Genomic DNA, 56,872 nt, shown 5'->3' on the forward strand with positions numbered 1-56,872 from the left:
AGGGGGGGAGGGAGCGCACTTCCCGCGCAGCAGCGTCAGCGATCTCATTCGCCTGTTGCTATGAGACGCGACAGATCAGCTTACTGGTAGCCCTTCGGGAACGGATCTGGCTCGACCAGGTCGGCGGTCTCGTAGATCAGCTCGTACTGACCGTCCGCCTTGGCGCGGCCGACGCGGGTCTTGGACCAGAGATGGTGGTTCTCGTGGATCCGCACGTAGCCTTCCGGCGCGCCCTTGAACTCGATGCCAGGCGAGGCGGCGGCGACCTTGTCGATGTCGAAGCTGCCGGCCTTTTCCACCGTCAGCTTCCACAGCCACGGACCGAGATAAGCGGCTTGCGTCACGTCGCCAATGACGGTCTTCTCGCCCCACATCTTCTTGAAATCGGCGACGAAGGCCTTGTTGTTCGGATTGTCGAGCGACTGGAAATATTTCATGCAGGCATACGCGCCCGCGATGTTCTCACCGCCGATGCCGTCGATCTCGTCCTCGGTCACGGAGATGGTGAGCAGCGTCTGCTTCGACATGTCGATGCCGGCGGCCTTGAGCTGCTTGTAGAACGCGACGTTCGAGCCGCCGACGATGATCGCGTAGATCACATCCGGCTTGGTCAGCTTGATTTTGTTGATAACCGAGTTGAACTGAGTGTGGCCGAGCGGGAAGTATTCCTCACCGACGACCTTGGCGCCCTGCAGATGGCCCTCGATGTGCTTGCGCGCGATCTTGTTCGAGGTGCGTGGCCAGATGTAGTCGGAGCCGAGCAGGTAGAAGGTCTTCGCGCCCTTGGTCTTGTTGACCCAGTCGAGGCCGGCGATGATCTGCTGCGTGGCCTCCTGGCCGGTATAGATGACGTTCTTCGACTGTTCGAGGCCTTCGTAGAAGGTCGGGTAATACAGCATGCCGTTGTACTGCTCGAACACCGGCAGCACCGCTTTGCGCGAGGCCGAGGTCCAGCAGCCCATGACGGCGGCGCATTTGTCGTTGACCAGCAGCTTCTTGGCCTTCTCGGCGAAGGTCGGCCAGTCGGAAGCGCCGTCCTCCTGGATATACTTGATTTTGCGGCCGAGCACGCCGCCGGCGGCATTGATCTGCTCGATGGCGAGCTTCTCGGCCTGCACCGAGCCGGTCTCCGAGATCGCCATCGTGCCGGTGACCGAATGCAGAATGCCGACGGTGACTTCGCTATCCGTGACTGCAAGGCCGGTGGTGTTGACTGCAGAGGTTGCAGGGCCGGCGCCGAAGGACGGCCGCGGCATCATGGCGAGCGCCGGGATCGCGGCCATTCCCATCAGCAATTGGCGCCGAAGTGGCGACTTCAGGCCCTTTTTGGTTTCGTCTGACATGAGCACCCCATTCATTGGTTCGAGGACACGCGTTGGGTCGGACGAAGGATGGCGCGCTTTGTGCAACGCACGGATACGCAAGATTGCGTATACTGCACCGCAAAAGCGCGACGTAGGCTCTGCGTAGGTCTTGCGAGCGGCAGGACAAAGCGTGCGGGCGATCCGCTTCGCGTGAGGAGTTCGAGAGTGGCAGGGCGGCAGCGGATCGACCGCGTCAGGCGCCAATACAACCAATGGGTCGCCAACCAGACGTTGGAGGACTATGCGCTCCGTTTTACGGCCAAGAGCGCGCGGCGCTGGTCCGCCGCCCGCGTCGCCAACACGGCGTTGGGCGCGATCTCGTTCCTCGCACTTGAGGCGATCGGCGGCACCATCACCTTGAACTATGGCGTCACCAACGCGACCGCCGCGATCCTGGTCGCCAGTGTGATCATCTTCTGCTGCGGCCTGCCGATTGCCTACCATGCGGCCAAATGCGGCATCGACATCGACCTGCTGACCCGCGGCGCCGGCTTCGGCTATATCGGCTCGACCATCACCTCGCTGATCTACGCGTCGTTCACCTTCATCTTCTTCGCCATCGAGGCGGTCATCCTGGCTTCGGCGCTGGAGATGTGCTTCGGCATTCCCCGGCCGATCGGCTATCTCATCAGCGCCGTCGTCATCATCCCGCTCGTCACCTACGGCATCACCCTGATCAGTCGCTTCCAGCTGTGGACACAGCCGCTATGGGTCGTGCTGCACATCCTCCCCTTTGCCGCGATCGCCTATGCCAGCCCGCACTCCTTCGTCGAATGGCAGCAGTTTCCCGGCGAGCACGGCGATCCCATGGGCCATCTCGATCTGGCGCTGTTCGGGACCGCCGCGGCGGTCGTGTTCTCGCTGGTCGCCCAAATCGGCGAGCAGGTCGACTTCCTGCGCTTCCTGCCGCGTGACCGCCGCACGTCCAAACGGTCGTGGTGGATCGCGTTGTTGTCGGCTGGCCCCGGCTGGATCGTGCTCGGGGCACTGAAGCTGCTGGCAGGCTCGTTCCTCGCCTTCTTCGCGCTGAGCCACGGAGTCTCCGCCGACCACGCCGCCGAACCGGCGCACATGTATCTGGAGGCGTTCCGCTACGTGTTGGCCCGGCCGGATTTGGCGCTTGCGTTGACCGGCACCTTCGTGATCGTCTCCCAGATCAAGATCAACGTCACCAACGCCTATGCCGGCTCGATCGCCTGGTCGAACTTCTTCTCGCGCCTGACGCACAGCCACCCCGGCCGCGTGGTTTGGCTCGTGTTCAACGTCGTCGTCGCGCTGCTGCTGATGGAGATCGGCGTCTACAAGGCGCTGGAGCAGACGCTGGCGCTGTACTCCAACATCGCGATCTCCTGGGTGGGCGCGCTGGTGGCCGACCTCGTGATCAACAAGCCGCTGGGCCTGCGCCCGCCGCAGATGGAGTTCAAGCGCGCCCATCTCTACGACATCAACCCGGTCGGGGTCGGCGCGATGACGATCGCGACGATCGTCTCGATCAGCGCCTTCTATGGCCTGTTCGGGCCGACCGGAAAGGCGCTGTCGACCTTCGTCGCGCTCGCCGTCGCGCTCGTCACCGCGCCTGCGATCGCCTATCTGACCGACGGCAAATACTATCTGGCACGCAAGCCAAAGCGGAGCTGGCAGAACATCGAGCAGATCCAATGCTGCATCTGTGAGCATCACTTCGAACCGGAGGATACCGCCTCCTGCCCGGCCTATGCCGGTCCGATCTGCTCGCTGTGCTGCTCGCTCGATGCGCGCTGCCACGATCTGTGCAAGCCGCACGCGCGGGCCCAGGCTCAGGTCGCAGCGGCGCTCAGCGGCATGCTGCCGGAGTCGTTGCTGGCCAAGTTCAACTCGCAGCTCGGTCATTATGTCGGTGTATTTCTGACGTCGGCCGGGCTCGTCGCGCTGACGCTCGGCATGATCTATCTGGAGACGTCGGCGGCGCTGCCGGGCTTCAAGGGCATCATCTCCGATGTGCTGTGGAAGGTGTTCTTCGCCCTCTCCATCATCATCGGTGTCGTGACGTGGCTGTTCGTGCTGGCCCAGCAGAGCCGCCGTGCGGCCGAAGACGAGACGCGGCGGCAGACCCAGCTGTTGATTCAGGAGATCGAGGCGCACAAGCGCACCGATGCAGAGTTGCAGCGCGCCAAGGAAGTTGCGGAATCAGCCAATCTCGCCAAGAGCCGCTATGTGGTCGGCCTCAGCCATGAGCTGCGCTCGCCGCTGAACGCGATCTCCGGCTATGCGCAACTGCTCGAGCAGGACACGAGCCTCGCACCGAAGCCGCGGGACCAGGTTCGCGTCGTCCGCCGCAGCGCCGATCATCTGTCCGGCCTGATCGACGGAATTCTCGATATCTCCAAGATCGAAGCCGGGCGGCTGTATCTGTCGCGCGACGAGGTCCGTCTCAGCGAATTCCTGGATCAGCTCGTGGGCATGTTCCGATTGCAGGCCGCGGCGAAGGGCGTCGACTTCGTATTCAAGCGGCCGGCGGTCCTGCCGCTGGTCGTCTATGCCGACGAGAAGCGGCTGCGCCAGATCCTGATCAACCTGCTGTCGAATGCCATCAAATTCACCGGGGAAGGCAGCGTCCAGTTCGTCGTGCACTATCGGAGCCCGGTGGCCGAGTTCGAGGTGGTCGACACGGGTCCCGGCATCCAGCCTGACGATCTGGAGCGAATCTTCGCGCCGTTCGAGCGTGGCGCGCTCGGGGCCGCGCAGCCGCAGACCGGCACGGGACTGGGCCTGACGATCAGCCGTCTGCTCGCCGGTGTCATGGGCGGCGACATCAAGGTCGAGAGCAGCGTCGGCGCCGGCAGCACCTTCAAGGTCAAGATCCTGCTGTCCGAGGTGACAAACCCGACGCGGCATGCGCCGGTGAAGGCACCGGTGGCCGGCTATCTCGGGCCGCGCAGGACGATCCTCATCACTGACGATGATCCTGTGCATCGCGACCTCCTGCGCGAAGTACTGACGCCGCTCGGCTTCATCCTGCTGAGCGCGCCCGACGGTCCCGCCTGCCTCGCGCTCGCACAACACTGCCAGCCGGATCTGTTCATTCTGGACATCTCGATGCCCGGCATGGACGGCTGGACAGTGGCCGAGACCTTGCGCAACAGCGGTCATCACCAGGCCCGGATCCTGATGACATCTGCGAGCGCGCTCGAAGCTCATGGGCGGCCGTTGGCGCAACCCTTTCACGACAGCTACCTGATGAAGCCGATCGACATCCCAAGGCTGCTGGAGGCAATACGTCAGTTGCTGAAGCTCGAATGGAGCTACCAGACCGACACGCCCGTGGCCCCGCCACGCTGGCGGCCGGACACAGGATCCCGGCCGCCGCTCAAATATGTCGAAGAGCTGATGAGCCTCGGCCAGATCGGTTACATCAGGGCCATTCAGCTCAAGCTCGACGAGATCCGCAACGCGCATCCCGAGCATGCCGACTTCGTCGCCCAGATGCGCACACTCATCGACCGCTTCGATCTCGATCAGTACATGGCAACTCTGAAGACCTTGCACGCCTATGAGCATTGACAGCAAGAAGCGCGACGTCGCTCTGGTCGTCGACGACTCGCCGGAGACGCTTCGGCTGCTGACGGACGCGCTGGATGGGGCCGGCATGACCGTCATGGTTGCGCTCGATGGCGCCGCGGCCATGCGCATTATCGACCAGATCACGCCGGACATCATCCTGCTCGATGCGGTCATGCCCGGCATGGACGGCTTCGAGACCTGCCGCAAGCTCAAGCGCGAGACAGGCCTCTCCAACGTCCCCGTGATCTTCATGACCGGGCTCGCCGACACCGAGCACATCGTGCAGGGACTGGAGGCCGGCGGAGTCGACTACGTCACGAAGCCGATCGCCGTCTCGGAGATGCTGGCGCGCATCCGCGTGCATCTCGCCAACGCCCGGATGACGCAGAGCGCGCGCGCCGCGCTCGACGTCTCCGGCCGCTTCCTCCTCGCCGTCAACCGCGACGGCCGGCTGATGTGGGCAACGCCGCAAGCTCAGAAGCTGTTGTCGGACAGTTTTGGCACGGCGGAGGAGCTCGTGCTGCCGGAAGCGCTGCGGCTCTGGCTGGATCAGGCGCAGAACGGCAAAGGCAGCGCCAAGGCCGCCGCTTCGATTCCCGATCATCCCGAATTGCGCCTCTACTACATGGGTGGAGCCGGGCCGAACGAGTTCCTGCTGCGGCTCGCCAAGGAGTCCTCCGGCGAGCTGCCCAAGCAGTTCTCCAGCGCGTTCGGTCTCACCACGCGCGAGGGCGAGGTGCTGTCATGGCTGTCCAAGGGCAAGACCAACCGCGACATCGCGCAAATCCTGGGACTGAGCCCGCGCACCGTCGACAAGCACCTCGAGCAGATCTACGCCAAGCTCGGCGTCGAGAACCGTACCGCCGCCGCGGCTGTCGCGACCGGTGTGGCGCGGCGGGAGAATTGAGGCGAGCCGAATCGCGCGTCCCTACAAGACTGTCGTCCCGGGCAAGCTCGGCGACGCGGAGCGTCGACGGGCGCCGACCCGGGACCCATACCGCGTGATGTGTCTTGAGGCAGGCTACGCGTTGACCCTTTCGCCGACCAGTACCCGCCGGTGGTCATGGGTCCCCGCGTTCGCGGGGACGACACCGTATTTGAGGCTCCAGCGAGACTCAGAAAGTCATCGCCTCACCCGTACACGAACGCCGGATCATCCAGATCGATTGCCGGGATCTGGTCCTTCTCGCTCCAATAGTCCTGGCTGTGCTGCCACTCCGGCTTGTCGCCGCGCTTGGGCAGCAGATGCATGTTGCGCATCATGTAGCCGGGGTTGAAGTTCTCCGGGTCGATCCATGGCAGCAGCGGCATGTTGTGATCCTCCGGGCGCAGCGCCGGCACGACCTTGCTCACACCTTTTTCTTTCATGTGCGCGAGCAGGCGGCACACGAAATCCGCGACGAGGTCCGTGCGCAACGTCCAACTGGCGCGGAAATAACCGAACACCCAGGCCAGGTTCGGCACGCCGGTGAACATCATGCCGCGATAGGTCACGGTGTCAGCGAAGTCGAGCGGCTTGCCGTCGATCGTAAACGCGATGTCGCCGAGCACGCAGAGATCGAAGCCGGTCGCGGTGATGATGATGTCGGCCTTGAGCTCGTCGCCGGACTTCAGCTTGATGCCGTCTTCCGTGAACCGCTCGATCTCGTCGGTCACGACCGAGGCCTTGCCGCTCTTGATGCCCTCGAACAGGTCGGCATCCGGCACGAAGGCGATGCGCTGCCGCCACGGACGGTAGCTCGGCGTGAAGTGCTTGGCGGTGTAGTCGGGTCCGAGGATGGCGCTGATCTGGCCGATCAGCTCCTTCTTCACCTGGTCGGGCTCGGTCAGGCAGCGCTTGGTGAACCAATCCTGTTCGAACAGGATCTTGCGCCTGACGATCTCATGGATCCATTCCTCCTTCACTTGCAGTCTCCGCAGCTCCTCGGCCAGCTCGATCGCATTACGGCCAACGCGGAAGTAGGTCGGCGACCGCTGCAGCATCGTCACATGCGCGCATTGGCCGGCGATCGAGGGCAGGATGGTCGCGGCCGTCGCACCGGAGCCGATCACCACGACCTGCTTGCCCGTGAGATCGAGATCCTCGGGCCACAGCTGCGGATGGACGATGCGGCCCTTGAACTTCGCCATGTCCGGCCACTCCGGCGTGTAGCCCTTTGAGTGTCGGTAGTAGCCCTGGCACATCCAGAGAAAATTCGTTGTAAAGGTGACGGGCTCGTGATCCCTGCCCTTCACCGCTTGAACCGTCCAGAGACTGGTCGCGCTCGACCAACTCGCGGACAGGATGAGGTGGCCATAGCGAATGTGGCGGCCGAGGTCGTTCTCCTCGATCACGTCGCCCATGTAGTTGAGGATCTCTTCCGCGGTCGCGATCGGCGGCCCGACCCATGGCTTGAAGCTGTAGCCGAACGTATGCAGGTCGCTGTCGGAGCGGATGCCGGGATAGCGGTGCGTCCGCCAGGTGCCGCCAAAGCTGTCCTGGCTCTCCAGGATCACGAAGCGCTTGTCGGGCATCTGCTTGGTCAACTGATAGGCGCTGCCGACACCGGAGATGCCGGCGCCGACGATCAGCACGTCGAAATGTTCGGTCGCGTGAGAGGACGCGGCCTCCCGGATGGGCGCGATGACGTTCATGGGAGTCCCTGGGCTTTGGTCTTGATGTAGTTTCCTCGCGCGACAGGCTGAACCCGATCACGACGATGGTCAACCCGCGACCGCGAGCCGCAACCCAGCCCTGAACGATCTCAATTTCCGCTGAGCGGCATGCCCCATTGCCGCGCGGTCTGTGCGACCCAGTCGCGATACAGCGTGAGCGGCGTGACGCCGGTCATGCCGCCGCAGCCGTCGCCGAGATTCGGTCCGGTCGACCATGAGATGACGCCGATCAGCACCTGACCTTGCGGCTGCGTCTCGAAAGCAGGCCCGCCGGAGTCGCCGGTGCAGCCGCCCAATCCGGGCCGCACGCCTTGCGTCGCCGGATCGACGAGCCGGATCTGCAGCGTGCCCGGTTTGCCCGTCGCAACCAACGCCGCCCCGCGCACCATGCCGCCGCTCTTTCCGTCGCCTGGGACAGCGACACCGATCCCTGCGACCGTGAACGCGTTCCCGGCGGCAAGCGGCGGCTGCGGCACGCCAAGCGCCGCTGGCACGCGCTCTTTCACGGGCACCTCCAATTCCAGCAGCGCGACATCGGCGGTGGCCCGATGCGCCACGATGGCCTGCACGCTGAAGCTCGGATGCACCGCCACCCGTCGGACCGTCTTGAGAACCGGCTTGCGGTCACGATCGTATTCCACGATGCGGTAATCGAGCCCCGGCTGCACGCAATGTCCGGCGGTCAGCACGAGCTTCGGGGCAATCAGTGCGCCGCTGCAAAAATTGCCGCGCGAGCCGACGATCGTGACCACGGAGCGGCCGATGCCGTCATTCAGCGCCGGCGCGTTGCCGACGATGGCAAGGATTGGCGATGGCGCCAGCAGGACGGCGGCTGCAATGATTGCGTGAGACGGCTTCATCGCGGCAGCAATAGCGGCTGCGGCCGATATCGCCAAGTGCGGCGTCCCGTGCTAGCGATCATCCGGGGATCGAGGGAGGACGGGACTGACATGGTCGAGGCGGTGATCTTTGATTTCGGTGGCGTGATGACGACATCGCCGTTCGAAGCCTTCGCGCGGTTCGAGAAGGAGCGCGGCTATCCTGCCGACATCATCCGCAACACTAATGCTGCCAACCATCTCGAGAACGCCTGGGCGAAATTCGAGCGCGCCGAGATCGACCTCGACACTTTCGACCGGCTGTTTGCGGAGGAGTCGCTGGCGCTCGGCGGCGCAGCGGTCAGCGGGCGCGAGGTGCTGCCGCTGCTCGCCGGCGATCTCCGGCCCGGCATGGTCGAGGCGCTCCGCCGCATCAAGGCGGAGTGCAAGACCGGCTGCATCACCAACAATCTGCCGGCGAACGCAATCGGCAGCCAGGGCGGCCGCTCGTTGTACGTCGCGGAGGTGATGGTGCTGTTCGATCACGTGATCGAATCGGCCAAGATCGGGCTGCGCAAGCCCGATCCGCGGATCTACCGGATGATGACCGAGACGCTCGGCGTCAGCCCCGCGGACTGCGTCTACCTCGACGATCTCGGCGTCAACCTGAAGCCGGCGCGCGAGATGGGCATGACGACGATCAAGGTTGTCAGCGCATCGCAGGCGATTACGGAGCTGGAAGCCGCGACGGGACTGCGCCTGCGCTGATCGTCATTGCGCGGCGCTCTTGCGCTGAAGCGAGCCGGAGGCTTCGCGGGATTCTGGATTGCTTCCGCCTTCGCCCTTTGGGATTCGGCGGACACGTCGCTGCGCTCGCAATGACGAGGATATTAATAGTTCGTTTGGTTCGCCCGCTCGGGAAATGCGGCCGCCAGCGCCGCGCCGTCAGCCTGCAGCACGCCGCGCTCCGTGATCAGCCCCGTCACCAGCCGTGCCGGGGTGACGTCGAAGCCGTAGTTCGCAACCGGCGAGCCCGGCGGAACGATGCGCACGGTCTCGATGCGACCGTCGGCGGTGCGGCCGGTCATCTCTGTCACTTCCTGGGCGCTGCGCTGCTCGATCGGGATCTGCCGTCCCTCGGCAACGGCGAAGTCGATCGTCGGCGACGGCAGCGCGACATAAAACGGCACGCCATTGTCGTGCGCGGCCAGTGCCTTGAGATAGGTGCCGATCTTGTTGCAGACGTCGCCATTGGCGGCGACGCGGTCGGTGCCGACGATGGCGAGATCGACCATCCCATGCTGCATGAGATGGCCGCCGGTGTTGTCCGGGATGACGGTATGCGCCACGCCGTGATGCCCGAGCTCCCAGGCGGTCAGCGAGGCGCCCTGATTGCGCGGCCGGGTCTCGTCGACCCAGACATGGATCGGAATGCCGCGATCGTGCGCGAGATAGATCGGCGCGGTCGCCGTGCCCCAATCGACGGTCGCAAGCCAGCCGGCATTGCAGTGGGTCAGGACGTTCACGACTTCGCCCGGCTTCTTGCGCGCCGCGGCCGCCTCGATCAGCGCGAAGCCGTGCGCGGCGATGCCCTGGTTGATCGTGACGTCCTCGCCGGCAATGTCGACGGCGCGGGAATAGGCCGCATCGCGACGCTCCGACGGCGCCAGCCGGCGCAGCATCGTGCTCATCGTGTCGAGCGCCCATTTCAGGTTGATCGCGGTCGGCCGCGTCGCGATCAGCATCTCGTAGGCGCGGTCGATGCCAGGATCGGAGCGGTCGTCGCGCATCGCCAGCGCCATGCCGAACGCGGCGGTAGCGCCGATCAGCGGCGCACCGCGGACCAGCATGCCGCGGATCGCGTCCGCCGCCTCCTCGCATGTCGTGATCTTCGCCACCACGAACTCGTGCGGCAATCGGCGTTGATCGATCGCGCAGACCGACCAGCCGTCGGAGTCGAGCCAGATGCTGCGATAATGCCTGCCGTCCACCTTCATGTTCGATCCCCCTCAACCACGCAAGATACGGCCTGCGACCGCATCGAGCTTCTTCAGAAGCTCGGGATCGCGCGCCTCCGGCGCAGTGATCAAGGCGGTGTCGAGCGCTCGGTCGGAGCCGATCGGGCACGGTTCATGCTCGCGCGGAAACTCCCGGGCGAGCCGCGCCACCAGCGATTTCGCCTTGTCGGCGTTGGTGGTGAGCACGCGAATGATATCCTGCACGGTGACGGCGTCGTGATCCGGATGCCAGCAGTCGAAGTCGGTCACCATCGCGACCGTCGCGTAGCAGATCTCGGCCTCGCGGGCGAGCTTCGCCTCCGGCATGTTGGTCATGCCGATGACCGAATAGCCTGACGCCTTGTAGGTCATGCTTTCGGCATAGGTCGAGAATTGCGGCCCCTCCATGCAGACATAGGTGCCGCCGCGCGCGATCGCGATGCCCTCGGCCTCGGCCGCTGCCGCGAGATGAATCCGCAACCGCGGTGAAACCGGATGCGCCATCGAGACGTGGGCGACACACCCCCTGCCGAAGAACGAGCTCTCTCGCTTGTAGGTGCGATCGACGAACTGATCGACCAGCACGAAGGTGCCCGGCGGGAGCTCTTCCTTGAACGAGCCGCAGGCCGACAGCGACACCAGGTCGGTGACGCCAGCACGCTTCAGCACGTCGATATTGGCGCGGTAATTGATGTCGGACGGGGACAGTCGGTGTCCCTTGTCATGGCGCGGAAGGAACACGATCGGCAACCCCACAATGGTCCCCCGGCGCAACGGCGCCGACGGCTCACCCCAGGGACTCGCGATCACCTCTTCGCGCGCATCTTCCAATCCCGGCAGATCATAGATGCCCGAGCCGCCGATAATGCCAAGCACAGCCTTCGTCATGACGTCCCCATCTCCAGCGGAGACGAGAATGCCAGCTTTGCGGCGAATTGAAAACAGCGACGCGGTGATCCGCGGGGCGTGGCAACTGGGTCAGGCGGCCTTCGCTGCCGCCAACTGACCGCTCACCAGCCGCTCCAATGTTGCGACCGACTGGAAGTTCTCCGGCGTGATCAGCTCCTGCGGAATGGTGAAATCGAACTCCGCTTCGATCGCCAGCATCAGGTTGACCATGTCCATCGAGGTCAGCCCGACATCGACGAGCTTGGCATCCGCCGCCACGTCGGCGGCCGTAGAATTCTGCGCGAGGATATCACGCACGAGCGCCACGATCCTGCGACTGACATCGACATCGAAACTCGGCATGGGGTCCTCTTCACTCGCGACTTGTTCCGGCGCGTCGGATCTGATCGACGCACGCGCAGGGGAGATAACGCAATTCGGCGTCGAAAGAGTTACGCCGCATCCCCATTCCAGTCTGAACTCGTCTTAACGCTAACGGCTTGGTCCAAAATTCTCGGATCGAACCAACCGGAAATTAACCCCCACCCGTCGATTGCGCGGCGTTTACCCTGAATTTCGTCGACGCATTTGAATCAAATCCATACCCTGCGTTGCAGCCCAAAGAAGGCGCAGCGCATCGGCCTGCTACTGCGGATGGGCGTGCCGCTCTCTCAAAGAGACAAGATCCGGAGTATCGATCGACCATGACTCTCCAGGGAACCGCGCTTCGCAACCCGATCCCCGACGACGGCGACAGCCTCCTGCTCGATCGCAGCTCCTTATTCGTCCAGCGGACCGCCGCTGTTGCGACGCAGGCCGCGGCGGAAGCCGAAGAGGTCGACCGTGACGGCCGCTTCCCGAAGGCCGCGATCGATGCGGCACGCGAGCACAAGCTGCTCGGGATGCAGATACCCGTCGAGTTCGGTGGCTTCGGCGCCTCGATCCACGACATTGCCGACGTCTGCTATGCGCTCGGCCGCGCCTGCGCCTCCAGCGCCATGATCTTCGCCATGCACCAGACCAAGGTCGCCTGCCTGGTTCGTCACGGCCGCGGCAATCCCTATATGGAATCGCTGATGCGCCGGATCGCCGCCGAGCAGCTGCTGATGGCCTCCTCCACCACCGAAGGCCAGAACGGCGGCAATATCCGCGCGAGCGCCGCGGCAGTCGGCCACGAGGGCGAGCGAATCACGCTCAACCGCGATGCCACGGTCATTTCCTATGGCGCTGAAGCCGATGGCCTCGTCACGATCGCCCGCCGGGCCGATGGCGCTGCCGCGTCCGATCAGGTGCTGCTGGCGCTGACGAGGGACGACTACACGATCGCGCGCACGCTCGGCTGGGAAACGCTGGGCATGCGCGGCACCTGCTCGACCGGATTCGCGCTCGAGGTGAGCTGTCCCTCCGACCGCATGTTCACCGAATCCTATGATCGCATCCACGGCCAGACGATGACGCCGTTCGCACATCTGTGCTGGTCGTCGGCCTGGGCCGGCATCGCTGCGGCTGCCGTGGAGCGCGCCCAGCGCTTCCTGCGCAAGGCCGCACGCGGCGCCGGCGGACAGATGCCGCCGGCAGCTGCGCATTACACCGCGGCGAAGATGGCGCTGGCCCGGCTGCGCGCAATGATCGTCACCAACATGGATGCCTTCGTCGCCCACGAATATGACGAGCGGGCGCTGAGCTCGCTCGACTTCCAATCCTCGATCACGCTGTTGAAGGTGCAGGCCTCGGAACTTGCCGTCGAGACCGTGATGCACGCCATGCGCGCCTGCGGCCTCTCGGGTTATCGCAACGACGGCGAGTTCTCGATCGGCCGCCACCTCCGAGACGTTCTGTCGGCGCCGATCATGATCAACAACGACCGTATTCTCACAAACATTGCCACGGCCAACTTGATGAGCACGGTACCGACCTCGCTCCATGAATGATCACGCCGATCGCAGCCATTGCCTCCACTCAGGATTTGCAGAATGACGATTCCCGTTCTCCCGCAGTCGCCCGAGATTGCGCCCCAGCCGGCCGATGCACTGGATCATTTGACCGGCGCCCTGTTCCATCGCATGGGGGCAGATGGCGTCTACGCGCGGACCGCGCTGTATGAAGGCGTGGTGGAGCGGCTCACGACGCTCATCACGCGACATCGCGAGCCCGGCACGGAGGTCATGCGCTTCCCACCGGTCATGAGTCGCGCCCAGCTCGAGAAGTCGGGCTATCTCAAGAGCTTTCCCAACCTGCTGGGCTGCGTCTGCGGCTTGCACGGCACCGAGCGGGACATCCACGAGGCCGTGGCACGTTTCGACAAGGGCGGCGACTGGACCACCTCGCTGTCGCCGGCCGACCTCGTGCTGTCCCCCGCGGCCTGCTATCCGGTCTATCCGATCGCGGCGAGCCGCGGCGCCCTGCCGGTCGGCGGCCTGCGCTTCGACGTCGCGGCCGATTGCTTCCGCCGCGAGCCGTCGCGTTATCTCGACCGCCTGCAGTCGTTCCGGATGCGTGAATATGTCTGCATCGGCACGCCCGACGACGTCTCGGCATTCCGTGACCGCTGGATGGTGAAGGCGCAGGCGATTGCCCGCGATCTCGGCCTGTCGTTCCGGGTCGATCACGCCAGCGACCCGTTCTTCGGCCGCGTCGGCCAGATGAAGGCGGTCAGCCAGAAGCAGCAGGCGTTGAAATTCGAGCTGCTAGTGCCTCTGCGCTCGGAAGAGCAGCCGACCGCCTGCATGAGCTTCAACTATCACCGCGAGCATTTCGGCACCACCTGGGGCATCATCGACGCCGATGGTGCACCGGCGCACACCGGTTGCGTGGCCTTCGGCATGGATCGCCTCGCGGTCGCGCTATTCCACACCCACGGCATCGATCCGACGCGCTGGCCGTCGCGCGTACGGGAAGCGCTGCAGTTCGAGCGCCAGGCAAGCACCGTCGGCTGACGCCACGAAGCCGCCGTCGAGGGATCGGCAGAACATCTCATGGGCGCGCCCAAGCCGCCGATCCGATGCCGCGAGATCGGAGACTCCGATCTGGACGCGATCACCGATCTCTTGACACGCGGCTTCCCCCGGCGGCCCCGCGGCTATTGGTCGAGCGGCCTGCAGTGGCAAGCCGCGCGCCCGACGCCCGACGGCTATCCACGCTACGGCTATCTGCTCGAGCAAGACGGCAATGCGGTCGGCGTCCTGCTCGTCATCTACAGCGATCGCGGCACGCCTGCGGAGCCGCAGATCTGGTGCAATCTGTCGAGCTGGTATGTCGAACCTGCCTTTCGCAACTACGCGACGATGCTGACGAGAATCGCGCAGCGTCGGCCGGAGGTCACTTACGTCAATATCAGCGCCGCAAGGCAGACCTGGCCGATCATTGAGGCGCAAGGATTTCGCGCCTATTGCAGCGGCCTGTTCTTTTCGATGCCCGCGCTGTCGCTGGCTGGCCTCAGCTCGCCGGTTGAGAAGGTCAGGGCAGACGCCCGCACCGTGGATGGCGTTCCGTCGGATGAGGCCGAATTGCTGATGCGCCACGCGCGCTATGGCTGCCTCAGCGTGGTGGTGCGATCGACGGCGGGCCCCGTTCCGCTGGTGCTGCAGAAGGTCCGCATCCGGCAGGGACGCTTCGCATTGCCTGCGATGCAGCTGATCTACTGCCGCAGCATCTCCGACTACGTTTCCTGCGCCGGTACCGTCGGCCGCCTGCTGCTGCGTCGCGCCGCCGTTTCTGTCATCATCGACGCTAACGGGCCGATTGACGGTCTCGTCGGCATCTACACCGAGCGGCGCGGCCGGAAGTACATCAAGGGACCGCAGCCGCCTCGCCTTGGCGATCTCAGCGACACCGAGCTGCCGCTGTACGGCCCCTAGCTCAGGCGGCTGCCCTGACCTCATGCGCATAGTCCCAATACAGCCGGCGCGCACGGCTGAACACCGGACCGATCGGCAGGGCCCGGTCATCGATGCGAATGACCGGTGCGACCTTGGCGAAATTGCCCGACGAGAAGATCTCGTCGGCGGCCAGGAAGTCTGCATAGCGCAGCGTGGTCTCGACCACGCTGACGCCGTCGGCTCGCAGCAGCTCGGCCACGCGCTGGCGGGTGATCCCGTTGAGAAACGTGCCGTTCGGCACCGGCGTGAACACCACGCCGTCCTTGACCATGAACACGTTGGCATTGCCGAACTCGGCGACGTTGCCGAGCAGATCGAGCATCAGGCAATTGTTGAAGCCGCGCGAGGCCGCCTCGATCAGCGCGCGCGAATTGTTCGGATAGAGGCAGGACGCCTTGGCATCGACCGGCGCGCACTCGGCGGTCGGCCGCCGGAACGGCGACAGCGTGATGGCGTTGCCCGTCGGCTGCGGCATCGGCGCTTCATAGATGCAAAGGCACCAATTGGTGGTCTCGGGATCGAACAGGACACCGCCGCCGGCGCCATGCCGCGCCCAGTACATCGGGCGGATGTAGAGCTCGGCTCTCGCTCCGAACCGCGCGATCCCCTCCCGCGCCAACCCCATCCAGGTCTCGACGTCCACCACCGGCTTGAGCCGGAAATTGATCGCGGACTGATTCACGCGCGCGCAGTGGCGATCGAGATCTGGCGTCACGCCTTCGAATGCGCGCGCCCCGTCGAACACGGTCGACGCGAGCCATGTCGCGTGGGTCCGGACGCCCATGATCGGCGCATTGCCCTCGCGCCATTCGCCGTCGAAGAAGGTCCAGGTCTGCGAGTAGCTGACAGGCTTTACGATGTGGGTCATGGCGGCGCTCCCGTTCGGCATCGATCGTGTCTGCACTTCTGGCGTGAACATTTTAAGGATTTCCCCGTCGCGACCTGCTGCTCACGATCGATTCACTGCTGATGGGCACAATGCCCGATGCCTTGGTTAACTGGAGCTGTCATGCCGCTCGACCCTCGCGCCCAGCGCCTGCTTTCGATGGTGGCGGCCGCTGTGCCGGAAAGCCAGGAGCGTCCGGGCCCCGCGCAGCGGCGGCAGTCGCTCGCCAAGCTGATGCAATTCGCGCGCAACGACTGCGGCGCCGTCATCACGCGGGACGGCAATTTCTCCGGGCCCTCCGGGCTGCTTCGTTATCGCCTGTATACGCCTGCAGCAGGCCCGGATGATACTGGGGCGCCCTTCCCCGGCTTCGTCTACTTTCACGGCGGCGGTCTCGTGGCAGGCAGCATCGACACGCACGACAAGGTCGCCGCCGCGCTTGCCGCCGCCTCCGGCTGTCGGCTGCTCTCAATCGACTACCGCCTCGCGCCTGAGCACAAGTTCCCCGCAGCGATCGAGGATGCGATCGCGGCGGTTCACTTCGCCATCGATCGCGCGGCCGCGCTCGGCATCGACGGCGGTCGGATTGTGATCGGCGGCGATTCCGCGGGCGCCACGCTCGCCGCCGCCGTTTGTCAGCAGGCCGTCGGCAGCACCGATCTCAGGATCGCGCTGCAGTGCCTGATCTGTCCAGTGCTCGATTTCTCCAATTTCTGGCCGTCGCGCGAGCTGTTCGGGACCGGCCACCTGATCGACAGGGCGACCTGGCAGGCCGACCTCGCCGACTATCTGGTTGGCGAGGTCGATGTCGCCAATCCACTGATATCGCCGTTGTGCCGTGAGACGCTGGCTGGGCTTCCCCCCGCTGTGATCCACACCGCGGAATTCGACGCGATGCGTGACGAGGGCAATGCCTACGCGGCACGGCTCGCGGAAGCTGGTGTCACGGTCGCGCATGTCTGTCACAACGGCATGGTCCACAATTTTCACGCGCTTGGCGCGATCCTGCCGCAGGCCAAAGCAGCACTGGATCTGGTCGGACAGCAAATTCGGTCCCTCCTCCCGGTCCCAACCGCACGCTAATTCGAAGCTTATCGGCCACACATCGTTAGGGTTATTTCGTCGTTCTTGTCGCGAATTATTGCCCGCTTTACGCCTGCGCTCCTACAACGACACCCCTCGCGGAATACGTGCAACCTGCATTGTGGACGGATGCGGGAGTGGAGATCGCCGATGCGCAATGAGACGATTGCAATCCACGCCGGCTATGAACCGGAGGCGACCACCAAGGCCGTCGCGGTTCCGATCTATCAGACCGCCGCCTACGCCTTCGACAGCGCCGATCACGGCGCCGCGCTGTTCAATCTCGAAGCCGAGGGCTACCGCTACAGCCGTATCTCCAATCCGACCACGGCAGTGCTCGAGAAGCGCGTCACCGAGCTCGAGGGCGGCGTCGGCGCGCTCGCCGTCGGCACCGGGCAGGCTGCGCTTCACTTCGCATTCGTCAATCTGGCCGATGGCGGCGGCAACATCGTCTCGGTGCCGCAGCTCTATGGCACCACGCACACGCTGCTCGGGCACATCCTGCCGCGCCAGGGCATCACCGGGCGCTTTGCCGAAAGCGATGCGCCCGATGCCATCGAGCGTCTCATCGACGAAAACACCAAGGCCGTGTTCGCCGAGACGATCGGCAATCCTGCCGGCAATGTCTGCGACATCGAGGCGCTGGCGAAGGTTGCGCATCGCAGCGGCGTGCCGCTGATCGTCGACAACACCGTCGCAACACCGATCCTGCTGCGGCCGTTCGATTACGGCGCCGACATCGCGGTGCATTCGCTGACCAAGTTTCTCGGCGGTCATGGCACGACGCTGGGCGGCATGCTGGTCGACAGCGGCAACTTCCCCTGGAAGGATCATGCCGACCGTTTTCCCGCCTTCACCCAGCCCGACGCGTCCTATCACGGGATGGTCTACACCGATCATTTCGGCCGCAGCGCCTACATCCAGCGCGCGCGCAGCGTCTATCAGCGGACCATGGGTGCGGTGCTGTCGCCGTTCAATGCCTTCCTGCTGCTGCAGGGCATCGAGACGGTCGCGTTGCGCATGGAGCGCCACGTCGAGAATGCGCGCAAGGTCGCCGAATTCCTGCGCAACGATCCGCGCGTAGAATGGGTCAACTACGCCGGCTTCGCCGACAGCCGCTACTACCCTCTGGTCCAGAAATATCTCGACGGCCGGGCGTCGTCGCTGTTCACGTTCGGGATCAAGGGCGGCATGGAGGCGGGCAAGGCGTTTTACGACTCCCTGAAGCTCGTCACGCGGCTGGTCAATATCGGCGATGCGAAATCGCTGGCCTGCCATCCCGCATCGACCACACATCGGCAGATGCCGCCGGACGACCAGCGCAAGGCGGGCGTCCTTCCCGAGACGATCCGGCTGTCGATCGGCATCGAGCATGTCAGCGACATCATCGAGGATCTCGACCAGGCTCTCGACCAGGCCTGCCCTCGTCCGCGTCAGTTGGATGCGGCGGAGTAGAGCGATCAGCCGATGACCCTGCTGTTCGACCGACATCGCAGGATCGCGAGCCCTGCCCTCGCGCCCGCCGAGTTCGACGACCGCGGAGGGCGCCCGATCGAGCTTTCGATCGGCCTCGTCAACAACATGCCGGACAGCGCCCTGAAGGCGACCGATCTCCAGATCGCCCGCCTGCTGCAGCAGTGCGCGCCGCGGCACGTCCGCATCCGCCTGCACTGCTTCTCGCTGCCCTCCATCTCGCGCTCGCAAGCGGCCAGGAGCCACGTCGCCCAGTCCTACGCGGACATCGGGTCGCTCGATCGGCTCGGCATCGACGGCCTGATCGTGACCGGCGCCGAGCCTGTCGCCGCGACATTGCCCGACGAGCCCTATTGGTCGGACCTCACCTCCGTGATCGACTGGGCCAGAACCAACACGCGCTCGACCATCTGGTCGTGTCTCGCGGCCCACGCGGCCGTGCTGCACCTGGACGACATCGAGCGGCAGCGGCTTGCGAGCAAATGCTCCGGCATCTTCGACTGCGTGAAGGTCCAGGACGACTGGCTCACGCACGGCATCCATTTGCCGCTTCAGGTGCCGCACTCCCGCCTCAACGCCGTCAACGAGCCGCTGCTGGCGGAGCGCGGCTACGACATCCTGACGCGGTCGGAGGAGGTCGGCGTCGACATTTTCGCGCGCTCGACGCCGAGCCGGTTCGTGTTCTTTCAGGGCCATCCCGAATATGACGCGCTCTCCCTGCAGCGCGAATACATGCGTGACATCGCGCGCTTTCTCGCCGGGCAGCGCGACGACTACCCGCGGCTGCCGAAATCCTATTTCAGCGCCGAGACCGAGGCGGTGCTCAACGCGTTCGAGCGGCGGGCCAAGGAAAGGCGCGACCCGACGCTGGCGGCCGAACTCCCGGGATTGACGCTGCGGCCCGATCTCGCCGCAGAAAGCGCCGCGCAAACGCTGTTCAGGAACTGGATCGGCCATCTCGGGCAAACCGGATAGCGCCACGGCCCGCGTCCCATCGGAGCGATCGCACATCGGCGCGCCATCTGTTAGATTGGCGCGACACACCTCCTCTGCATGGTTCCGATGGCCCGACGCACCGGCAGCGCCGATCTTCCGCTCCATTCCGGACGCGTCCCGGCCTGGCTCGGCACGCGCATGGCCTCGCTCGGCGCCATCATCACCCAGGCGATCGTGCATCATTACGGCCGCGACGAATTCCTGGCGCGGATATCGCATCCGTTCTGGTTCCAGTCGTTCGGCGCCGTCATGGGCATGGACTGGCATTCCTCCGGCATCACCACCAGCGTGATCGGCGCGCTGAAGCGCGGGCTGAAGCCGCTGTCCGGCGAGCTCGGCATCTTCGTCTGCGGTGGCCGCGGCGAGCATTCGCGCAAGACGCCCGACGAGTTGCGCCTGCTCAGCGACCGGCTCGGCCTCGACGGCGAGGAGCTGGTCCGGACCAGCAAGCTCGTCGCCAAGGTCGACAGCGCCGCGGTGCAGGACGGCTTCGACCTCTATCTGCACGGCTTCTTCGTCACATCGGACGGCAAATGGACCGTGGTGCAGCAGGGCATGAATGGCGACGCGCGCCAGGCCCGGCGCTACCATTGGCATTCGCAGCAGCTTGCGAGCTTCGTCGACGCGCCGCACAGCGCCATCGATGGTCCCGTCCAGGGCGAGATCGTCAACCTCACCGACAAGCGCGCCGCGCCGTCGCGCCACGCCCAGCTTGAGCTGCTCACCGATCTCGGCCCCGACCGCGTCGTCACGGAGTTCGAACGGCTGAGCACGCCGGAGCCCGCCCAGGGCCTGCTGCCGCATCTTGTCATGCCCGCGCATCACGACGTCAGGCCGAAGGACGTGTTCGCCCGCCGGCTGCACGGCACGCTCGCGGCGGCCGCCGAGCGCGGCCCGGTCGACTTCCCCGACCTGCTGCTGACGCCGGGCGTCGGCGCCCGCACCGTGCGCTCGCTCGCCATGGTCGCCGAGGTCGTGCATGGCGCGCCGTATCGATTCAGCGACCCGGCACGGTTCTCGCTGGCGCATGGCGGCAAGGACCGGCATCCCTATCCGGTGCCGATCAAGGTCTATGACGAGACCATCCGCGTGCTCAAATCGGCCGTCGGCAACGCCAAGCTCGGCCGCGACGAGGCACTGTCGGCGCTGAAGCGGCTCGACGAGCAGGCCCGCCGGCTGGAGCGCAGCGCGACCGGCCCCTCGCTCGATGCCTACATCGCGACCGAGCGCGCCGCCTCGCCAGAGCTCGACGGCCGTTCGGTGTTCGGCTGGGAGCGGGACCTCATCCAGCGCACCGGCGAGGCATAAGGCGATGCCGGCACGCAGCGCGGGCGTGCTCGCCTTTCGCAGGACCTCCAACGGATTGGAGGTGCTCCTGGTGCATCCCGGCGGCCCGTTCTGGCGCAACAAGGATCTCGGCGCCTGGTCGATCCCGAAGGGCGAGTTCGGCGCCGGCGAGGCGGCCGAGGCGCTGGCGCGGCGCGAATTTGCCGAGGAGCTCGGCACGACGCTGACGGCGTCGCTGCTGCCGCTCGGCGAGATCAAGCAGCGCGGCGGCAAGGTGGTCGAGGCGTTCGCCGCCGAGAGCGATCTCGATGCCGGCAGCATCACCAGCAACGCGTTCGAGCTCGAATGGCCGCCGCGCAGCGGCCGTATCCAGCGCTTTCCCGAGGTGGACCGCGCCGCCTGGTTCGACCTCGCCGAGGCGAGGGTCCGGATCAATCCGGCGCAGGCCGCGCTGCTCGACCGTCTCGTGGAGATCGGCGGAGGGTGAGCTGTCACCATCCGCCGCCGACATCACGCCGCGCGGACGTTGCCGAGGAATCGCCCGGTCTGGGTCTTGAGCTGATCCGACTGGCTGCCGAGCTGCGAGGCCGCACTCAACACCTGTGCCGCCGCGGCGCCGACCTGGCCGGACGCCTCGCGCACGCCGACAATGTGCTGCATGACCCCCTGCGTGCCCTGCGCCGCCTGCTGCACGCTGCGGGCGATTTCCTTGGTCGCAGCGCCCTGCTCCTCGACCGCGGCTGCGATCGCGTCGGTGATCTCGTTCATCTGCCCGATGGTCGCGCCGATCTCGCGGATTGCGTTGACCGTCGAGCCGGTGGCGTCGCGGATGGCTTCGATCTGGCTGGTAATCTCCTCGGTCGCCTTGGCGGTCTGCGCCGACAGCGCCTTGACCTCGTTGGCGACGACCGCGAAGCCCTTGCCGGCCTCGCCGGCACGCGCCGATTCGATGGTGGCGTTCAGCGCCAGCAGGTTTGTCTGGCCGGCGATGGTCTGGATCAGCGCCATCACCTCGCCGATCTTCTGCGACGCGTGGACCAGCCTGTCGACCATCGCCTCCGTCCGCGTCGCCTGCCCGACCGCGTTCTGGGCGATCGACGACGACTGCGTGACCTGCTTGGCGATCTCCTGGATCGATGACGACAACTGCTCGGCGGAGGCCGACACCGTCTGCACGTTCTTGGCGGTCTGCTCGGCGGCCGCGGCCACCTTCGCGCTCTGGTCCGTCGTGCCGGCGACGATGCTCGACATCGATTGCGCGGAGGTCTGCAGCTCGCCGGCCGCGGTCGCGGTGGTCTGGATCACGCCGCCGATCGAGCGCTCGAACTCGTCGGCGATCCGCACCAGCACCGTGCGGCGCTCCTCGGCGGCCTGCTGCTTGGACTGCTCCTGCTCGGCCCGGAGGCGCTCGCTCTCGGCGAGATGGTCCTTGAAGATCTGCAGGCTGCGCGCCATGCGGCCGATCTCGTTCCTGCGATCGGTGAACGGCACCTCGAGGCCCAGATTGCCCTTGGTCAGCTCGTCCATCACGACGCAGGTGCGGTCGAGCGGAACGACGACGCTGCGTCCGAGCCAGAAGGCGACGACCGCGGCGACCAGCAGACCGGCAAGCGCGCCGAAGCCGGCCCACATCGCACGCTGATAGACGACTGCGTCGATGTCGTCGACATACACGCCGGCCTGGATCGCCAGCATCTTGTCGCCGCCGCCATAGGCGCCGACGTAGGACATCTTCGGCAGCTCGGTCGTCCCCCCGGCGCGCGGCACCTTGTACTCGACGAAGCCGCCGCCGGCGCGCGCCGTGCGCACGATGTCCTGGATCAGGAGCTTGCCGGTGGAATCCTTGAAGTCCCAGCGGTTGACGTTGATGTATTTCGGGTTGGCATGGACATAGGTCACGCCCGCATCCGACGATCCGGTTCCGTAGACGCCGAGATAGTCGTTGTACTGGCCCCAGCGCATTGCGCCGATCGCGGCGTAGGCCTGCTGCCGCGCCTGCTCCGGCGCGACCTTGCCGGCGGTCGCCGCGGCGTCATAATAGCTCAGCACCTTGACGGCGGACTCGACGAGGTTGCGGACCATGGTCTGCCGCTCCTCGAGAACGGTTCCGCGCAGCATCAGGATCTGCATGGCGGAGACGGCGAACAGTGCGATCGACATCACGGCGATGATCGCCGCGAGACGCTGATAGACAGTCAGGTGTCGCATTTTCTGGTTCTCGTTGCGTGGACTGTATGCACGATACCAACCCTACATTAATGGTTTGCTATCCGTGCCGCCCGAACACTGGCGAACTAATTAGTCTTTGGACTGGAAACGTCCGTTCACGCGAACTTATGCCAGAGAACAACCAGAGCGGCATTGCGCGACGATCGCTCGAATTAACATGCGATAATTGAAAGGGCCGGTTCGCACCAGTTCCACCCGATTGGGTGTCGAGTCCCCACGGAGTTGCGTTGTCGCGACGCGTCAGGCGCCCGAGCTTTGTGCAGCGAAGCCCTCACGTCATCGAGGGCGCAGGGAAGACCAGGCATCGGCTGATTCCTGCGGCCCCCGTGCGGAAAGGAATGCACGGGGCAGGAACCACAGGTTCAACCGGTTCTGCCCGGCCTTCCCTGCGCAATGGTGTTACGGCTGCTTCGCACTCTCCCCGGGGACCGGCGTTCTTGCCCCCGTTTGCGACAACGCGCCAAAGGCACGCCACGCAGGCATCAGCATCGGGATGCCAGGACCATGCGACTTGACCGTCCGTGCCGGCGCCGCTCGTCAGTCGGCGCCTGCCCGTCCATCACATCCCACCCCAACGCTCCTGACGATGCGCAGCGCCCCTCGTCGATGAGGCGGGACAGCGATAGAGAAGCACGAATTCCGATAAAACGAAAGAACAAAATTTGCGCAGGCGGGCGCGGCTGCGGCGATGTCGTTGAGACGGCGAATGAACTTCGTGTTTCGGCGCAGGGCGAATGCGGCATGTCCCGGCGCTTCCGGCGGGCGCAGGTCCGCCCCGACGGGCGACTCGGTCGGACGTCTCAGGACGAGACCGCCGCGCGCATCGGACGGCGCTGCCGCAGCAGCAACAGGATGACCACGGCCGCGCATGAGCATGCCAGGCTCAGCGCCAGCGGCGCGTTGCTGCCGTAGCGGGTCAAGAGCTCGACGAGGATGGGCGCCGACACCGCCGACAACAGGTTGAGCGGCAGTCCGATCTGGGCGGACGCCTTGGCGAAGGCCGCCTTGTCGTAGAACACCAGCGGCATGGTGGCCCGCGCCACGGCGAGCGCGCCGCTGCCGAGGCCGTAGATCAGGATGAAGGCGCCGATCGCGGCATGCGAGCCGTCGCTCAACATCAGCAGCAGCATCGCCACCGGCAGCGCCAGGCCGGCGACGATCGCGGTGGTGATGCCGTCCCAGCGGCCGCCGCCGAGAAAATCGATGGCGCGGGCGCTGATCTGGATCACCCCCAGCATCGAGCCAAAGCCGACCGCTTCGGCCGCCGACAGGCCTTCGGCCTTCAGGAGCTCGATCAGCACGGCCCCCATCCCGAACGCGACGAAGGCGTTGAGGCCGGAGGCGCCGACCAGCAGATAGAACGTGCCGCGCGACGGCGTCGCTGCGGGGACGGACGCCGCCGCATCCGATGATGACGGCGGCAGATGATCATGGACGCGCCGCGGCAGCAGGAACACGAACAGCGGCAGCGAGACCAGCAGCAGCAGGCCGGCGTAGACGAGACAGGTGCTGCGCCAGCCGATATGCGCCGAGAGGGTCGAGGTGACCGGCCAGAAGATGCTGCTCGACAGCCCCGTGACCAGCATCAGCGCGCCGATGGCGCCGCGCGCGCGCAGGCCGGCGATCTCGTTGAGCACGATGTAGGAGGCGGTCGAGAGCGTGGCGCTGCCGGCCACGCCGAGCAGCAGCCATGCGGCATAATAAGAGAGAGCGCCCTGCGCGGCTGACAGCAGCGCATAGCCCGGCGCGGCCAGCAGGGTGCCCGCGATCATCACCCGCCGCCCGCCATGCTTGACGAACGGCCGCGCCAGCAGCGGCGAGCACAGCCCCATCGACATGTACAGCACCGAGGTGCTGGCGAAGATCGCCGTCAGATCCATCTCCAGATCCACCGCCATGGCCCGGCCGATCACCGCCGGCAGGCTGAGCGTGCCCCAGGCGATGAGCTGGGTGATGGCGAGCACGATCAGGACGCGCAGGAGGGAGGGGTCGGCGATGACGGGGGGCATTTCGGGCGGGGGCACTGCACGGAGGTGACGCGCGACGCGCGTTGCAATTATAATTCTAGACCATTCGCGCCGAATCAGCCCCGCTGTTTGGGAATTGCCGCCCCGCCACCGGCGGGGTGCTCGTGCCAGGTGCCGGCAACTGCACGCACGGGCCGCCGGCCCCGGAGCAGGAGCAGCATGAGCAGCGCCGCACGGGAGCAGCCGATCGTCAGCCCCCATGGGTCTCAAGGCGATGCAGAGCGGCCCTCCTCACCATGACGGTTTGGATTTGGCCGCGAAAAGACCCTCATCCCGAGAGGCCGCCGTAGGCGGCCGTCGCGAAGGGTGGCCGCGAAACGATCGCTCGCCACAGCTTGTTGCCTCATCTGCGATCGCCCTACCCTACCTTCGGAGCTCGAGCTTCGCGCGCCTACAGGAGGTGCGATAGGAACCAGTCACGCGCAGCCGAGGATGATTGTTCGAAGTGCTGGACATAGGGCGCGAAATGCCCGCAAGGCAGACTGACAAACTGCTTTGGCTCGCCGGCGCGTGCGAACGCCTCCCGGGACGCCTCGATCGGCATCAGCATGTCGCCCTCGGCCGCGATCCACATCAGCGGCCGCGGCGCGATGCGATGTAAGAAGGCGGCCGGCTCGAAGCTGAAGGTGAGCTCCAGGCTGCGCACGGTAACCTCGTTGCGCCACAGCGGCGAGATCTTCGCAGCCTCCATGCACCAGTCGTAGGCGTCCGACGTCCCGAGGATGCACGGCGTCGTCGCCGGATCCTGCGCCACCACCTGCATGGTCACCGGCGGCTCGCCCGCGGCACGGGCCAATCGCTCGCCGACGAACAGCTGCGACAGCTGCGCCTTTGTCTCCGCCGGAATGTGGCTCCAGATCGCGCCGCCGCTGAGGAACGAGACCTGCACTGCCACGCAGCGGATGCGCTGATCGATCGCCGCCGCCTGGATGGCGACACCGCCGCCATAGCTGGAGCCCCAAGCGCCGATCCTTCTGGGATCGACGCGCGGCAGGGTCATCGCGAAGGTGATGGCATCGCGGTAGTCGGCCAGCTGCTGCATCGGGTCGATCTCCTGCCGGACGCGTCCTTCGCTCTCGCCGAAATTGCGGGGATCATAGACCAGCGCGCCGAGACCGGCCGCGCTGAACGCGGCCGCATATTTATCGAGATAGCTTTCCTTGAGCCCGCTGAAGCCGTGATGAAGCACGACGATGGGCGCTGTCGGCGCGTCCCCCTGCGGCGGCACGTGCCAGCCGCGCAGCACCGTACCATCGTCGGCCTTGAAGGCCACCTTCTCGAACCCAGCCCGCAGATCCGAACCGACCATTGCAACCTCCCTGTGCTCTCGCCTCTCCGCCTTGTCTGCACGGCGGTCTCGGCCTAGGCTCTAAGCCAAGCGCGGCACCGACGTCCCGGACGGCAGCGACGGCGAACCCGGACGACAGCGAAACGTGGGCGGACGCAGCCGCCGCAAGCGAGGGCCCCGGGCGGCCGAGGGAAAGCGTTGCAGATGCCGAACGTGCAAGGGTTTGCCTCGCTGGCCGCGCCCACGACGTCCCTCGACCCACTGCTCGGCTGGACCATTCACGACGCCATCTCGCTCCGTCAGCAGTTGAGGCGGCTAGGCGATGCTCTCGTGATCGAAGCGCAGGTCGCGCAGGGCTGCGCCGGGACGCGCCGCGCCTCCGATGCCGGTCTGGTGGTCGTGATGATCGTGATCGAAGGCCGGGAGCGCGGCGAGGACTCCACCGGCACGGTGCTGTTCGAACCCGGCGACGTGATCGTCTGGAACACGCGCGAGACGCTCGCCTTCGCCACGCTCAGTCCGCTGCGCAAGATGATGATCGCCTGCCCCGAAGCGGTGATCCGGAATTTTCACCCCGACCTGATCGGACGCGGCCGCCAGCATCTGCCCGGCCGACACGGCTTCGGCGCCGCCGTGTCCGGTTACTTCAAGGGCTTCGCCGGCACGCTGGCCGAGATGGACGACAGCGAGGCCCATGCCGCTGTCGATACCGGGCTCGAGATCGTCGCCAGCGCTGCGCGCCTGATGCGCCGCGACGCTGCACCGCGACGCACATCCACACAGTTCGCGCGCATCATGAGCTACATCGACGCACAGCTGCACGACCCCGATCTCGACAGCGCCGAGATCGCCGCCCACTTCGGACTATCCGTCCGCTCCATACAATTGTTGTTCGCCGAGCACGGCACCACGCCCTCGGAATGCATCCGCCAGCGCCGCCTCGACCGCTGCCGCCGCGACCTCGAAGCCGCGCGCCGAACCGAGAGCATTACCGACATCGCCCTGCGCTGGGGCTTCAACGACCCCTCGCATTTCAGCCGCCTCTTCCGCCGTCGATATGGCGTGCCCCCGCGCACGCTCGCGCGGAAGATGCCGAAGGGCTGACAGCCCGCAGCGATTTCATCTTCTCGCAACTGAACGGAATGGCTGGGATGGCCGGCTGGCGGAGAGAGTGTCCTCCATATCTAAGATCTTATATTGCTGGGATAATTGTGTTTTTTGTCCTTAAAATTGGGCCAAATACCCGCTGTAATACCCGGGATCGTCCACCATTGTGAGCTTGGCTCACCGCCCAATCTCTGAGTGGACATCACCTATGGGAAGGTGTGGCAGCAGGGACACCTCGTCTTGGTGCGGTGATGCCAGATGTCGGACAAATCTCCAGGTTGAAACTTCGTCTGGCGGACCTTGATGCGTGCTTTTCGTCTAGCGGGCTTTCTATTGCTGGTCCTGCTGCTCGAGCCGGAGGCTGCGTTGTCGGACTATCTATCTAGAGATGCAGGAGGGCGGCTGGCTGATCGAGGTGTCGGACCGCTTGCTTATCCGGGTGACGATGCCGGAGGGATATCGGCGACTAATGACGGCCCTCCGCGACCTGAAAGAAAACTTTGCGGAGAGCTTCACTGGACTGGTTTCCCAAGTCTCCTCGCTGATCGTCGCGGCCGCCGACGATCCGGATCAGCACCACGCGGTCGCTGGTGCCGGCGATCTAGGCGAGCAGCGCGTTGGTGAGCATGGTCTTGCCGGTGCCGGTGCCGCCGGCGACGAGGATGTTCTTGCGCGACGCGACGGCCGCGCGCACGACGCCGCCTGTCCGGCAGTCATGGTGCCGGCGGCGAAGTAATCGTCGAGGGTGAAGACGGCGACGGCGGGCTTGCGGATGGCGAACGCTGGCGCTGTGACGACGGGCGGCAGCAGCCCCTCGAACCGCTCCCCCGTCTCGGGCAGCTCGGCCGAGACGCGTGGGCGCTCCGCGTGGACCTCGGCGCCGACATGATGCGCGACCAAGCGCACGATTCGCTCGCCGTCGGCAGGCGACAGAGTGCGACCGCTATCTTCGAGGCCACCGGATAGCCGATCGATCCAGAGCCGGCCGTCGGGATTGAGCATCACCTCGACGATCGAGGGGTCTTCGAGGAAGGCGGCGATGGCCGGGCCGAGCGCGGTACGCAGCATACGCGCGCCGCGTGAGAGGGCCTCGGAATGGAGCGGAGCAGCCGCCACGATCGTCCCCATCGTTGACCAATCGCGACGCGCGATTGGCGACGGGGATGATTAGGGCGGTTCAACAAGTATTCAGGTGGCGTAGGAGGGTGGCGAACAGCAGAGCAAAAATACTTGCTCACGCGAAAACGGAATTTCCGGACGAGGCCTGTTTGAGCATACGATTCGGCTTGGCTGCGCCGGTGCGGTTCACGGCGAGGATGATGCTCGATGATCTATGAGAACCGCGCATCGAGGCTCACGTCCGCCTCGCTCCCCATGGAAACAGCCAGACGTGTGACGCGCTACCGCAATTCGCGAGCTGCCCGCCTTCAGGCAGTTGGCACTCGCGCCAGCGCCAGCGCCGCTTGGACGCCGCTTTCCAGGATCCGGTCCGCCGCCGCTGGATCCGCCACGGCACGTGCATACTGGAGCGTCCCGACCATGAGCGCGAAGATTGCCGTGGCGCGCTGATGCGCGACTTCGGCATCGGCAACCGGGATCAGCGGCGTCAAGACCCGAAGATAGCGAGCGATCCCCTCTTCATACGCTTGCCGGGTTGCTGCCGGTAGGCGCGCGACTTCCGGCAGCAAAGCCGCGGACGGGCAGCCGCGCGCCGGATTTTCGAGGTGAGCCCGGCAAAGATAGCTTCGAAGAACGCCCTCGAGATCACTACCGGCTTCGATGCTTTCCTCGACGCGATGTTGCTGCTCGCCGATCGCGGCAGACATTGCTTCGCGAACGAGGTCGTCCTTTGATTTGAAGTGGAGATAGAAGGCACCGTTGGTCAGGCCCGCATCGCTCATGATCCCGGCGATCCCGGCCGCGGAGATGCCATCTTGGCGGAACCGCTTCGACGCAACGCCGAGAATGTGGCGGTGCGTCTCCTCCTTGTGTCCCTTCGCAAAACGCATGTTTTTGCCTCTGCCTCCCTTCAAGCAAGCTGGCGGGCTAGGACGGTCTCGACCCGGCGCGCGAGATCGAGCAGCGCCCGGTCGCCGTAGGACGGTCCATCGAGCTCCAGACCGATCGGCAGGCCGGCCTGAGACAGGCCCGCCGGCATACTGATGCCTGGCAGGCCGCACAGGCTCGCTACAAGCGTATTGTTCGCGAGCACGAGGTCGCTCACTTCTCGCTCTCTAATCATGAATTTGGTCTGCTGGTCGATCCGTGGCGCGGTCGCAGGCGTCGTCGGTTGCAGCAATGCCTGAGCCCCATGGTCTGAGAAGATCGCATTGAGACGGCGCTGTGCTTCCGTCCGCTTTACGGCAAGTGCGGTCTGGTAGGTATCGACCGAGGTCGCGCCGCCGCCGTCCGGCAAGACCATGTAGCGCCAAGCGCCCTGCAACTCGGGCTTGAGACTTTCGATCACCCCCTCGAAGGTGATGGGGACGCCATGCTCGAGGAGAAAGCCGGACACGGCGCCCACCGTCTCGTGAAAGAAGATGCTCCAGGTCGCCGATTGCGACAGGGCGCCGAAATCCTCGCCGAGGTCCATCTCGACGATTTCGGCGCCGACATCGCTGAGCCAAGTCAGCGCTTCGCGGAAGCGCGCATCAACATCCGGCTCGACGAGATCGAGAAACTGCCGTGGCGCATAGGCGAGCCGGACGCCCGTCAGGCCGGCTTCGCGCGCGTCGAACTGCGTCGGTGCCGCACCAGTCACCACGGCGTCCATGAGCGCGCAATCCTCGACGCTGCGGGCGAGCACGCCCGTGGTATCGAGCGTGTGCGATACCGGCGCGGCGCCGCCGCGTGGCCAACGCCCCGTCGTTGGTTTGAAACCGACGACACCACACAGAGATGCAGGGACGCGGATCGACCCGATCGTATCGCCGCCGAGCGATGCCGGCACGAGCCCGGCCGCGACGGCCGCGGCGGAGCCACTGGACGAGCCGCCTGATACGCGATCTCGGTCGACCGGATTCCTCACCTGCCCGTAGGGCGCGTTGTGGCCCGTGAGCCCGAACGACATCTCGACGAGGTTGTTCTTGCCGAACACCAGTGCGCCGGCCTCCTTGACGGCGCGCACCGCCTCGGCATCCTCTTGCGGCACGAAGCCCGCGAGAGGCTTGATCCCAAGGCTCGTCGGAATGCCCTTGGTCAGATAGCTGTCCTTGATCCCGAGCGGAACGCCAAGGAGCGGCGACGCAGCTCCTGCCGCGCGGGCGGCATCGGCCTGGCGTGCGGCGGCAAGGACGCCGGCCTCGTCGATGGTGACGAAGGCGTTCAGATCCCCGTGCAGCCGGGCTCGTTGCAGAAGGGCGGTGGCATAGGCCTCGGCGGTCAAGTCGCCGTTTCGGATCGCCTCGGCGGCACCAGCCACGCCAAGCGAAGCAAGCTCTGCTTCCGTCGAAGCATCGATGGGGCCGGGGTTTGCGGTATTGACCATGTCTGGTGGCTCCTCGCGGAATCAGCGGCCATTCAGGTGGGAATGGCGCGCTTTGCCGTGTCAGGTTTTGAGAAAGTCCAAGATCAGGCGCCCGACCTCTTCAGGCTGTTCCAGATGAAGGAAGTGTCCGACCTTCGGTAGAACGATGCGTCGCAGTCCCTTTGTGAAGACGGCTTCCTTGCCTTCACTCAAATCCGCGGACATGCAGCCATCCTCTGCGCCATGCAGGTACAACCCCGGAACCTCAATGGGCCTGCTCGCCCGCGCCTCAAGCGAGCGCGCGGCGGGATCCTCCGGCGACGGAGCGAAGAGCTGCCGGTAATAGGAGAGCGTTTGCGAGAGCACACCGGGTGCGCCGAGCATTGCGTTCAATGCCACGCGCTCGGCCGGCGGCAGGCCGTAGCCGGGGGACCATTCGCAACAGAGCCGATCGATGAAGGCGTAGTCGTCGATCGGCACGGCCGTCTCGGCGAGCCGCGTCTGGAAATAGAACATATACCAGCCTCGCCGCTGCTGATCGCCGTTCGCAACGAAGGCAGCTCCGAGCTGTGGCCCATATGGCACGGCGAGCCCGACCAGCCTGCGAACCCGGGCGGGTTCCAAGCTGGCGGCTGCACAAACCGCGCGGGCGCCGAGGTCGTGCCCGATGAGGTCCGCTTGGTCGCGTCCCAGGGCGGCGATCAGCGCGATGACGTCCGCGCCTGTCGCGGCCGCACGATACGAGCCGTCAGGCGCAGCGCCTTCGGGCCAGTAACCGCGCATCGCGGGTGCCACGGCCCAGAATCCGGCGTCCGCCAGTTGCTGGAGCACCGGAGTCCAGCTCCGGGCATGATCAGCTAATCCGTGCATACAGAGCACGAGCGGACCAGCCCCAACCTCTAAGATCGGAAAGTCGAGGCCGTTGGCGCGCACCGCGCGCTGTTTGACGCCGAGTGGGAGCGCCGCCGGGATGTCCTGTGTCATGTCGCCACCCGTTGCGTCAGAGCAGCGGTCTCCGGCGCGAAAGAGAAGCCGGATGCATGGCTGCGGATACGTCCGGCATGGGGGATGCCGAAATGCGCCGGGAACAGGAGGCTGTCGTGTTCGGCGCAATGGGCGAGCACGCGCAGGCGCGATTGCACGGCCGTCTCTGCGTCGAGGCAGAACCGGCTGCTCCAGCCCGGTTGATAGACCTGGATCGGATTGTGCAGCACATCGCCGCTGAACAGTCCCTCCTCCTGCCCGTGCAGAAGGCGGAGGATGATCTGCCCCGGTGAATGGCCCGGCGCCGGCTCGATCAGCAGGTTGTCGCCGAGCTGGTCGGTCATGGCGACGACGCGCTCCTGCTTCGCCGCGATCACCGGCAGCACGGAATCGGTGAAGACGTCGCGTGGCTCTTCCGGAAGATGCGGATTCCTGGCGGGATCCCAGAAATCCAGCTCTTCGCGGGAAAAAACGTACTTGGCGTTCGGAAAGGTCGGGACCCAGCGGCCGTCCAGCAGCCGCGTATTCCACCCGACATGGTCGACGTGCAAATGGGTGCAGAGGACGTAGTCGATGTCCTCCGGTGGTACGCCGGCGGCACGGAGCCGGTCCAGGTACCGCGTGTCGAGCCCATGGAAATGCGGCGAGCCCGGCCGCTGCTTGGCGTTGCCGCAGCAGGTATCGACGAGGATGTTGTGGTGCGGTGTCCGGATCAGCCAGGAATGCACGGACATGACGAACTGGTCGGTAGCCGGTACATAGTAGTTCGGCGCCATCCAATGCATGTGCTCGTCCAGCACGTGAGGGTCCCAGGCCGCGAGCAATTCCTGCGGCCGGAACGCAGGACCCAACAGCTCTTCGATCCGCGTGACCGCCGTCTCGCCGATCCGCCAAGTGGCGAGGTTCTCCTGCACGGCGCTCATGATGTCCGCACCTTCGAGCCGGAGTCCGCTGCAGGCCATATGGTGCCGGAGAGCGCTGCGGCGACGCAGAGGGCGGCGGCGGCGACCAGGGCGGACGCGACAAGCGCGAAAAGGGCTGCCTCGGAAAATCCGAAGACGGCGACCGCGAGCCATCCGCCGCCCGCCGCGACCAACAGTCGGACGGCACCGGCGAGGAAGATCCACCCCATGCGGCCGCTGCCCTGTGCCGCGAAGCCGAGCGCGAAGATGACGCCATTCGCGGCGTAAAAAGGTGCCACGATCCGGAAATAAAGCGAGCCCGTCTCCAGGACGGCACCGTCATGGGAGAAGAGGCCGATCCAGAGCCACGGAGCGAGCGCCACCAGCAGCCCCACCGTCTCGGTGAAGGCTATGGTGATGCCGGTGCCGAACCAGGCGATCTTCTTGGCCCTGGCGACGTCTCCGGCACCGATATTGGTGCCCACCATGGTCAGGATCGCCGTTCCCAGGCCGAACATGATGGGGACGAGTACGTAGTCGAGCCGCGAGGCGGTGCCGTAGCCGCCGATGGCATCGACGCCGAAGCGGCCGACGGCCGCCGTGACGAGCATGACCATCAGGTTCAGTTGCACGGTGTTCAAGGCGGCGAGCAGGCCGACCTTGAGGATGTCGCCGAACAGGGACGAGCGCAGACGGCCGAGCGACAGGCGCAGGCCGGAGCGGCCGCTCGCCATGTAGAGCAGCAGGGCGAGTGTCGCCGCACCGTAATAGAGGGTGACGGCGATGCCCGCACCGGCGACGCCGAAGCCGGGGATCGGACCGATACCGAAGATGAAGGCCGGCGAGAGGGGGACGAGCACGGCCGCGCCGACGAAGGTCACCAGCGCCGGCACGCGCACGTTGCCGATGCCGCGAAGCGCCGCGGACAGAAGATTGACGATCCAGATGGGCACCGCTGAGAGGAAGATGAAGTTCGAGTAGGTGAGCGCCGAATGCAGGGCCTCGCCCGTGCCGCCCAACGCCCCATAAAGCGGGCCGCCGAGGGCCAGGGCGAGAGCCGAGAACAGCAGGCCGAAAGCGATGGCGATCACGAGCGCATGGAGTACGAGCGCATTCGCATCCTCATGTCGCCTGGCGCCGACGGCCCGCGCCACGGCCGCGGCGACGCCGCCGCCGATCCCGCCGGCGGACATCATCGTCATGAGCATCCAAATTGGAAACACCAGGGCGACGCCGATCAGCGCCTCGGTGCCGAGGCGCGAGACGTAGAAGGTCTCGGCGACGTTCACGAGCGTCTGCGCAACGAGAACGCCGATGGTCGGCAGCGCCAGCCGCATCATCGTCTTGAAGATGGGGCCATGCAGCATCGCCTCGCGGGCCCGTAGCTTGGCCGCGTTCCGACGATGCTCGACGGCGGAGCGCAAGGCATCGCGCGACCCGCCCCCGGTGTCCGACACTGATGCGACGGCTTCAGTCATGGCGATACCGGGGTGCAGGTTGCCCGGCGGCGAGAGAGGTCCTGAGACCCTGGCGGGCCGCCTCATAGGTGCCCCACACCGCTTCATCGGCGACAGTCGGCAGCGTCAGGACCTCGCCGCGGTCGAGGCCGACAAGCGCCGCTTCGACGAGGTCTTCCGGATTCATGATCATCGAGCGGGGAATCACACTCTCCGGCACGCCGCCCCGCGCCCACATCTCGGTGTCGGTGGGACCGGGCAGAACGGCCTGGAACCGCACGCCCGATCCCTGGGTCTTGCCCGCGAGGGAGATCGTGAGGTTGATCAGGTAGTTCTTCGATCCGCTATAGGCGCCGTCGAACATCTCCGGCACGAAAGCGGTGACCGAGCTGATGTTGACGACGGTGCCGCCGCCGTGCTCTGCAAACGCCTTGGCGGCGGCGATGGAAAGCAGGGTCGGCGCCGTGACGTTGACGGCAATCAGTTCCTCGGCATCCGCCAGGCTGCCTTGCAACATCCCGCCGGGCGTCGAAAGGCCGGCATTATTGACCAGAAACGCGATCGCAGGATCGGCGCCGATACGCTCGGCCAGCTTCAGGACCGCCTCCCGCTTCGAAAGATCAGCCACGACGATTTCGACTGTCCGACCGCTTTCCTTCCTGATCCGGCCGGCAACGGCTTCGAGCCGTTCGGCATTGCGAGCGACAGTAATCAGGTCGTATCCGCGTTCGGCAAGCTTACGCGCATAAACCGCCCCGATCCCGGTCGAAGCCCCGGTTACAATCGCCTTGCGAACTGTCGTGCCGGTCATGTTCCCTCTCAAAAGCTGTGGCGCGGCATTGCCGGAGCGCGGCGCATGCCCAGGCCGATGGCATTACGATCATAATATACAATTATGATCGTAATTCAATAGCGCTCACCATGTTGATCGGATTCAGCGGTTTAGGTTCATCGAGCCAGAGTTGGCGTCCAGTTGGCAGCTCGGCCCCGCTTCATGGCTCTCGGGAGTCCTCGGGATCTCCTGCCGGAGCTTCGGCCCCTCGCTCAGACGCCGGCCAAGCGTGGCGACAAAATTGTCGTAGCGCGCGCCAGCCTGTGTTCGACACGCCCAACCGAAGACAGGGCAATGGAGCGCACGGATCGATGCTTTTGAACGGGAGGGGCATCACCCGCCTGCACACGCACAGCACGGAAGGTGGGGACACGAGAGAAAAACCGGTAAAGCATGGCCGGAGCCGGGCAAGGCATTGAAGCAATTCAAGAGCCGCACGGAGCTTTTTATCGGCCCGCGCCATTACGATCCCATGGGCGAGATGTACGAGGTGCGGAGCGCCGTCGAGCACCTGCACGAGCATCGCTATCTTGAGACATTCGACCGCGAGGTGAGGCTTGGCCTATTGCGGAAGGAAGTAGTCGCCGAGCACATTGCCCGCACCACGCTCGCGCGGATCGCGACGAACGACGCGATCTTCCATCATTTTGGCGATCGCCGCGGCCATCGCCGGCGCACAGGCGGGATCTAATTGGCTCAAAGCACAGCCGCCGAGTCTGCAGGAAGCACAGCAGGTTCTGGTTTCCATCGTCAGTGCCGGCAGGCGAGCCGCCGATGTCATCGACCGCGTTCGGGCCCTCTTCAAAGAGGCTCCTCCCCAGAAGGCAGAGATGGAGTTCAACAGCGCGGTGCTTGAGACGTAGCGCTTACCCGCGCCGAGGCCGCGAGGAACGGGGTACACGTTCGCACTCAACTCGCGGACGGCTTGCCGGTAATCCGAGCAGATCGGGTCCAACTGCAACAAGTCATTCTCAATTTGACGATCAACGCCATCGAAGCGATGCGCGACGTCGGCGAAAACGACCGCAAACTGCTGATCAGCACCCGAAAGGAGTCCGCACGGGTTTGCTTCGAAGTGCGGGATACCGGGCCCGGTTTCGCACCGGGAGCTCTCGAGCGCTTGTTCGAGGCATTCTACACCGCAAAGCCGGACGGCCTCGAACTCGGGCTGTCTATCTGCCGCTCAATCATCGAATCCCACAACGGCCGGTTATGGGCGAGCCCCAACACGCCGCGGGGGGCTATCTTTAGCTTCACCGCGCCCGCTGACCCGCGGGTCACATCGTGAGTCGGTTGGAAGCAATCGGGGACGGACAAAACCGCGCTTTGAAACCACGGCGTCGGCGGAATGTGGCGCCTAGGCCGCGAGCTGCTAACCCAGGCAAGCTGTCGTTATTCGTCGTCCGGAGGCCCCTTCCGCCGACGACAAAGGGACCGATTTTCACTCGGCCGCAACCGTATGATGCCGCAGCGGCAACCCGAGCCGTTCCCAGACGTCGACCATGGCGCCGGCGAGCGCGTCGATCAGCCCGTCATGATGACAGGGGCTGGGCGTGATGCAGAGCCTTTCCGTGCCGCGGGGGGACGGTCGGGTAATGATCGGCTGAACATAGATGCCGTGCTACTTGAGGAGAAGATGGCTCCCTTTCTTGCACTTCTCCGGATATACGACCATCGAGGACGGCCGGAATGCCTCCGCCGGAGATAACGACCTTGCCGGCGTTGCTCGCCTGGATGCCGAACGGCGGCTTTCCCGGCTGGGTAAGATGCGCCAGTTCGGACGTCGGCTTGTCGAAAAGCCGCGCCGTGACGGCCTTGTTGATCGCAAGATCGATGCTTCCGCTCAGCGCGCCGTCCTGGCGCGTGAATGCCAGGAGATGGCCAACAGCATCAACGCCGGCCACGTTGTGTGGAGTACCAAGGCTCTCGGCTTCGGCAGCCGACAGCATTTGCTTCGCATGACGAAGCGTCAGGCAGTCGTATGAGCGCGGCATGACAGACCTCACATGCTGGAGCAGCTTCGATGGCTTACGCCGGTCTTCGCCGGCCGCCCACGGCAGGCGGTCCCTAATTCTGCGCCCGCAACTCGGCAATGTCCCTTGCGGTCAGCGACGAACCCTTCGCGCCGAAGCGGCCGGTCACGTAGTTGGCCACCGCGGCGATCTCACCGTCCGAGAACGCACGCCCGAATGACGGCATCGAGAGTGCGCCATCGTCGGGAGTCAGGCGCTTTGTTCCGCTGATAACGATCTGAGCCACGTTCGTAGCGTTCGGGTCGTTGACGGCGGCACTCCCGGTTAACGTCGCGAACTTCGAGACTGCGCTCTCGCCACTCCAACCGTGGCAGCTCGCGCAGGCGCCTTCGAAGATCTTCTTGCCGAGGAGGCTCGCGGTGACGCCATCCTTGTGAGATGCCGGAGCGGGTACGGGCTTCGGCGAGGGACTCGACGAGGTCGCCGGCGGGACGCTCCGCAGGAACGTGACCACCGCCTCGATGTCGGCTTTGGCCATCTTGCTGAAAGAGTGATCGACGGCCTCGCCCATCGGACCCGATGCGGTGCCGCGTCCGGAGACGTGTCCGACACTGAGATAGCAAGCGATTTCGTCGTCGCTCCAGCCGCCGAGGCCGGTTGACTTGTCGGAAGATATATCCGTGGCCTGCCAGCCTGCCACCGGCGCCCCGGCGAACTTCTTCCGGTTATCGAGCGCAAACCCGATGTTGCGCGGCGTGTGGCATTCGCCGCAATGGGCCAGCGCTTCGGCCACGTAGGCGCCCCGATTCCATTTCAGGGTCTGCGACACGTCGGACCGGAAGCGCTCGTCGCGATTGAACACCAACGACCAGAAAGACATGGCCCAACGCTGGTTGAACGGAAACAGCAACGTGTTCTCCGGCGGCACCGAGCGCACCGACGGCAGGCTGAAGAGATAGGCCTTGATCGCAAGCGCGTCTGCGTCCGTGACCAGAGTGTAAGACGTGTACGGCATGGCCGGGTAAAGTCGCGCGCCGTCGCGGCGTACGCCGCGATGCATCGCGTCGAGGAACTCCTGATCGGTGTACTTGCCGATGCCCGTCTCCGGATCCGGCGTGATGTTGGTCGAGTACATGGTGCCGAACGGAAGCTTGAACGCGAAGCCGCCCGCATATTTCTTGCCGCCCGGCGCAGTATGACAGACCACGCAATCCGCTGCCTCAGTGAGATATTTGCCGCGCTCTATGAGGCTGGCCTGCCTCAACTCGGCAGGAACGCCCGTCGGATCGCCGTGCTCATAGTCGACCACTAGGACGTTCTTGCCGCCGCTGAAGGCCAGCGGACCGGGCCCGCGTACGTACCGGACGGCGCCGAGCGCAACGACGGCGCCCACAACGGCAACGCCGGCTGCCCATTTCAAGAGTCCGGCTTTTACAACCATGATTTCTTCTCCGCGATCAAAGCCCGGTCGATCGGAAGACGGCGCAATGCGACACCCGTCGCCGCATAGATCGCGTTACGCAGCGCGGGAGGCCCTCCGACGACAGCGGCCTCACCGATCCCGCCCGGCGCCTCTCCGCTTTTTACCAGGTGGACGTCGATTTTCGGGGCCTGGTCGATGCGGAGCATTCGATAGTCATGGAAATTCGACTGCTGGACCCTGCCCTTCTCCAGAGTGATTTCGCCATACAGAGCGGCGGTCAGGCCGAAGATCATGCCCCCCTCGACCTGCGCAACAACCGTGTCCGGATTGACGGCGAGGCCGCAATCCACTGCGAGGGTCACCCGGCGAATGTAGACGTCCCCGCCGGTATCCACTTCGGCCTCGACGACGGTCGCGATCGACGTGTTGAAGGTCGGTTGTACGCTGACGCCGCGGCCGACGCGCGGCGGCAAAGGCTGGCCCCAGAGTGACTTTTCCGCCGCGAGATCCAGCACGTGTCGGATTCGCGGCGTCTTCCCGAGCATGTCGCGCCGGAACGCGACCGGGTCCTTATTCGCCTTCCGCGCCAATTCGTCCATGAAGCATTCGATCGCGAACACGTTGTTGTTCGGCCCCACCCCACGCCAAAAGCCGGTCGGCACGGCGGCTGGTTCAACGCGGACGTACTCCACCTGAACATTTGGAATGTCGTAGGGCGTATCGACCGCGCTGTCGACGGCATCGATGTCAATGCCCTGATTGAAGGCCGGCGGCAGGAAGCGCGCAATCACCGACGAACCGGCGACGCGGTACTTCAGCGCGATGACTTTTTCACCGGACATTCGCGCTGAAATGCTGTCGCGGTAGACGGGACGGTAGATGTCGTGTTGCACGTCCTCTTCGCGGGTCCACACGATCTTGACGGGTCCATCGACCTCGCCGCCGATCCGCACCGCGGTGGCGATCATGTCAACTTCGAGCCTGCGCCCGAATCCGCCGCCGAGCAGATGCTGGTGGATCGTTACCATCTCTTCCGGAAGTCCGGTCGCTTTCGCCGCCACGGACCGGGCTCGGGCAATGATCTGCGTTCCCACCCAGATATCGCACGACGTCGGCGTGACGTGGACCGTGCAGTTGAGAGGCTCCATCGTCGCGTGCGCAAGGAACGGCATTTCGTACGAGGCATCGTACGTCTCGCCGAAATAGAGCACGTTGGTGACGTCTCCGACGGATTTTGCGACGACGCCCTCACCCTCGCTCGCTGCACGGAGATGCTCCCATATGTCCTTGGAGCTGACGTTGGCGTTCGCGCCTTCGTCCCATGTGATGTCCAGAGCTTCGAGCCCTCGTTTGGCGGCCCACATATGATCTCCGACGACGGCGACGAGGTCGTCCAACGCAATGATTTGCTGTACACCAGCGATCTTCCTCGCGCCCTCGTCCTCGACGTTCACCACCTTGCCGCCGAAGACCGGGCACTGCGCCAAGGTCGCGAATTTCAAGCCGGGCATCATGGTGTCGATGCCGTAGATCGTCTTGCCATTGACCTTGTCCGTGGTATCGAGGCGCTTCAGTGGCTTGCCGATCAGGACGAAGTCCTTGGGGTCCTTGAGCGCAACGTCGCCGGGGACCGCAATCTTTTTCGCGGCATCCAGGAGGTCGCCATAACCCATTTGTCGACCGCTTTCCTTGTGAACGACCGCTCCGTTGATCGTGCTGCAGCTCTCCGGTGCGACGTGCCACTGGTCGGCGGCTGCCCTGACAAGAATGGCCCGTGTGGCGGCGCCGGCTTTCCGGAGAGGCGTCCAGAACGCGCGGACCGAGGTCGATCCGCCTGTCGCTTGGAGCCCGAGCAAAGGATTGGTATAGAGCTTCTCGTCCGGAGGAGCATGCTCCAATGCGACCTGGGACAGGTTCGCATCGAGTTCCTCCGCAAGGATTGTGGCAACGGCCGTGTATATGCCTTGACCCATTTCGACTTGCGGCATGATCAGCGTCACCTGACCTGTCCCGTCGATCCGGATATAGGCGTTCGGGGCGAACGCTGCGCCGTCCGGCCCCTTCTGCACGGGCCCGGCGGCCCGGACCGGGAGATGGAAGGCGAAGACGAAGGCCGAAGCCAATGCGCCACCAAGAACGTGACGACGCGAGATGTCAGACAGTTCGATGGATCCGGTCATGAGGTCACCTAAGCCTTCTGAGCGGCCGCCGCCTGCTTGATGGCGGCACGGATGCGCACATAAGTGCCGCAGCGACAGATGTTGCCGGCCATGGCAGCGTCGATATCGGAATCGTCCGGATCCGGCGTCGACAGCAGGAGCGCCGCCGCCGACATGATCTGGCCGGACTGACAGTAGCCGCACTGCACCACCTCAAGGTCGAGCCAGGCCTTCTGGACCTTGGCACCTATAAGCGTTGAGCCGATGCCCTCGATGGTGGTTATCGTTCGGCCTTGAACATTACCGACGGGCAGCACGCAAGAGCGCACCGGCTTTCCGTCGACATGCACCGTGCAGGCGCCGCATTGCGCCATGCCGCATCCGAATTTAGTACCCGTGATGCCGAGTATGTCGCGCAACACCCACAGCAGGGGCATTTCGGGTGCCGCTTCGAAGGACCTGTCCTGACCGTTGATGTTCAGCGTGATTGCCATGTGAGCTCCTGCCGTTTTCTGAGGCGAGTTCGGCGCGATAAAGACGCGCCGGGCTTTGTCGCCTTATGAGACCACGTCCAAAGGATGCGACGTGACGGCGGTTCTCGTCGCGAGCTCGTCGACTCTTGATGCATACTCCCGATAGTGGGGAGTTGCCCGATGGGCCTCTACCGAAGCAGCATCCTTGTAGAGCTCGTCGATGATGAAAGTGGTCTTGTCGCTCTGATCCTGCCAGAGATCCCATCGAAGATTGCCCGGCTCCGACCGGCTATGGTTCGCCAGCGCCCGCAGCAGAGCGATCAGTTCGCTCGCCCTGCCAGGCTTAGCCTTCAATAGCGCCGTCGTTTTCATGTTAGAGGCCACTGATCCCTCCTGTCGGCCGGCCTTGTCTCGCGGCGGCAATCCGCCGTTCAGTCAGGCGGATGCGGCTACGCCGGACCTGTGCCGGGCCGTTGCCTTGTCGAGCGCCTTGACCAGCACCTCACCGACCCCATGATCGGAGCGCAGATTCTGGCCGGTGATGAGTTCACGATCGACGATCACGTGCGGCTCGAAATCGACGTTCGTCATAATCACGTCACCTCCCGCTGCGCTTGGCGCCTGGGGCATCGTGAAATACATCTTGCCGTGCAGGATTTCCTTTTCCACCCATGTCTCCTCGGAAGCGGAAAAGATCGTCATCAGGTATCCGGCGTAGGGCCAGCCTCGGGCCAGCTCCTACGCGTCTATATTGTCACCTTCCATCAGAGCTGCGCGAAGGTCTACCGGACGCGACATCGCCGAGACGAGCGCAATCGGATCATGGCCGAGAAGCGCCGTCGGTTTCGAACAATCGTGGAAATGTCGAAGTACCTCGCCCATCTGGGAGTCCTGCATCAGGTCGACCACCGGCGCCTGGTCGCCCGGCACGAAGACGCCCGCCTAGCCGTCCCGTCCCTTCTCGATCACGGCACCCAGGGGGCTGAATCTGGTTCATCGCAGCATCATTCATCCAGAACGCCCTGGCGCGGGCATAAGCGGCAGCATCGCCGCCGAAATGCGCGCCGGAGTCCGAGGCCTTGTCCATGTGAGGTTTGGTGCCGTCCGGTGTGGCGAGCTGAATATCATAACTGGCACCCTGCAGGGCCATGCTCGGAACGACGTTCTCGTTCAGATAGTTTCCGGTCGGCCCCCATTTGCCGCCCTGGACTTCGATCTGGGTCGCATTGGATCCGACGACAAGCACCTTCGTCTTGCTCATGGTATCGCCCTTACCGTTCGTTCTTGAATTTGCCGCAGCAGCTCAAGTCGAGCACCATTGCCGTGGTCACACATAATCGGGAGCGGCAACAGGCGCCCGTAAAGAGATGTAAAACGTCGGCAGCGAAGGCGCCGCGCAGAAAATTCGCCTTTCCGACTCGGAGCCCGTATTTTTCGGCGATCGATTTTTCTCGATTTACAAATCGCTATTCGCCTGTAGGGGCTCGGCGACATACAGTCGATGGACCGCGTTTGCAAATTGGCTCGGCGCCAAGACGGTGTCGCGCCGGCACCATCAACACCGGAGGTTCATATGCGAATCAGGGAAGCACTTCAGGCGGGGCCGCTAGGATTCGGCACCGCTCCGCTCGGCAACATGTATCGGGCCATTCCGGAGGATGAGGCGCTCGCGACAGTGGATGCAGCCTGGGACGCAGGCACCCGCTTCTTCGATACCGCACCATTCTACGGAGCGGGACTGGCGGAGATCCGCCTCGGCAAAGCGCTCTCCAAACGACCCCGCAGCGACTACGTCCTCAGCTCGAAGGTCGGGCGGCTGATCCTAGACGAGGTCGAAGATCCGAGCGAGCGGGATTACGGCGAAAAGGGCGACATTTTTAAACACGGCCGTCTCAACAAGGTCGTTCCCGATTACTCGTACGACGGCACGATAAGGTCAATCGAGGACAGCCTCGGGCGCATGAATATCGGTCATATGGATTTCGTCTGGGTTCACGATATCGCCCAGGATTTCTACGGCGACGGATGGCTTGCGATGTTTGAAACCGCCCGAACGGGCGCCTTCCGGGCTCTTTCCAGGCTGCGCGACGAAGGCGTTATCAAGGGCTGGGGTCTTGGCGTGAACAAGGTGGAGCCTGTGGAGCTCCTGCTCGGGCTCGCCGAGGCTGAGCCGGATGCCACCCTGCTGGCCGGCCGCTACACTCTTCTCGACCACGAGCTGGCGCTGCAGCGGCTGATGCCCACGGCGCAGCGCAGGAAGGTCGACATCGTGATCGGTGGTCCCTACAGCTCCGGCGTGCTCGCTGGCGGCCGTCACTTCGAATACGGTGCGGTGCCGCCTGCGATCGCGAACAAGGTCGAGAAAATCTCCGCGCTCTGCGCGGAATACGACATACCCATCAAAGCGGCGGCGCTCCACTTCTCTTTGGCGCACCCGGCGTCGGCCGCGGTCATCCCCGGGGCCAGCAAGCCCGGGCGTATCTTCGAAGACCACGCGGCGCTGAAGACCAGAGTCCCTGCCGAATTCTGGCGTGAACTTCGAAAGAGAGGCCTGGTTTCTGCGGACGCGCCTCTGCCGATCAATCGATAAGCCTCGACGTCGGCGGCTGCGCTCCACACCTGTAAATCCGGCGGCATGCAAGTTTTACACGATGTCACACCGATTTAATTGATGCTGAGGATTTGTGGTTCTACCCTCGCCATCAGTTCAGAAATCTTGACGACTTTGGCTTTCAGAAAGTCCGGCCCCCCAAGCGCGCGTCCTTTCAAAGCCAAATGCCCTGCGGATGGCGGCGCGCCATGCGTAGGTCGGGGCGCAAGCCGCCCGAGCTCCTCCCCCTGGGGCGCCCCGATCGTCATTTTTCTCACATTCCGTCGCGGCTCGCCGCGTGAACGTTTGGAGACGACAATGATTCCAGCCCGGATACCAACATCCGATTCCGCATCAGCCCTGGCACTGCGAAACACTACCTCAGCCGCCGACGCGCTCAACACAATCCTGGCGGACATGCTCGCGCTCTACTTCAAAACCAAGAATTTTCATTGGCACATGGCCGGCCCGCACTTTCGCGACTATCATCTGTTGCTTGACGAGCAGGCGACGGAAATCTTCTCGGTCGTCGACGACATCGCCGAGCGGCTTCGCAAGACGGGAAATACCACCCTGCGGTCGATTGGAGACATCGCTCGCCGGCAGACGATCAAGGACAATGACGCCGAATTCGTACCGGCAGCCGACATGCTCGCCGAACTCCGCGAAGACAATTTCGCGCTGGTTCGTGCGTTTCGGGAGGCGAAAGTGCTCGTCGATGAAGCCAGGGACAACGGTACTTCGGGACTGCTGGACGGCTGGACTGACCAGGCAGAGCGGCGAGCTTGGTTTCTCTTCGAAGCCTCAAGAACTGCCTGATGCTGGCAGCAATCGGGGTGTAGATTGATTAGGCACCCCCCGAAGAGCACGCGCCGTTATTGCGCGGCTTTGATGGTCAAATCCGCAGGTTGATTTGTGCCGCCACACGACATCTCCGTACAAACGGATATTCGTAGTCAATCTCGGAGAACCCAAACGAAAAGCCGCCTGAAGGCGGCTTGATTTGGTCCCGCGGCACGCCGACCGACACGTCTCGGTCTAGAGCGACGACGACGCTTTGGCGATGAACTCGGCAACGACATCGGGTCGAGAGAGCATCGGCACATGCGAGATTCCAGCACCAGCGTCTGGGCGCCCCTTCGCTTTGCGGAATCGCGCTCAACACCGGAAGGAATAGTCTGATCCTGCGCGGCTACGATGTACCAGTTGGTTTAGAGCGCCATGTCGCAGCCGTGATCTTGTCGCCGAAACACTTGACTGCAAGCGGGCCCTGGGCCGCCTACACGATATCGGCTTCATCCGACGGGATGTCCTGCACAAAGTGCTTGCGGACCCCCCTCGAGGGTCAATGCGACGTATCCCTCGCCATATGGCTTGATTTCGGTCGCCGCGGGCGCCGGCGTGTAGTCCTTCCAGTCGGCGAACGACTGACCGCTGTCCGGCGCTCCGGCCGAGATATAAACAAGACCCTTCACCTGAGGATGGTTGCCGGCCTCTGTAATGACAGCGCCCCCCAAGAGTGACCGACGAGGAGAACCGGACCTTCCTGCATCCCAATGACCCGGTGGGTAGCCGTAACATCATCCGCCAGCGAGCCGAGCGGATTTTGAACGGCGATCGCTTTCAAACCACGCTTCGTGAGCAGCGGAATGACTTTTGTCCAACAAGAACCGTCCGCGAAAGCGCCATACACAAGAACGATGGTCTTTATGGCCACGATGACTACTTTCTGTTGAGGCTGTTTCAAGACATGCCGACCAGTGTGGCGGTCGGCAACATCGCTTGCGGCAGCGCTGCTACTCCGCCGCCTTGATGATCAGCTCGGAGACCTCTTTCGGGAATGCCAGCATCGCGACATGGCGCGAGGGCATCTCGATCGCGGTAGCATTAGCGGCTTTCACCTGGTCCTTCTCCATTTGCGGCGGGATGATGGCGTCCTTGGTCGCAACGGCCATGAAGGTCGGCTTCTCCCGCCATGCTGCCTCGCTGATCGTCGCGCCGAGCGCTCTGATGTGGAATGGTCCCTGCGTCGCGGCTACGACGGACTGCTCCTTGGGCGGAAGGTCGGCCGCGAAATATTTCCTGATGCCTTACTCGCTGATCGTGAGATATCCGTCCGGCTCCTTGACGAAGGTTTTCAGGCTCTCGGGATCCGGATATTTCGAAGTCGCGCTCTTCACTGACTCGCCCTTGTCCGGCGCGTAGGCCGCCAGATAGACCAGTGATTTGACCTTGTCGTCGTTTTCCGCCTCGGTGATGACGGCACCGGCCCAAGAATGGCCGACGAGCACGACGAGGACTTCCGCGTTCCGAATCGCCCGTTTGGTCGCAGCGACGTCGTTGTCCAGAGAGTCGAGCGGATTCTGAGCTGCGACTACCTTGAGCCCCGCCTTTTGAGATGGGGGATAACTTTCTCCCAGCTCGACCCGTCGGCGAACGCACCGTGGAGAAGGACTGCGGTCTTGGCCTTGAGCGCGGCAGCCGAGACCGGCTGCCAAATCGCAGTCATTCCGCTCAGGAGAGCCAAGCCCAAAGCAATTTTGTAGGGTTTCATAGCTGCGTTTCCTTTTCTTTGCTGGACATGTCTGCCGCGACAGAACTGATCATGGCGATCTATCGATCTAACCGAGGTCGTGAGGGCAATAGAGGCGCTGGAGCCGAGTAAAACCAGGATATATATGTAAATGCGCCCAACCGGTCAGCGGCGCCCAATGCGCGGTGGCGAGCCCGCGCGCAGCACTCCGCTCGCTCCGGCATGCTTCTCACAGGCGTCGACGATAAGTTTCGGCACGATCAGACCGAAACTCAATGCGAGGGTGATCATCGCGGCGTTGGCGCCGTCGACCAGGATCGCCGCAATAAGATCCTGCGTCACCTGAGCTTGGGTGGTGACCTGCAGCAGCCCCGCTGCCATCCTGAACAGATAGACTCCAGGAATCATCGACACGACGGCGGCGAATCCGATGGCGGCAAATGGCATGTTGTCGCGTCGTGCGACCGGCGTCAGCGTCAGACCGACGACCAAGGCCGCAACCAACGCGCCGGTCGCGGCGCCGGCTCCGAACTGCGTGATCGCGACCCATCGCGACGCGTGGGCGACCATGCCGACCCCGACCGGCCACGGCAGCATGCGGAACGGCGCTGAGAAGAACACGCAGTAGGCTGCGACTGCCACGCCGGCTGCGACGACGTCTCTCCACAACGACGCGATGCGACCAGGCGGTTCGATCGGCAACGAAGCGCCGAAGCAGGCCAGCCCGAGCAACAATCCCGCCGAGATCGCCGCAACGACCAGGATCGCATAAAGCAGGCGCGACGCGCCGAGCGACAACCGCCCGCGAGCCAAGTCGATCATTCCGTTCAGGAAATGCGGACCCGGCACCAGCACCATGCAGGGGCAGACCGCGACGAGGCGCAGCGACGAACTCACCTGATAGCGGATCGCCAATCCACCGATCAGACCGGCCAGCAGCGCCGCGCAAAACGGTTGCAGAAATAGATTTTCGCTCAAACGCGCCAAGCCTCGCCGCAGCAAGGCGCCGAGGCAACCGCCGACGAAGATCAAGCCCGCGGCGGCAACATGTTGGACGCCGAAGATGACGGCTAGCGCCAAGCTGCCGGCCCCGGCGGCGAGCATGAAGAGCCACGTCGGCGAGGGACGCAATCGCGCGATCGCATCTATTGTAGTGGCGGCGGTATGGGGCCCTAGACGTCCCGCCTCCACGTCGCAGATGGCACGGATGACGGAGGCCACCCGGTCCATCTCGACGCTCGTAGGGTTCGCCGAGGCTTGGTACAGGAATGTGCGGGTATCCTCGACTGCGGAGAGAGTTAGCTCGCCCCACCGAGGGATGAGGGTCGCGCTCAAACCGAGCGCACGCGCAAGCCGCGACGCCGCAGCAATGGTCTGTTCCGTAGACTGACCGCTTACGTAGAGCACCTCTGCGAACGCGAGCACCAGCCTCGCCCGCCGCTCGCAGGTCAGCGGCACGTACTCGGTGCTCTCTTCCGTAGGTTCACCCTGCGGCGGATCGTCCCGGAGCCGGCGCGACATAGGGTTTCACCATCTTTGCGGGATCGACGACACGATCAAACTCCGCTTCGTCGACGAAGCCGAGTTTCAGCGTAGCCTCCTTGAGCGTAAGATCGTTGTCCATGGCGAAATGGGCGATCCTGGATGCCTTGTCATAGCCTACGACAGGCGAGAGCGCGGTCACCAACATCAGCGAGCGCTCGACGAACTCCTTGATCCTCTTCAGGTTCGGCTTGGTGCCCTCGACCAGAAACCTGCGGAAATTGGTGCAGCCGTCGGTCATGATCGTGATCGAGTGCGTGATGTTGTGGATCATCAGAGGCTTGTACACGTTCATCTCGAGGTAACCGCCACCGCCGCCGAAGCCTACGGCGACGTCGTTGCCCATTACCTGAACGGCGATCATGGCGAGCGCCTCGCACTGTGTCGGATTGACCTTGCCCGGCATGATCGAAGAGCCGGGTTCATTCTCGGGGATTTTGAGCTCGGCGAAGCCGGCTCGAGGACCGCACGACATCAGGCGGATATCGTTGGCGATCTTGTAAAGCGACACCGCGAGCGTCCGCATCGTTCCGGAGAGCTGCACCAGCGCATCGTGCGCCCCCTGAACGGCGAACTTGTTCGGGGCGGTGACGAAGGGCAGGCCCGTGAACCTAGCGATCTCCGCTGCCGCTGCCTCGGCAAAGCCCGGCGCCGAGTTGATGCCGGTGCCCACCGCGGTCCCGCCGAGGGCGAGACGGTAGACGCCTTTTAGCGCGTCCTCAAGCCGTTCCAGATCGTCCGACAGCATCCCGGCGTAACCTGACCATTCCTGGCCCAACGTCAGCGGCGTCGCGTCCTGCATGTGGGTGCGGCCGATCTTGACGATGTCATCCCATTCCGCTGCCTTGGTTGCAATCGCGTCGCGCAATTGCGCAACCGCCGGAGCGAGCCGCTGCTTCACGTTGACGGCCGCTGCGATGCACATCGCTGAAGGAAAGGAATCGTTCGACGACTGCGCCATGTTGACGTGGTCGTTGGGGTGAACCGGAGCGTGGCTTCCGAGCGGCGTACCGGTGAGCTGACAGCAGCGGTTCGAGACCACCTCGTTGACGTTCATGTTGAACTGCGTACCGCTGCCGGTCATCCAAACGTGTAGCGGAAACATGTCGTGATATCGCCCGGCCAAGATTTCATCGCAACTCTGCACGATCAGTTCATGGGGTCTGTCGTCCAGCCGTCCGCCGGCATGATTGGCGACCGCCGCGGCCCTTTTCAGGGTCGCGTAAGCGGTGATCATTTCGCGCGGGATCAGATCGTGTCCGATGCTGAAATGTTCGAGCGAGCGTTGGGTCTGCGCGCCCCAGAGCTTGTCCGACGCAACCTTGACATGGCCAAGGCTGTCGCTTTCGATACGGTAGTCGGTCATATCATTCTCTTTTTTGATATAAATCGTTGCGACCCTTGATCGCAAGGGACGCAAAGCGCCGATCTCACTCAGCTGGCGGCCTGCACGGCGACGGCGGTTTCGATGGGCGTCGCCCCCGCCGTCAACTCCAGGATCTTGCGCCGCAAGGCCGGCGTATGTATCGCTTGCGCCATGGTTGCCGCTACGTGGTCACGACTGATGTTGGTGTGGAACTCGGCGGGCCCCAGGCCGACAGCGCCGACGCCGGGCTCATTGTTGAGCGAGGACGGCCGTATGATGACCCAGTCCAGCTCGATTCGCGACAATTCCACGTCGGCACGATTCTTGTCCGCGATGTAGTGCTCGAAGCTTTCGGCCCATCCTTCCCGGCGACCGGCTTCGGGAAACACCGAGACCAGGACGAAGCGCTCGACTCCAGCCCGCCTGGCGGCGGCGATCGATTTGGTCACGCCGTCGCCGTCGACCGTATCGATCATGGCCTCGCTGTCGGCATCGCCCGCGCCGGCCGAGAACACGATGACGTCACTCCCGGAAAAATGGTGCGCCAGCTTCGTCTGATCCATTCGGACGAGATCGCCATGCGTGCCGGCAACCCTGATCGAGCGCAGCTGTTCACCTTGGTCGACCCGGCGATACAGGCCGTCGACCTCATCGCCGCGCCGTTTGAGCAGGCTCGCCAGTCTGAATCCGGTCTCTCCGGAAATGCCGACAATGAAGATTCTCACGCGTGTCCCCGTCTGGCCTACAGCTTCTCGACGAACACCGTCTTGATGTTGCAGAACTCCCGAATGCCGAACTCCGACACTTCCCTGCCGTAGCCGCTGTTCTTCACGCCGCCGAACGGCAGCCTGGGGTCGGACCGAACGTTCTGATTGACGAAGGCCGCTCCCGCGTCCAACTCCTCGGCCGCGATGCGCTCGCCCCGGGCCGTGTCGGCGGTTATGATCGCGGATCCCAATCCGAACTCGCTCGCATTCACGATACGAATCGCATCTCGCTCGCCCTTTGCGGATATGACCGCGGCGACTGGGCCGAACAGCTCCTCATCATGGGCCGCCTGGCCCGGCAAAACGTTCGTCAGGATCGTTGCCGGGAACCACGCGCCGGCGCGCTTCGGGACGTCGCCGCCCAACAGCACTTGGGCGCCGTTTTTGACGCTTTGCCGGACCTGGCTTGCGATCTGGTCCCGCGAATGCACGCTTTCCATCGGTCCAAGAAGGGTATTGGGATCGTTGGGATCTCCCATCTCGAAGCGTTTCATCTCCTCGACCAGGGCGCGCTCAAAAGCCTGCTTGACGCTCTCGACCACAACAAAGCGCTTGGCCGCAATACAGCTCTGGCCCCCATTCACCATGCGACCGCGCGCACAGATCCTGGCGGCGGCGACCGGATCGGCATCGTCGAGCACGATATAACCGTCCGAGCCGCCGAGTTCATAGACGCCTTTCTTCATGACGCCGCCCGCGATCGCTGCAACCGACTTCCCTGCAGCAACACTGCCGGTCAACGTTACTGCGGCGATGTGCGGATCTTCGATCAGCGGCCGCAAGTCCTTCGAAGACAGCAGCACGGTCCGGAACAAGTCAGCGGGAAATCCTGCTAGCTTGAATATCTCCTCCAGCGCCAAGGCGCAGCCCGGCACGTTGGAGGCGTGCTTCAAGACACCACCGTTGCCGGCCATCAGATGCGGCGCGGCGAACCGGATAACCTGCCAGAACGGAAAATTCCACGGCATCACCGCAAGGATGACGCCAAGCGGATTGAAAGTCGCGAACGCTTTAGGCGGCGCGCCCGGGCCGGCATAGCCAGCGCTCATATCGAGAGGCTTCGGTTTGAGGAACCCTTCCGCGGACTCGGCGAAATAGGCGCAGCAGGACGCACATTTCTCGAGCTCGGCAAGGCCGTCGGTGACCGGTTTGCCCATCTCCTCCGTCATCAGCTTGGCATAGCGCGTGCGATTGTCGCGAATGACCTCCGCGGCCATTTTCATCAAGGGAGCGCGCTCCTTGAAGCTCGCTCGGCGCCATGCGACTTGTGCGCGATGAGCATCGGTCGCAATCGACAACGCCTGGTCCCCGGTATGCCCCGGATAGGCAGCTCCCTTCTCGCCAGTCGCTGGATTGACCGTTTGGAAGAGATTGGGTGCAGCTACTGCGATCGCTCTCTCTTCCGCCATATGTCGCGCTCCCGCTTTCTGTGGCTCTTCGCGTTCACATTGCCAGCGACTCTTCAGCGAGCAAGTAAAGAGAGGTAAAATCAACTTTCACGGCGTCCGTCGCATCCGGGCGGTGGCGTTGGGCCGGTGCGGGAGGCGCGTCCGGAGACGCCGTTCTTCGGTCTGAGCTCACGCAGCGGCTCCGCCTTCGGCCGGGGCCGCCGCGCCCGGAGGCCAGGGGCGTCCGGCCGTCTCAGTGAAACCCGCCAGGCGATCCGTTACCGGGGATCGAGATCAGGGTCGTGGCGCCGCCCTCTCCGAGCACGCCACCAAGCATTTTGAGCTCACCGGGCACCCCATCATCGAAGGCTACGACCCGCCGGAAGGCTGGGGCTGGTGTTATCGCGACGAGGTATTCATAGACCTCGACGGGCCGACGCCGCAGTTCGGTCCGATACCGCGGTTCGTACCCTGACGATCTGAAACAAATGCCACACGAAGCCAGGCGCAGCGCGCGCCCTCAAACGCGAGTTTGGGCCTGACCGGATACTTCCACCTGACCGACTCTCGGTTCCAAGGCCCCTATTGTCGGAGGAAATGGGCCTAGCAATGGAATGCCGGCCAGTCGCGAAGAATCAGGCGAGGACGCTGTCACCCTTCTCCCCGCGGAGCCTAGAGTAGTGGCGCTGCGCGCCTCGCCCAGCGCGATGGTCTCCTCGACCCGGGCGTCCGCCTCCGCAGGCAGTGCTACCCAATCGGCCCGCAGCGTCTCGGACGTTCCTCGGGTCTGACTCAGCTTGAACATCGGGCCGCGGCGCGGATCCGGGACGCAAAACCCACCCAGCGGGGCCAGGCAGCCGGCTTCGAGCTCAGATCGTGACCTGTCTCCAACCTCCACGATGCTAAGTCGCCGCAGCCCAACGAAAGTCGCGAAGCCGCACCGCACATGCAGGTCTGCCGCGTTTGACCAGCGGCCTGAACGTTACAGCGAATGTGCGACGTTCGCCGCGTAGGCTCTCGTCGTCTCAAGCAGGCGGAACATTGGCGCATCACCTGCCCTTTCCACCGCGAGAAACGATTTGTCCAGAAGGCTGTAAAATACCTCCGCGGGGAGCTGGCCTGCGCTCCCGCCACAGCTTGCAATGGCACGTTCGGCCGTAAAAGAGCCGCGAAGAGCCGCGAGGTGCACCAGCATCCGCTGCTCTTGGTCCGACAACAGGCCATAACTCCAATCGAAGGCTGCGGCGAGGGTACGATGCCTGGGCAGAGCGGTCCGGCGCCCCTTTGTCAGAATGGAGAAGCGATTGTCGAGGCGGGAAGCAATTTCGCGGAGTCCTAGTTCCGCAACCCGGGCCGCGGCGAGCTCGAGCGCGAGAGGTATGCCGTCCAGCCTCCGACAAATTTCAGCTATTTTCGGTAGATCCCTCCGGCACGGTTGAAATCTTGTCGTCGACCTAACACGCTCGATGAACAAGGACACCGCCGAGTAGTTGTTCAGGTGTCTCTCGTCGATCTCCTGTCCCTCCCCCGGAAACATCAACGAGGGCAGGCTGTGGATCCATTCTCCCGCGGCACGCAGCGTCTCTCGGCTGGTTACAAGCAACCTCAGGCCAGGGCATCGACCCAGCAGTGTCTCAGCCAGCACGGCGATGTCCTCCACGATATGCTCGCAAGTGTCGAGCACCAAAAGGGCATCATCGGATCCAACGCGTGCGCAGAGCCCGTCCATGAAATCTCGTTCCGTCATTAGATGCAACGCTTCAGCGATGACCCGAATTGCTGCTGAGCCGTCGTTGACGTTCGACAAATCGATAAACCGGACCAAGCCCCGAAAATTCTCCGCGTACCGCTTGACCGTCGCGATCGCAACTGTCGTCTTGCCGATCCCGCCAGGACCGGTGATTGTGACCAGGCGGCTTTCCTCCAATGCATCTTCGATGATCCTGATCGCATCATCCCGCCCCACGATTTTGCCGGCCAGGATGGGCAGCGTTGGACTTGGTTGGGCCCTTGAGCCGGTCGATCCTTCCCCACCCGGATGATGGCGCACGGGCAGGACGAAGCAATAACCCCGGTTCGGTACCGTATTGATGGCGCAGTTCGCCTCCTCCCATTGGGACAGGATCTTTCTGAGGATGTTAATCTGCACGCGCACATTTGCTTCCTCGACCGTCACATTGGGCCAGACTAGGCGCATCAGGTCAGCGAAGCCCACCACGTTGCCGGCTCGGGCTACCAGCAAACAAAGCAAGTCGAGCGCCCGCCCTCCAATTGCGATGCGGTCTGCCCCACGCACGAGAGCCCGCCGTTTCGGAAGCAGTCGAAAGCCCGCGAATTCGTAGCACTCCTCCGCGATCAGTTCGGGATCAAAAATGGGAGCTCCATCAGCAGAAAGCGGATCGAAACCGATGAACTGCCTAGCTGCCGTCGCCGGCCCAAGATTAAGTCCCTCCTGTTTGATGTGAACGACCCCGGCTTGGTCCGAGGCAAGCACCCTGAGAGGCGTGTTCATCGAAGTTTCTCCTTGCTTCTTCGAGCAGAGCGTCAGAACACTAGGCGTACGCCTGCAGTGTGATGGCCAGTCTGTCGAAGGCCAACATCGCAAGGGTCTCTCCGACCCACACCTTGGTATATGCCTCTTGCTGTCGTTCCAGCACCTTAGTTTAATGCGAGCCGGCGCAACTTATGATATCGAGTGTAACCCGTTGATGTGTGGCCCGCGCAAATGGCTCAAGCGAACGAAACACCTACCGTACACGTCATCGATGACGATGACTCGGTGCGCCTGATGCTCGATAGCTTGCTGCGGTCGGTTTGGTTCAATGTCCGTAGCTACGGCACCACGCAGGAGTTCCTGAAGGAGAGCCCACCGGAAGGACCCGGCTGCATCGTTCTGGACATTCGCCTTCCAGGAATCAACGGCCTGGATTTCCAAGAGCAGCTCCAAGAAATCGGGGTGAGATTGCCCGTGGTGTTGATGACCGGACACGGCGATATCCCGATGAGCGTCAGAGGAATGAAGGCCGGTGCCGTCGACTTCCTGCCGAAGCCATTCCGAGACCAAGACATGATCGATGCGGTCACGATGGCGATCAATCGCGATCTTGTGCGGCGCTCGACCGAAGACTTTGCGATGGCCGCCGCCGAACGGTTCGCGGCGCTCTCCTTGCGCGAGCGCGAAGTGATGATGCTGGTGACGTCCGGCAAGCTGAACAAGCAGGTCGCCGGCGACCTCGGCCTCAGCGAGATCACGGTCAAGATGCATCGCGGTGCAGTGATGCGCAAAATGCAAGCCCATTCCCTTGCGGAACTAGTTCGCATGGCAGATGCCCTCAAGGATAAGACGCGCTGAGGTCGACTAGGACCATCCAACTTCGCAGGCGGCGACAGAAATGATCTCCATTGTTGATGATGACCTCGCAGTACGGGAGATGCTGGTCTCTCTAACCCGATCCCTTGGATACGACGCTTTCGCCTTCGCATCTGCCGAAGATTTTCTCGCATCAGTTGATTTCGAACGCTTCACTTGCGCGATCACTGATATTCATATGCCTGGAATGAGCGGCTTCGAGTTGCAGGAATGCCTTCAAAAGCTCGAACGCTCTCTTCCTCTCATCATGATAACGGCACGCACCGAACCAGACCTCGAGAAGAAAGCGCTTTCCGGAGGCGCGATCGGCTTTCTCCGAAAACCCATCGACGTCGAAAAGTTGCTCGGCTTCATCGAACGCGCGCTGAGTGCCTGAATCCTCTGCATACTACTGCTCGGACGTCCTCGCAGCGATTACGTTCTCAGCTCAAAGGTTGGCCGGTTGATACTCGACGAGGTCGAAGATCCGAGTGGCCGTGACCATGGCGAGAAGGGCAAGATCTTCAAACATGGTCGGCCCAACAAGATCGTCCCCGACTATTCGGCCGATGGCACCATGAAATCGATCGAGGACAGCCTCAAACGCATGAAGATCGACCATATCGACTTCGTGTGGGTGCACGACATCGCCCAGGACTTCTATGGTGATCGCTGGCTCGCATTATTTGAAACCGCTCGAACGGCGGCTTTCCGCGCTTTGTCGAAACTGCGCGACGAGGGTGTGATTAAGAGCTGGGGCCTCGGCGTCAATAAGGTCGAGCCTGTGAAACTTCTGCTTGCTCTTAGCGAAGCGGATCCGGACGCCACCTTGCTCGCAGACCGGTATACGCTGCTCGATCACGAGATTGCCCTCCATCGGGGGCCCCTACAGCTCCGGCGTACTCACAGGCCGGCGTCAGTCTGAATACGGGGCTGTGCCACCAGCAATTGCCGTCAAGGTCGAGCAGATCTCCGCACTCTGCGCAGAATATGACATACCGATCAAGGCAGCGGCGCTGCACTTCTCGCTGGCGCACCCGGCTTCAGCCGCCGGCATTCCCGGGGCCAGCAAACCGGGACGCATCCTCGAAGATCATGCAGCCCTCAGGACCCAAAATTTCCGCCGAATTTTGGCTTGAGCTGGGAAAGCGAGAGCTTGTGGCCGCCGACTCGCCGCTGCCGATCGACAAAAAGTGCGTATTATGCCGGCGTCTCACACCGGATAAATTCACGCCCCACGAGATTCTACGCACCGTTACGCCGATTAAGTTGAGCTCCGTCTGGTGTGGTTCTACCCTCGCTACAAGTTCGGAATGCCTGACGACTTTGGCTTTCAAAAGGTCTGGCCGATAAGCCCACGTCTTTCCAATGCTAAATGCCATACGGATAGCGGCGCGCCATGCGTAGGTCGGGGCGCAAGCCGCCGGAGCTCCTCCCTCGGACCGCCCCGATCGTCACTTTTCTTCACATTCCGCCGCGGCTCGCCGCATGAATGTCAGGAGACGAAAATAATTCCAGCCCGCATACCAACATCCGATTCCGCATCGACGGCGCCGCCCTAGCCTTGACCGACCCGGAGAACCAGACCTTTTTGTATCCCAATCACCCGGTGGGCAGCCGTAACATCGTCCACCAGCTAGCGGAACAGTTTTGAACGGCGATTGCTTTCAATCTACGTTTCGTGAGCTGCGGAATGACCTTTGCCCAGAAAGAACAGTCGGCAAAAGCTCCATGCATAAGAACGATCGTCTTTATGGCCATAATGACTCCTTCCTGTTGACCGTTGTTTCAGGACATGCCGACCAATGTGGCGGTCGGCAATATCGCCTGCGGCAGCGCTACTCCGCCGCCTTGATGATCAGCTCGGAGACTTCTTTCGGGAAGGCCAGCATCGCGACGTGGCTCGAGGGCACCTCGACTGCCGTGGCCTTGGCCGCCTTCACCTGGTCGCGCTCCATTTGCGGCGGAATGATCGCATCCCTCGTTGCGACGACCATGAAGGTCGGCTTCTCCCGCCAGGCAGCCTGGCTCATCGGAGCGGTGAGTGTCCTGATGTGGAAGGGTCCCTGCGTCGCCGCTACGACAGCCTGTTCCTTGGGCGGAAGGTCGGCCGCGAAATACTTCCTGATGCCTTCATCGCTGATCTTGAGAT

At 64.0% G+C, this 56,872-nt stretch carries 51 protein-coding genes and 3 pseudogenes (1 of these 54 running past the window's edge); 21 read left to right on the plus strand and 33 right to left on the minus strand.

Translation table 11 applies throughout. The features are described from left to right. Positions 1-80: 80 nt before the first annotated feature. Positions 81-1,343, minus strand: coding sequence for an urea ABC transporter substrate-binding protein (gene urtA, locus QX132_RS18895; protein ID WP_315740604.1), 1,263 nt, complete (start codon positions 1,341-1,343; stop codon positions 81-83). Between the two features lie 186 nt (positions 1,344-1,529). Between urtA and QX132_RS18900 the strand changes: the two genes are divergently transcribed. Beyond that, complete coding sequence (locus QX132_RS18900) at positions 1,530-4,904, plus strand: ATP-binding protein (protein ID WP_316162351.1); 3,375 nt, start codon at positions 1,530-1,532, stop codon at positions 4,902-4,904. Next, positions 4,894-5,811 (plus strand): response regulator transcription factor, encoded by a 918-nt coding sequence (locus QX132_RS18905; RefSeq protein WP_316162352.1) that lies wholly within the window; start codon positions 4,894-4,896, stop codon positions 5,809-5,811. The genes QX132_RS18900 and QX132_RS18905 overlap by 11 nt, the downstream gene beginning before the upstream one ends. Positions 5,812-6,035: 224 nt before the next feature. Here QX132_RS18905 and QX132_RS18910 read toward each other — a convergent pair whose 3' ends face one another. Next, positions 6,036-7,538 (minus strand): NAD(P)/FAD-dependent oxidoreductase, encoded by a 1,503-nt coding sequence (locus tag QX132_RS18910; protein WP_316162354.1) that lies wholly within the window; start codon positions 7,536-7,538, stop codon positions 6,036-6,038. A gap of 110 nt (positions 7,539-7,648) precedes the next feature. After that, positions 7,649-8,419, minus strand: a complete 771-nt coding sequence (locus QX132_RS18915; protein WP_316227616.1) for a S1 family peptidase — start codon at positions 8,417-8,419, stop codon at positions 7,649-7,651. 90 nt (positions 8,420-8,509) lie between these two features. Between QX132_RS18915 and QX132_RS18920 the strand changes: the two genes are divergently transcribed. Next, entirely contained in the window at positions 8,510-9,145 is a 636-nt protein-coding gene (locus tag QX132_RS18920) for an HAD-IA family hydrolase (protein ID WP_316162356.1), read from the plus strand. Between the two features lie 122 nt (positions 9,146-9,267). Here the strand turns inward: QX132_RS18920 and mtnA are convergent, their stop codons facing one another. From mtnA to QX132_RS18935, 3 genes are all read right to left on the minus strand, one after another. After that, entirely contained in the window at positions 9,268-10,374 is a 1,107-nt protein-coding gene (mtnA, locus tag QX132_RS18925; protein WP_315740610.1) for an S-methyl-5-thioribose-1-phosphate isomerase, read from the minus strand. A gap of 12 nt (positions 10,375-10,386) precedes the next feature. Then, the gene (locus tag QX132_RS18930) at positions 10,387-11,262 is read right to left on the minus strand and encodes an S-methyl-5'-thioadenosine phosphorylase (protein WP_316162358.1); all 876 of its coding nucleotides are present in this window, start codon (positions 11,260-11,262) and stop codon (positions 10,387-10,389) included. A gap of 90 nt (positions 11,263-11,352) precedes the next feature. Continuing rightward, complete coding sequence (locus QX132_RS18935) at positions 11,353-11,625, minus strand: phosphopantetheine-binding protein (RefSeq protein ID WP_315740612.1); 273 nt, start codon at positions 11,623-11,625, stop codon at positions 11,353-11,355. 341 nt (positions 11,626-11,966) lie between these two features. Here QX132_RS18935 and QX132_RS18940 point away from each other — a divergent pair, with 341 nt between their 5' ends. Genes QX132_RS18940 through QX132_RS18950 form a run of 3 tightly spaced genes read left to right on the plus strand, consistent with a single transcriptional unit; the run spans position 11,967 to position 15,119 of the window. Beyond that, positions 11,967-13,193, plus strand: coding sequence for an acyl-CoA dehydrogenase family protein (locus QX132_RS18940; RefSeq protein ID WP_315811990.1), 1,227 nt, complete (start codon positions 11,967-11,969; stop codon positions 13,191-13,193). 42 nt (positions 13,194-13,235) lie between these two features. Continuing rightward, positions 13,236-14,198, plus strand: coding sequence for an amino acid--[acyl-carrier-protein] ligase (locus QX132_RS18945; RefSeq protein WP_315740614.1), 963 nt, complete (start codon positions 13,236-13,238; stop codon positions 14,196-14,198). 39 nt (positions 14,199-14,237) lie between these two features. Further along, positions 14,238-15,119, plus strand: coding sequence for an acyl-CoA acyltransferase (locus tag QX132_RS18950; RefSeq protein ID WP_316162360.1), 882 nt, complete (start codon positions 14,238-14,240; stop codon positions 15,117-15,119). A gap of 1 nt (position 15,120) precedes the next feature. Here QX132_RS18950 and QX132_RS18955 read toward each other — a convergent pair whose 3' ends face one another. Next, complete coding sequence (locus QX132_RS18955; protein ID WP_316162362.1) at positions 15,121-16,008, minus strand: branched-chain amino acid aminotransferase; 888 nt, start codon at positions 16,006-16,008, stop codon at positions 15,121-15,123. Positions 16,009-16,149: 141 nt separating this feature from the next. Between QX132_RS18955 and QX132_RS18960 the strand changes: the two genes are divergently transcribed. The 5 genes from QX132_RS18960 (at position 16,150) to QX132_RS18980 (ending at position 21,352) form a co-directional block, all read left to right on the plus strand. Continuing rightward, positions 16,150-17,109, plus strand: a complete 960-nt coding sequence (locus QX132_RS18960; protein WP_316162364.1) for an alpha/beta hydrolase — start codon at positions 16,150-16,152, stop codon at positions 17,107-17,109. Between the two features lie 150 nt (positions 17,110-17,259). Beyond that, positions 17,260-18,564 carry an O-acetylhomoserine aminocarboxypropyltransferase/cysteine synthase family protein gene (locus tag QX132_RS18965; protein ID WP_316162366.1) on the plus strand — a complete coding sequence of 435 codons (1,305 nt, stop codon included), beginning with the start codon at positions 17,260-17,262 and terminating at the stop codon, positions 18,562-18,564. A gap of 12 nt (positions 18,565-18,576) precedes the next feature. Then, complete coding sequence (locus QX132_RS18970; protein ID WP_316162368.1) at positions 18,577-19,557, plus strand: homoserine O-succinyltransferase; 981 nt, start codon at positions 18,577-18,579, stop codon at positions 19,555-19,557. A gap of 87 nt (positions 19,558-19,644) precedes the next feature. Beyond that, the gene (locus tag QX132_RS18975) at positions 19,645-20,886 is read left to right on the plus strand and encodes a DUF763 domain-containing protein (protein ID WP_316162369.1); all 1,242 of its coding nucleotides are present in this window, start codon (positions 19,645-19,647) and stop codon (positions 20,884-20,886) included. 4 nt (positions 20,887-20,890) lie between these two features. After that, a complete protein-coding gene (locus tag QX132_RS18980; RefSeq protein WP_316162371.1) occupies positions 20,891-21,352 on the plus strand; it encodes an NUDIX domain-containing protein in 462 nt (153 codons plus the stop codon). A gap of 23 nt (positions 21,353-21,375) precedes the next feature. On the opposite strand, the gene QX132_RS18985 is transcribed toward QX132_RS18980, so the two are convergent. From QX132_RS18985 to QX132_RS18995, 3 genes are all read right to left on the minus strand, one after another. Continuing rightward, on the minus strand, positions 21,376-23,073 hold the full coding sequence (locus QX132_RS18985) for a methyl-accepting chemotaxis protein (RefSeq protein ID WP_316162373.1): 1,698 nt from the start codon (positions 23,071-23,073) through the stop codon (positions 21,376-21,378). Positions 23,074-23,894: 821 nt separating this feature from the next. After that, positions 23,895-25,103: an MFS transporter gene (locus tag QX132_RS18990; protein WP_316162375.1), complete on the minus strand. Its 1,209-nt coding sequence runs from the start codon at positions 25,101-25,103 to the stop codon at positions 23,895-23,897. Positions 25,104-25,512: 409 nt separating this feature from the next. Beyond that, complete coding sequence (locus tag QX132_RS18995) at positions 25,513-26,430, minus strand: alpha/beta hydrolase (RefSeq protein WP_315773837.1); 918 nt, start codon at positions 26,428-26,430, stop codon at positions 25,513-25,515. 183 nt (positions 26,431-26,613) lie between these two features. Between QX132_RS18995 and QX132_RS19000 the strand changes: the two genes are divergently transcribed. Then, the gene (locus QX132_RS19000) at positions 26,614-27,513 is read left to right on the plus strand and encodes a helix-turn-helix domain-containing protein (protein ID WP_316162376.1); all 900 of its coding nucleotides are present in this window, start codon (positions 26,614-26,616) and stop codon (positions 27,511-27,513) included. A 604-nt stretch (positions 27,514-28,117) separates the two neighbouring features. On the opposite strand, the pseudogene QX132_RS33055 reads toward QX132_RS19000, so the two are convergent. The 7 genes and pseudogenes from QX132_RS33055 to QX132_RS19035 all read right to left on the minus strand — a co-directional run. After that, positions 28,118-28,249 (minus strand): annotated as a pseudogene (locus QX132_RS33055) (ATPase, T2SS/T4P/T4SS family); the annotation flags it as partial. 694 nt (positions 28,250-28,943) lie between these two features. Then, positions 28,944-29,525 (minus strand): TetR/AcrR family transcriptional regulator, encoded by a 582-nt coding sequence (locus tag QX132_RS19010; RefSeq protein WP_315750807.1) that lies wholly within the window; start codon positions 29,523-29,525, stop codon positions 28,944-28,946. A 20-nt stretch (positions 29,526-29,545) separates the two neighbouring features. Next, the gene (locus QX132_RS19015) at positions 29,546-31,003 is read right to left on the minus strand and encodes an amidase family protein (protein ID WP_315750806.1); all 1,458 of its coding nucleotides are present in this window, start codon (positions 31,001-31,003) and stop codon (positions 29,546-29,548) included. Positions 31,004-31,063: 60 nt separating this feature from the next. Beyond that, positions 31,064-31,966 (minus strand): alpha/beta hydrolase, encoded by a 903-nt coding sequence (locus QX132_RS19020; protein ID WP_316162378.1) that lies wholly within the window; start codon positions 31,964-31,966, stop codon positions 31,064-31,066. Next, entirely contained in the window at positions 31,963-32,889 is a 927-nt protein-coding gene (locus tag QX132_RS19025; RefSeq protein WP_316162380.1) for an MBL fold metallo-hydrolase, read from the minus strand. Before QX132_RS19025 ends, QX132_RS19020 begins: the two co-directional genes overlap by 4 nt. Beyond that, on the minus strand, positions 32,886-34,205 hold the full coding sequence (locus QX132_RS19030) for an MATE family efflux transporter (RefSeq protein ID WP_315750800.1): 1,320 nt from the start codon (positions 34,203-34,205) through the stop codon (positions 32,886-32,888). The genes QX132_RS19025 and QX132_RS19030 overlap by 4 nt, the downstream gene beginning before the upstream one ends. Before the next feature lie 133 nt (positions 34,206-34,338). Next, the gene (locus QX132_RS19035; protein ID WP_315750798.1) at positions 34,339-35,136 is read right to left on the minus strand and encodes an SDR family oxidoreductase; all 798 of its coding nucleotides are present in this window, start codon (positions 35,134-35,136) and stop codon (positions 34,339-34,341) included. A 436-nt stretch (positions 35,137-35,572) separates the two neighbouring features. On the opposite strand from QX132_RS19035, the gene QX132_RS19040 reads away from it, so the two are divergent. Together QX132_RS19040 and QX132_RS19045 are read left to right on the plus strand one after the other, a co-directional pair. Next, a complete protein-coding gene (locus tag QX132_RS19040; protein ID WP_315750796.1) occupies positions 35,573-35,848 on the plus strand; it encodes a hypothetical protein in 276 nt (91 codons plus the stop codon). 285 nt (positions 35,849-36,133) lie between these two features. Further along, a complete protein-coding gene (locus QX132_RS19045) occupies positions 36,134-36,445 on the plus strand; it encodes an ATP-binding protein (RefSeq protein ID WP_315750794.1) in 312 nt (103 codons plus the stop codon). A gap of 153 nt (positions 36,446-36,598) precedes the next feature. Here the strand turns inward: QX132_RS19045 and QX132_RS19050 are convergent. The 8 genes and pseudogenes from QX132_RS19050 to QX132_RS19085 all read right to left on the minus strand — a co-directional run. Next, positions 36,599-36,820: pseudogene (locus QX132_RS19050) on the minus strand (5-aminolevulinate synthase); the annotation flags it as partial. A gap of 52 nt (positions 36,821-36,872) precedes the next feature. Continuing rightward, positions 36,873-37,151 (minus strand): annotated as a pseudogene (locus tag QX132_RS19055) (GlcG/HbpS family heme-binding protein); the annotation flags it as partial. Positions 37,152-37,224: 73 nt separating this feature from the next. After that, positions 37,225-38,550 carry a c-type cytochrome gene (locus tag QX132_RS19060; protein WP_410051583.1) on the minus strand — a complete coding sequence of 442 codons (1,326 nt, stop codon included), beginning with the start codon at positions 38,548-38,550 and terminating at the stop codon, positions 37,225-37,227. A gap of 11 nt (positions 38,551-38,561) precedes the next feature. Further along, on the minus strand, positions 38,562-40,733 hold the full coding sequence (locus QX132_RS19065; RefSeq protein ID WP_316162382.1) for a xanthine dehydrogenase family protein molybdopterin-binding subunit: 2,172 nt from the start codon (positions 40,731-40,733) through the stop codon (positions 38,562-38,564). A gap of 8 nt (positions 40,734-40,741) precedes the next feature. After that, positions 40,742-41,206 (minus strand): (2Fe-2S)-binding protein, encoded by a 465-nt coding sequence (locus tag QX132_RS19070; RefSeq protein WP_315750789.1) that lies wholly within the window; start codon positions 41,204-41,206, stop codon positions 40,742-40,744. A 63-nt stretch (positions 41,207-41,269) separates the two neighbouring features. After that, positions 41,270-41,569 carry a putative quinol monooxygenase gene (locus QX132_RS19075; RefSeq protein WP_315750787.1) on the minus strand — a complete coding sequence of 100 codons (300 nt, stop codon included), beginning with the start codon at positions 41,567-41,569 and terminating at the stop codon, positions 41,270-41,272. A gap of 51 nt (positions 41,570-41,620) precedes the next feature. Beyond that, positions 41,621-41,887, minus strand: a complete 267-nt coding sequence (locus tag QX132_RS19080) for a hypothetical protein (RefSeq protein WP_315750785.1) — start codon at positions 41,885-41,887, stop codon at positions 41,621-41,623. 118 nt (positions 41,888-42,005) lie between these two features. After that, positions 42,006-42,446 carry a hypothetical protein gene (locus QX132_RS19085; RefSeq protein ID WP_315750783.1) on the minus strand — a complete coding sequence of 147 codons (441 nt, stop codon included), beginning with the start codon at positions 42,444-42,446 and terminating at the stop codon, positions 42,006-42,008. 312 nt (positions 42,447-42,758) lie between these two features. Here QX132_RS19085 and QX132_RS19090 point away from each other — a divergent pair, with 312 nt between their 5' ends. From QX132_RS19090 to QX132_RS19100, 3 genes are all read left to right on the plus strand, one after another. Further along, the gene (locus QX132_RS19090) at positions 42,759-43,775 is read left to right on the plus strand and encodes an aldo/keto reductase (protein ID WP_315750782.1); all 1,017 of its coding nucleotides are present in this window, start codon (positions 42,759-42,761) and stop codon (positions 43,773-43,775) included. Positions 43,776-44,093: 318 nt separating this feature from the next. Next, positions 44,094-44,594, plus strand: a complete 501-nt coding sequence (locus QX132_RS19095; protein WP_315744961.1) for a DNA starvation/stationary phase protection protein — start codon at positions 44,094-44,096, stop codon at positions 44,592-44,594. 700 nt (positions 44,595-45,294) lie between these two features. Beyond that, entirely contained in the window at positions 45,295-45,588 is a 294-nt protein-coding gene (locus QX132_RS19100; protein ID WP_315750780.1) for a hypothetical protein, read from the plus strand. Here the strand turns inward: QX132_RS19100 and QX132_RS19105 are convergent. The 7 genes from QX132_RS19105 to QX132_RS19135 all read right to left on the minus strand — a co-directional run bounded on the left by QX132_RS19105 (position 45,572) and on the right by QX132_RS19135 (position 53,883). Next, complete coding sequence (locus tag QX132_RS19105; protein WP_315764423.1) at positions 45,572-45,730, minus strand: hypothetical protein; 159 nt, start codon at positions 45,728-45,730, stop codon at positions 45,572-45,574. The genes QX132_RS19100 and QX132_RS19105 overlap by 17 nt on opposite strands. Positions 45,731-45,865: 135 nt before the next feature. Then, the gene (locus tag QX132_RS19110) at positions 45,866-46,273 is read right to left on the minus strand and encodes a hypothetical protein (RefSeq protein WP_315750775.1); all 408 of its coding nucleotides are present in this window, start codon (positions 46,271-46,273) and stop codon (positions 45,866-45,868) included. A gap of 200 nt (positions 46,274-46,473) precedes the next feature. Further along, a complete protein-coding gene (locus QX132_RS19115) occupies positions 46,474-47,829 on the minus strand; it encodes a threonine/serine exporter ThrE family protein (RefSeq protein ID WP_315750773.1) in 1,356 nt (451 codons plus the stop codon). Then, positions 47,792-49,216, minus strand: a complete 1,425-nt coding sequence (gene fumC, locus QX132_RS19120) for a class II fumarate hydratase (RefSeq protein WP_315750771.1) — start codon at positions 49,214-49,216, stop codon at positions 47,792-47,794. The genes QX132_RS19115 and fumC overlap by 38 nt, the downstream gene beginning before the upstream one ends. A 68-nt stretch (positions 49,217-49,284) precedes the next feature. After that, on the minus strand, positions 49,285-49,941 hold the full coding sequence (locus QX132_RS19125; RefSeq protein ID WP_315750769.1) for an NAD(P)H-binding protein: 657 nt from the start codon (positions 49,939-49,941) through the stop codon (positions 49,285-49,287). Between the two features lie 17 nt (positions 49,942-49,958). Continuing rightward, the gene (locus QX132_RS19130; protein ID WP_315750767.1) at positions 49,959-51,392 is read right to left on the minus strand and encodes an NAD-dependent succinate-semialdehyde dehydrogenase; all 1,434 of its coding nucleotides are present in this window, start codon (positions 51,390-51,392) and stop codon (positions 49,959-49,961) included. A gap of 961 nt (positions 51,393-52,353) precedes the next feature. Beyond that, positions 52,354-53,883, minus strand: coding sequence for an ATP-binding protein (locus QX132_RS19135; protein ID WP_315750765.1), 1,530 nt, complete (start codon positions 53,881-53,883; stop codon positions 52,354-52,356). A 213-nt stretch (positions 53,884-54,096) separates the two neighbouring features. On the opposite strand from QX132_RS19135, the gene QX132_RS19140 reads away from it, so the two are divergent. The 4 genes from QX132_RS19140 (at position 54,097) to QX132_RS19155 (ending at position 55,859) form a co-directional block, all read left to right on the plus strand. Next, positions 54,097-54,723 carry a response regulator transcription factor gene (locus QX132_RS19140; protein WP_315744975.1) on the plus strand — a complete coding sequence of 209 codons (627 nt, stop codon included), beginning with the start codon at positions 54,097-54,099 and terminating at the stop codon, positions 54,721-54,723. Positions 54,724-54,763: 40 nt separating this feature from the next. Continuing rightward, positions 54,764-55,117 carry a response regulator transcription factor gene (locus QX132_RS19145; RefSeq protein WP_315744976.1) on the plus strand — a complete coding sequence of 118 codons (354 nt, stop codon included), beginning with the start codon at positions 54,764-54,766 and terminating at the stop codon, positions 55,115-55,117. A 66-nt stretch (positions 55,118-55,183) separates the two neighbouring features. After that, complete coding sequence (locus QX132_RS19150; RefSeq protein ID WP_315750763.1) at positions 55,184-55,645, plus strand: aldo/keto reductase; 462 nt, start codon at positions 55,184-55,186, stop codon at positions 55,643-55,645. A 10-nt stretch (positions 55,646-55,655) separates the two neighbouring features. Continuing rightward, the gene (locus QX132_RS19155) at positions 55,656-55,859 is read left to right on the plus strand and encodes a hypothetical protein (RefSeq protein WP_315769862.1); all 204 of its coding nucleotides are present in this window, start codon (positions 55,656-55,658) and stop codon (positions 55,857-55,859) included. 699 nt (positions 55,860-56,558) lie between these two features. On the opposite strand, the gene QX132_RS19160 is transcribed toward QX132_RS19155, so the two are convergent. Beyond that, positions 56,559-56,872: the 3' portion of an alpha/beta hydrolase gene (locus QX132_RS19160; protein WP_315744980.1), read on the minus strand. 445 nt of this gene lie beyond the right edge of the window; only the last 314 of its 759 coding nucleotides appear in the window; its start codon lies beyond the right edge, outside the window — the gene reads right to left on this strand; its stop codon occupies positions 56,559-56,561.

This window comes from Bradyrhizobium sp. SZCCHNRI20481, assembly GCF_032485055.1.
Lineage (GTDB): Bacteria > Pseudomonadota > Alphaproteobacteria > Rhizobiales > Xanthobacteraceae > Bradyrhizobium.

What these genes read in the sequence shown, in the direction of transcription:
- urtA (WP_315740604.1), bottom strand. Translation starts at nt 1,343, where the DNA reads ATGTCAGACGAAACCAAAAAGGGCCTGAAGTCGCCACTTCGGCGCCAA.
- QX132_RS18905 (WP_316162352.1), top strand. Translation starts at nt 4,894, where the DNA reads ATGAGCATTGACAGCAAGAAGCGCGACGTCGCTCTGGTCGTCGACGAC.
- QX132_RS18910 (WP_316162354.1), bottom strand. Translation starts at nt 7,538, where the DNA reads ATGAACGTCATCGCGCCCATCCGGGAGGCCGCGTCCTCTCACGCGACC.
- QX132_RS18915 (WP_316227616.1), bottom strand. Translation starts at nt 8,419, where the DNA reads ATGAAGCCGTCTCACGCAATCATTGCAGCCGCCGTCCTGCTGGCGCCA.
- QX132_RS18920 (WP_316162356.1), top strand. Translation starts at nt 8,510, where the DNA reads ATGGTCGAGGCGGTGATCTTTGATTTCGGTGGCGTGATGACGACATCG.
- mtnA (WP_315740610.1), bottom strand. Translation starts at nt 10,374, where the DNA reads ATGAAGGTGGACGGCAGGCATTATCGCAGCATCTGGCTCGACTCCGAC.
- QX132_RS18930 (WP_316162358.1), bottom strand. Translation starts at nt 11,262, where the DNA reads ATGACGAAGGCTGTGCTTGGCATTATCGGCGGCTCGGGCATCTATGAT.
- QX132_RS18935 (WP_315740612.1), bottom strand. Translation starts at nt 11,625, where the DNA reads ATGCCGAGTTTCGATGTCGATGTCAGTCGCAGGATCGTGGCGCTCGTG.
- QX132_RS18940 (WP_315811990.1), top strand. Translation starts at nt 11,967, where the DNA reads ATGACTCTCCAGGGAACCGCGCTTCGCAACCCGATCCCCGACGACGGC.
- QX132_RS18945 (WP_315740614.1), top strand. Translation starts at nt 13,236, where the DNA reads ATGACGATTCCCGTTCTCCCGCAGTCGCCCGAGATTGCGCCCCAGCCG.
- QX132_RS18950 (WP_316162360.1), top strand. Translation starts at nt 14,238, where the DNA reads ATGGGCGCGCCCAAGCCGCCGATCCGATGCCGCGAGATCGGAGACTCC.
- QX132_RS18955 (WP_316162362.1), bottom strand. Translation starts at nt 16,008, where the DNA reads ATGACCCACATCGTAAAGCCTGTCAGCTACTCGCAGACCTGGACCTTC.
- QX132_RS18960 (WP_316162364.1), top strand. Translation starts at nt 16,150, where the DNA reads ATGCCGCTCGACCCTCGCGCCCAGCGCCTGCTTTCGATGGTGGCGGCC.
- QX132_RS18965 (WP_316162366.1), top strand. Translation starts at nt 17,260, where the DNA reads ATGCGCAATGAGACGATTGCAATCCACGCCGGCTATGAACCGGAGGCG.
- QX132_RS18970 (WP_316162368.1), top strand. Translation starts at nt 18,577, where the DNA reads ATGACCCTGCTGTTCGACCGACATCGCAGGATCGCGAGCCCTGCCCTC.
- QX132_RS18975 (WP_316162369.1), top strand. Translation starts at nt 19,645, where the DNA reads ATGGCCCGACGCACCGGCAGCGCCGATCTTCCGCTCCATTCCGGACGC.
- QX132_RS18980 (WP_316162371.1), top strand. Translation starts at nt 20,891, where the DNA reads ATGCCGGCACGCAGCGCGGGCGTGCTCGCCTTTCGCAGGACCTCCAAC.
- QX132_RS18985 (WP_316162373.1), bottom strand. Translation starts at nt 23,073, where the DNA reads ATGCGACACCTGACTGTCTATCAGCGTCTCGCGGCGATCATCGCCGTG.
- QX132_RS18990 (WP_316162375.1), bottom strand. Translation starts at nt 25,103, where the DNA reads ATGCCCCCCGTCATCGCCGACCCCTCCCTCCTGCGCGTCCTGATCGTG.
- QX132_RS18995 (WP_315773837.1), bottom strand. Translation starts at nt 26,430, where the DNA reads ATGGTCGGTTCGGATCTGCGGGCTGGGTTCGAGAAGGTGGCCTTCAAG.
- QX132_RS19000 (WP_316162376.1), top strand. Translation starts at nt 26,614, where the DNA reads ATGCCGAACGTGCAAGGGTTTGCCTCGCTGGCCGCGCCCACGACGTCC.
- QX132_RS19010 (WP_315750807.1), bottom strand. Translation starts at nt 29,525, where the DNA reads ATGCGTTTTGCGAAGGGACACAAGGAGGAGACGCACCGCCACATTCTC.
- QX132_RS19015 (WP_315750806.1), bottom strand. Translation starts at nt 31,003, where the DNA reads ATGGTCAATACCGCAAACCCCGGCCCCATCGATGCTTCGACGGAAGCA.
- QX132_RS19020 (WP_316162378.1), bottom strand. Translation starts at nt 31,966, where the DNA reads ATGACACAGGACATCCCGGCGGCGCTCCCACTCGGCGTCAAACAGCGC.
- QX132_RS19025 (WP_316162380.1), bottom strand. Translation starts at nt 32,889, where the DNA reads ATGAGCGCCGTGCAGGAGAACCTCGCCACTTGGCGGATCGGCGAGACG.
- QX132_RS19030 (WP_315750800.1), bottom strand. Translation starts at nt 34,205, where the DNA reads ATGCGGCTGGCGCTGCCGACCATCGGCGTTCTCGTTGCGCAGACGCTC.
- QX132_RS19035 (WP_315750798.1), bottom strand. Translation starts at nt 35,136, where the DNA reads ATGACCGGCACGACAGTTCGCAAGGCGATTGTAACCGGGGCTTCGACC.
- QX132_RS19065 (WP_316162382.1), bottom strand. Translation starts at nt 40,733, where the DNA reads ATGACCGGATCCATCGAACTGTCTGACATCTCGCGTCGTCACGTTCTT.
- QX132_RS19070 (WP_315750789.1), bottom strand. Translation starts at nt 41,206, where the DNA reads ATGGCAATCACGCTGAACATCAACGGTCAGGACAGGTCCTTCGAAGCG.
- QX132_RS19080 (WP_315750785.1), bottom strand. Translation starts at nt 41,887, where the DNA reads ATGACGATCTTTTCCGCTTCCGAGGAGACATGGGTGGAAAAGGAAATC.
- QX132_RS19085 (WP_315750783.1), bottom strand. Translation starts at nt 42,446, where the DNA reads ATGAGCAAGACGAAGGTGCTTGTCGTCGGATCCAATGCGACCCAGATC.
- QX132_RS19090 (WP_315750782.1), top strand. Translation starts at nt 42,759, where the DNA reads ATGCGAATCAGGGAAGCACTTCAGGCGGGGCCGCTAGGATTCGGCACC.
- QX132_RS19095 (WP_315744961.1), top strand. Translation starts at nt 44,094, where the DNA reads ATGATTCCAGCCCGGATACCAACATCCGATTCCGCATCAGCCCTGGCA.
- QX132_RS19105 (WP_315764423.1), bottom strand. Translation starts at nt 45,730, where the DNA reads ATGGCCGTTGCGACCAAGGACGCCATCATCCCGCCGCAAATGGAGAAG.
- QX132_RS19115 (WP_315750773.1), bottom strand. Translation starts at nt 47,829, where the DNA reads ATGTCGCGCCGGCTCCGGGACGATCCGCCGCAGGGTGAACCTACGGAA.
- fumC (WP_315750771.1), bottom strand. Translation starts at nt 49,216, where the DNA reads ATGACCGACTACCGTATCGAAAGCGACAGCCTTGGCCATGTCAAGGTT.
- QX132_RS19130 (WP_315750767.1), bottom strand. Translation starts at nt 51,392, where the DNA reads ATGGCGGAAGAGAGAGCGATCGCAGTAGCTGCACCCAATCTCTTCCAA.
- QX132_RS19135 (WP_315750765.1), bottom strand. Translation starts at nt 53,883, where the DNA reads ATGAACACGCCTCTCAGGGTGCTTGCCTCGGACCAAGCCGGGGTCGTT.
- QX132_RS19140 (WP_315744975.1), top strand. Translation starts at nt 54,097, where the DNA reads ATGGCTCAAGCGAACGAAACACCTACCGTACACGTCATCGATGACGAT.
- QX132_RS19145 (WP_315744976.1), top strand. Translation starts at nt 54,764, where the DNA reads ATGATCTCCATTGTTGATGATGACCTCGCAGTACGGGAGATGCTGGTC.